The organism is Winogradskyella arenosi (assembly GCF_003337305.1).
Classification (GTDB): domain Bacteria; phylum Bacteroidota; class Bacteroidia; order Flavobacteriales; family Flavobacteriaceae; genus Winogradskyella; species Winogradskyella arenosi.
In genome coordinates, this window is the sequence record NZ_QPJO01000001.1 from 115,343 (window position 1) to 173,013 (window position 57,671).

Genomic DNA, 57,671 nt, shown 5'->3' on the forward strand with positions numbered 1-57,671 from the left:
TGGTGAAGACAGTGAGCTGTTACGTCAAAAAGTACAAGAAGCCTTAGTGGGGATCTTTCCTGGGGTTTTAATTTCTGTTGAAAAAGACACCAACGGTCCACCTGCCGGACCACCAATTAATATTGAAATTGAAGGCAGTGACTATGACCAACTCATAGGACTAGCAGAGCAAATGCGAAGCTTTATTAACTCTAAAAACATTCAGGGTATCGATGAACTTAAAATCGACGTCAATAAAGACAAACCCTCAATGCTTGTTGAAATTGATAGAAAAAAAGCCGGAGAATTAGGGATTTCTGCCAGACAAATAGGCGATCAATTACGAAACTCTATTTTCGGTTCTAAAGCAGGAATTTTCAAAGAAGACGGCGATGATTTTGATATCTATGTCCGCTTTAATGAAGACAACCGTTACGATAAAAGTGCCTTATTTAACCAAAATATCACTTTTAGAGACAACACAGGTCAGATTAAAGAAATTCCATTGTCTACAGTTGCCAAGCAGAAAAACAATTCGGGCTTTAGTGCCATTAAGCACAAAGACACCAAACGTGTGGTTACCGTATACTCTGCCTTATCCCCTGGATTTACTGATGCCGGAGCAATTGTAACGCAGATTCAGAATGAAATGAAAAGTTTTGAAGGTTTACCAGAAGACGTGCACATTGATTATACGGGTCAGATTGAAGAACAGAATAAACAAATGGCCTTTTTAGTGGGCGCTTTTTTCACCGGATTAGGTTTAATTTTCTTCATTTTAATTTTCCAATTCAACTCAGTATCTAAGCCAACCATTATTATGATTGCTATTTTCTTGAGTTTCATTGGGGTCTTTGGCGGCATTGTAATCTCTGGAAGTGCCTTCGTGATTATGATGACTATGGTAGGGATAATTTCCCTTGCAGGAATCGTAGTAAACAATGGGGTGGTACTTCTAGATTACGCGCAACTCTTAATTGATCGAAAGAAAAATGAATTAGATCTTATTGAAACCGATTACCTTACAACTGAAGATTTATTTGAAAGTATCGTTAGAGCCGGAAAAGCCCGTTTAAGACCTGTTTTATTAACGGCTATTACCACGATTTTAGGTTTAATTCCGCTTGCCATAGGACTAAACATTAACTTCTTTACCCTATTTGCAGATTTCGATGCTAATATTTATATGGGTGGAGACAATGTGGTGTTTTGGGGACCATTAGCCTGGACCGTTATTTACGGTTTATTAGTGGCCACCTTCTTAACCTTAATTGTGGTTCCTATTTTATTCTTTTTAAGTATTAAACTTAAAATGTGGATGCGCTTAAAGTTTACTTCAGAACCTTTAAGAGCTGAAAAAAAGTAAGGCTTTTATAACTTTATTTATAAAGTCTTTCCTTTAAAAAACACGTTATATAAAAGTCCTTTTCGGCTTTTGTATAACGTGTTTTAGGTTTTACTCGGTTTTCAAAATGCACTTTTAGTACTGCGTTGTAAACGGATTGTGTTTGGGATCTGTAGAACGGGGCCTTCAAACTGTAAAATATTCCACCTTCTAAGGATGAAAAATCCCAATTCATTATCCGATAATAATTAAACTTACTTAAATTTGCACCCGCATTCATCATAGCATTAGCAGCGATGAACAAAATTTAAATTTCATTATGTACAGAAGTCACAATTGTGGTGAATTAAGAGCATCACACAGCAATACAGAAGTTACACTCTCAGGATGGGTTCAAGGTGTTAGAGATAAAGGGTTTATGATCTATTTAGATCTTCGCGATCGTTATGGCATCACCCAACTTTATTTTGATGAAGAAAGCACTCCAAAAGAGATCATGGAAAAGGCTTCAAAATTGGGACGTGAATTTGTAATTCAAGTAACAGGTAAAGTTGTAGAACGTGCTTCTAAAAATCCAAATATTCCTACAGGAGATATTGAAGTTTTAGTATCAGAACTTAATGTGCTTAACAGTTCATTAGTACCTCCATTTACTATTGAGGACAAAACCGATGGTGGTGATGATGTCCGTATGAAATACAGATATATTGATATCCGCCGTAATCCGGTAAAAAATAAACTGATCTTTAGACATAAAGTTTCTCAAGCAGTGCGTAATTATTTATCGCAACAAGACTTTATAGAAGTTGAAACACCATATTTAATTAAATCTACACCAGAAGGAGCACGTGATTTTGTGGTACCTTCTCGTATGAATGAAGGCCAATTTTACGCTTTACCACAATCGCCACAAACCTTTAAACAATTGTTGATGGTTGGTGGAATGGATAAATATTTCCAGATTGTAAAATGTTTTAGAGATGAAGATTTACGTGCCGACAGACAACCCGAGTTTACACAAATAGATTGTGAAATGGCTTTTGTTGAGCAAGAAGACATCTTAAATATGTTTGAAGGCTTAACGCGTCACTTATTAAAAGAAGTGAATGGTGTAGACATCGAAAAGTTTCCAAGAATGCTTTACGATGATGCCATGCGTTTATACGGAAATGACAAACCAGACATTAGATTTGGAATGGAATTTGGCGAGCTTAACGCCGTAGCACAACATAAAGATTTTGGTGTTTTTAACAATGCCGAATTAGTGGTCGGAATTGCCGTACCAGGCGGAAACGCTTTTACGAGAAAAGAAATCGACAACTTAATTAAGTGGGTAAAACGTCCACAAGTGGGAGCCTTAGGTATGGTATACTCACGTTGTAATGACGATGGTAGCTTTAAATCTTCAGTAGATAAATTCTATGACCAAGAGGATTTAGCAAAGTGGGCCGAGGTTACTGGCGCTAAAGCTGGTGATTTAATCTGTATCTTATCAGGAGACAAAAATAAAGTAAGAGCACAATTAAGTGCGTTACGTATGGAACTTGCTGAGCGTTTAGGTCTAAGAGATCCTAAAGTATTTGCGCCATTATGGGTTATTGACTTCCCATTATTAGAGCTTGATGAAGAAACAGGAAATTACCACGCCATGCACCACCCGTTTACCTCACCAAAACCAGGACAAATAGAATTGTTAGATACCAATCCAGGCGAAGTAAAAGCCAATGCTTACGATTTGGTATTAAATGGTAATGAAATCGGAGGTGGTTCTATTAGAATTTACGATAAGAAAACTCAAGCCATTATGCTAAAACATTTAGGCTTTACTGAGGAAGAAGCAAAAGCGCAATTTGGATTCTTAATGGATGCTTTTGAATATGGTGCACCTCCACACGGTGGACTCGCTTTTGGTTTAGATCGATTGGTTGCCATTTTAGGAGGTCAGGAAAGTATTCGAGATTTTATTGCCTTCCCAAAAAACAATTCAGGTCGTGATGTAATGATTGATGCGCCTGCACCAATTGACGATCAGCAACTTGAAGAACTCAGCTTAAAACTAAATTTAAAATCTTAAAAATATTTAATCCTGCTTTATGCAGGATTTTTTTATTAGATTTAAGACCATGCCAAGAAAACATCCCATACTAAAAAAGATCCTAATATGGAGAACGAAGCACATCTCTGATAAACAGTTTGTGTTTTTTCTTAGTGTACTTGTTGGTATTACCTCTGGAATTGGAGCCGTAATCCTAAAAAACTTAACACACTTTATTCAACATTTATTAGAAGGCAATTTAGTGCGGTATTACCACCATGCTTTTTACTTTTTATTCCCTTTAATAGGTTTCATTCTGGTGTATTTAATTATAAAATACATTATCAGATCTAAGGTAAGTCATGGAATTCCTTCTACCTTATACGCTATAGCTAAACGTAAAGGCGTTATTAAACGCTACCAAATGTTTGGCTCTATATTAACCGCTCCCATCACCGTTGGTTTTGGTGGTTCTGTAGGTCTCGAGGGGCCTTCAGTGGCTACAGGGGCTGCAATAAGCTCTAATATTTCGAGGTTGTTTAGGATGAACCAGAAGACCAAAATGCTACTTATTGGCTGTGCTGCAGCGGGGGCCTTGTCTTCTATTTTTAAAGCGCCGATTGCTGCCATCATTTTTGCAATTGAAGTGTTTAGTTTAGATTTAACCATGGTGTCTATGATGCCGTTGTTATTAGCCTCACTCTCGGCAATTATCACCTCGTACTTTTTCTTTGGAGACGATGTTTTACTTCCCTTTAGAATTGAAGATCACTTTACCATATCTGATGTTCCTTTTTATGCCTTTTTAGGGGTTTGCGCCGCTTTTACCTCTATATACTTTAATCAGGTGTATGAGAAGGTGCAAGATTTTTTTGATCGCCTAGACTCCCCTATTAAGAAATTATTGGTTGGTGGTGTGGCCATTGGAGTATTGGTCTTTTTTATTCCACCACTCTATGGGGAAGGGTTTGAAACCATGAACAACCTTATTGCCGGAAACCCTCAAAAAGCCCTTGAAGCTAATTTTTTCAATTTAGATCTTTCAAATATTTGGGTCGTAATTGCGCTGTTAGCCGGATTGGTGTTTTTTAAAGTCTTTGCTAGTGCCATAACCTTTGGCGCAGGAGGTGTTGGTGGTATTTTTGCTCCAACTTTATTTATGGGAAGTTTAATGGGGAATTGTGTGGCCAAAATCATTAACAACTGTGGTTTGTTCAGCGCTCCCGTTTCCGAAAGTAATTTCACCCTGGTAGGGATGGCTGGTATATTGGCAGGCGTATTACAAGCGCCATTAACCGCGATTTTCTTAATTGCTGAATTAACCGGTGGCTATGATTTATTTATACCGCTAATGATCACAGCAGCCATTTCCTTCGGGATTACCCGTATTTTTTCTCCACATTCTGTTTATACGATGGAATTGGGTAGAAAAGGTGACCTTATTACACACGATAAAGACCATGCGATTCTCACCCTTATGGACATTCATAAGGTCATTGAAACCAATTTTATTAGTGTCACAACTAAAATGAATTTAGGTGAAATTATTAATACGGCCGTGGTCAAATCTAACCGTAATATTTTCCCTGTCCTAGATGAAACGAAGCAACAATTAAAGGGCGTCATCTTATTAGACGACATCCGCTCTATAATGTTTGATCAAAAGCTTTATAAGGAGGTTTTAGCCATGGAAGTTATGCAGAAACCACCAGCGATCATTAACCTTGATAAGGATAAAATGACGGTGATTATGAAAAAATTTCAGGAGAGTAATGCTTGGAATCTCCCTGTAGTGAAAAACGGGAAGTATGTTGGTTTTATTTCTAAATCTAAATTACTAACCGCTTACCGACGAGAATTGATAAACATCACCTCTTAAACGTTAAAACCGAACGGCATTAACAGCCTCCTAAGCGGGTATTAAAATATTAATTATTAACAGCATACCGTTTATAATTCCTTAATTTTGCAGCGAATAACAGGGGCGTTATCACATTTTTTAAGCCTATTTACTCTTATGAAACCTATAAAAATCATCACCTTTATTGCTTTTTTAGCCGCATTATCTAGTATTATTTGCGGTTTAATCCTCGATATTCCCTCCAAACAAAAATTAATTGGCTTTGGTGTTACCGGTTTATTTTTGGTGGTTTTCCCACTATTTTCTTACTACCGATGGAAAGACAAAAACGTGCAGGACTACATGCTCACAAAGGAAAACCTAGATAAAATGAGAGAAAATCAGCGCCGTTCTAAATGATAATTTTGGAAGATATTTTTTAAAGGATTTTCGATTTAATTTAAAATTAAACAATTTAATAACATTGCGTTTTAATTTTATAGTATCTTTGTCCTTTAATTTTTATTTATATTATAATGACTGGAACAGTTAAATTTTTTAATGATTCAAAAGGATTTGGATTCATTACCAACGAAGAAACAGGAAAAGACATCTTTGTACACGTATCAAACCTTAACGGCGTAGAATTACGCGAAGGTGATAACGTAGAGTACGATGAAGAAGAAGGAAGAAAAGGTTTAGTAGCTGCAAACGTGCAGGTATTATAAGTATATATCTTAAAGTTTCAACGCTCAACCTTTGGTTGGGCGTTTTTTTTTGCGCCATACTCAAGCGATTAATCCTTTTCATTATTAAAATTATAGCGTCCACCCTAGTAAAGACAAGACCTTAAATGGTAGTTATAAGGCTTCAGTTGAGAATCCTAAAGCCTTTCTAACCCCTCTTTTATTCAAAAATAACTGGTAAAGTAGTCTTAGGAATTTTCACAATACAATACGGCTGAGTTATAACACTCGTAGCGATACCTTCAGGAGATTTCTGCTTAACCTTAACCACGGTATGCTCAGAGGTATTATGCACTTCTAGATCTATACGATAGCCGCCACTCCCTTTAACATCACTAAACACGGCAATAATATCATAGTCTGAAAAATTAATATCCGTTTCAGTAAATTGTTCAGAAACCGTATTCACACGATTCATCTGCATAATTAAAGCCTGCCAATCTTTTGCATTGGTAATCACTAGGTTTTGTTTGCTTATCCCCTCTTCACCTGAGCCATGTAAATTTCCTTTCGCAATCTGTTGTGTTGTTATCATGCCGGTCTCATTATTTTTAAAACTGGTTTTGCAACTTAGAATCACAAGCGCAAAACAAAGGAGTAATTTCGTTTTCATAATTGTTTTTTTTAATCTTCTTAATTCAAATTTCGTTTTTCAATAAAAAAGCGTTTCATCAATGCGGATGCTTCTTCAGCTAAAACCCCACCGACCACTTCTGTTTTAGGATGCAGTTGCGTACCCATGGTGTTAAAACCTCGCTGCACATCAGAGGCCCCATAAACCACTTTAGATATTTGACTCCAATACAAGGCCCCAGCACACATTTGGCAAGGCTCTAGTGTTACGTATAAGGTGCAATTCAGCAAATACTTTCCGCCTAAAAAATTGGCTGCCGAGGTAATGGCTTGCATTTCGGCATGCGCGGTAACATCATTTAATAATTCCGTAAGGTTATGCGTACGGGCTATAACCCGATCTTTAACTACAATTATGGCGCCAACAGGAATTTCCCCTTTTTCATAAGCCAGCTCCGCTTCTTGAAGTGCTTTTTTCATAAAATAAGTATCGTCAAATGGATTAATCATGCTTGTATGGCTTAGGTTTTTGTTAGATTGAATGGTCTCACATTTCAACCTCAACGCTGTAGGACTTTAAATTTATACGTTTCATAATTCCTGAAACCTTATCGGTATAAAATCGGAATCATGAATATATTGTAAAAATACGATTCTAATTGAATTAAAAAATACAATTGCATATAGTACATTTGTAAACGGATGAAAAAACTTTTAGACCATATTAATCTTCCCGAAGATTTACGCCAACTCCCTGCAGAAGACTTAAGGCAACTTGCCCAAGAGTTACGCCAATTTATAATTCATATTGTAGCCACTAAAGAAGGCCATTTAGGTGCAAGTTTAGGTGTTGTAGAACTTACTATTGCCCTACACTATGTTTTTAATACGCCTGAAGATTTGTTAATTTGGGATGTTGGGCACCAAGCTTATGGTCATAAAATATTAACAGGACGAAGAGATACTTTTGAAACCAATAGGCAATTTAAAGGCTTAAGCGGATTTCCTAAACGCAGTGAAAGTCCATTTGATGCTTTTGGTGTTGGTCACTCTTCAACTTCAATCTCTGCTGCCTTAGGAATGGCGATCGCTTCAAAAATTAAAGGCGAAGACAAACAACACATTGCGGTTATTGGTGATGCCTCTATTGCAAGTGGTATGGCCTTTGAAGGACTGAACCACGCCGGAGTTACAGATGCCAATTTACTGGTTATTTTAAACGATAATGCTATTGGTATAGATCCCAGTGTAGGCGCGCTGAAACAATATCTTACCAATGTTAAAAAAGGTACTGAGAGGCAAGATAATATCTTTGAAGCCTTAAACTTCAATTATTCCGGACCTATTGATGGTCATGATTTACCCTTATTAATTAAGGAGTTAAAACGTTTAAAAACCGTAAAAGGACCAAAATTTTTACACGTTATCACCACTAAAGGGAAAGGCTTAAGACAAGCCGAACTCGATCAGATAAAGTACCATGCTCCCGGAAAGTTTGATGCCTTAACCGGCGATCTTCCCATTAAATCAAAGAAAAAAATTCCACCTAAATTTCAGGATGTCTTTGGTGAAACCATCGTGGAATTGGCAGAAAACAATAAAAAAATTGTGGGGATTACTCCAGCAATGCCAACAGGAAGCTCTTTAAAATACATGATGGAAGCCCTTCCAGAACGTGCTTTTGATGTGGGCATCGCAGAGCAACATGCCGTAACTTTAGCTGCAGGTATGGCTACCCAAGGCTTAATTCCGTTTTGTAATATCTATTCAACGTTTTTACAACGGGCTTATGATCAAATTATTCATGATGTTGCCTTGCAAAACCTACCGGTTGTATTCTGTTTAGATCGTGCTGGATTAGTGGGAGAAGATGGTGCCACACATCATGGTGTGTTTGATTTGGCCTATCTAAATTGTATTCCTAATCTCGTAATTTTCGCACCAAGAGACGCCATTGCACTTAGAAACATAATGTATACGGTACAGTTAGGTATTGATTTCCCAATCGCCATTCGCTACCCGAGAGGTCGTGGACATTTACTAGATTGGAAAAAACCATTTGAACCTATTGAAATAGGTCGTGCTGTTCCGCTTAAAACAGGAGATAAAATTGCCATACTTTCTATAGGAACTATGGCCAAGACCGTTGAAGAGGCTATTATAAACCATCCCGACGAGGCCGCAATTAGTCATTACGACATGCAATTTGTTAAGCCTTTAGATCAGACCTTATTGCATGATGTCTTTACAAACCATAAAGCCGTTATTACAATTGAAGAAGGCACACTTAACGGTGGTTTGGGGAGTTCTATTCTCACTTTTGCCAATACTCATCATTACAAGCTTCCTATTAAAACCTTGGGAATTGAGGATGCCTTTATTGAGCATGGCACCGTGAGCCAATTGTTGGCCTTACAAGAATTAGATGTTACTGCAGTTCAGAAAACAATAAATGACCTAATGTTGAAATTGAACAACGGCTAAGTCTGCATCGTTTTCTACATGTTGTAATTCTGTACCCTCATAATGAGGCACTGTTTCTTTTGGCGTAGAAATGTCGTCTAATAAGAGCAAACAGGTAATGACAACAACAAAGATTACCAGTCCTCCGAGTATATTATTTTCCATCTGTAATAAGTTAAATGATTGATTTTGTAGTAAAAGAAAACAATATCTCGTTAAAAAACAAAATTATTCGATGAAATACACCACACTAAATCCCTTAAGGTCAGATTATAAAATCTGACCTTGTAACTTTTTATGCAATAACATGGCGTTTGTATCCGAAAGTTTTGAGATGTAGAGACATACCGCTAATAGGTTGTCATAAAGAGAATCGGTATTAAGCTGCACAATCTCTGGCAATGTACTGAGCAATAGCTTATCGTAATTAGAGAGCTTTCCGAGGTAATAGTGATAAGCCATTTTACCAAATGCTTCTAATAATTGATTGAGAATCTTATAGCCTGCAATCTCCTTATTAATAACGTCTTTAGAGCGGTAAACATTATTTATACTAATATTAATGATATCCTTAATTTGGGCTTTATACTGACTCACATCAAGCAAAGCGGTTTCAAACTTTCCTTCTAAAATCGCTTCTTCATGGGCCATAAATAAGGTTGCCGCTTCATCAATAAGGCGTCCAATCGCTAAGGCCCGTAAATAACTTATACGGTCTTGCGTAGTTTTAAGGGTGTTATAATTCTCCGTTTTTATACTGCCACGCACCAAATTAATAAGGTACTCTAAGGCGTATTCTTCTTGAATTAATCCAAGGTTAATACCATCTTCAAAATCAATAATCGTATAACAGATATCATCTGCAGCCTCTACCAAGAAGGCTAAAGGGTGTCTTTGAAAACTTAAATAATCGTCATGTCGTTTAATTAAGCCTAGGTCCGTAGCAATATCATTAAACATGTGTTTTTCACTTTGAAAAAAGCCATATTTCTTATCCACAATATGGTTACTCGGTTTTTTAGGCAAAGATTCTTTAGGGTACTTCATAAAAGCGCCCAATGTGGCATAGCTTAATCTAAGACCGCCTTCTCTCCCAACTCTACTCTCGGTTAAGATCTTAAATCCGTTAGCATTACCTTCAAAATCACAGAGGTCTTGATATTCTTTTGCCGTTAGTTGCGCTTTAAACTCAGCGCCATGACCTTCTCTAAAATAGGCGCCAATAGCTTTTTCTCCAGAATGTCCAAAAGGAGGGTTCCCAATATCATGAGCCAAAGCTGCTGCGGCTACAATAGCCCCAAAGTCATTCATTTTATAACCATGAACACTTTCTAGATGCGGATGTTTTTGTAAAAGCAATTGCCCTACGCGTCTTCCTAGAGAGCGCCCTACGACACTCACTTCTAAACTGTGGGTTAAACGGGTGTGGACAAAATCGGTTTTAGACAAGGGTACCACCTGGGTTTTGTCTTGTAAACCTCTAAATTCAGAAGAAAATATAATCCGATCATAATCCACTTCAAACCCCAAGCGGGTCTCATCTTGTTCCTTTCTTAATCTCTTATTCGTATCGCCAAAGCGCTTTAAGGATAGTAATTGTTCCCAGTTCATACCTATATATTAAAGAAGGCAAGATAGCATTTTCAATGTTAAATTAATGTTTCCTAAATGATAAAACAACGGTCTTAAGGTAACCTTTTTATCACCAAGGCTTAACCATGAGGTAACAGACTTTTTCGGCTTTCGCAGTTTCTTTGCGGCATAACAATTAATGAACAAAACAAAATGAAAACAATTAAAAATTTATCTTTCTTATTTGCATTTTCACTATTAGCATTTAACTGTAGTAGTGATGATGACAACGGTACAACTACTGGTGGTGGAGTTGATAACGAATTAGTTCAAAAATCTGGAATTATCACAGCAGATGAAACATGGTCTTCTAGCAACATTTATCAATTAAATGGAAAAGTGGTTGTTAATGACGGTGTAACTTTAACTATTGAAGCAGGAACTATTATTAAAGGTGCAGAAGGACAAGAGTCTTTAGCGTCTGCTTTAGTTGTGGATCAAGGTGGTAAAATAATGGCTGAAGGAACGTCTTCAAACCCTATCATTATGACCTCTGTTTTAGATAATATTACTTACGGTGAAACTGCTGGTACCAACTTAAACCAAAATGATGTTGGATTATGGGGTGGTTTAATCATCTTAGGACGTGCACCTATCTCTGTTAGTGGTGATGTTGAAACAGCACAGATTGAAGGAATTCCTGCAACTGAGCCTTACGGTCAGTACGGAGGAACTGATGCTGATGATAACTCTGGGGTTTACAAATACATTTCTGTAAGACATGGTGGTATTACTATAGGATCTGATAACGAAATTAACGGTGTTACCTTTGGTGGTGTTGGTGCTGGTACTACAGTAGAGAACATCGAGGTTGTTTCTAACCAAGATGATGGATTTGAGTGGTTCGGTGGAACTGTGAATGCTACAAATTTAATTACATGGTCTCATGGTGATGACGGTTTAGATGCTGATCAAGCTTGGTCTGGTTCTGTAACTAACGCTGTAGTGGTTCAAGGTGTTGAGTCTGGAAGTGCTCTAGAATTAGACGGACCTGAAGGATCTGCTGCTACAGAAGCGGGTTACACAATGAGCAACATTACTTTAATTGGTAACGCTTCTAACTCTAGTTACATAGCAGATTGTAGAGATGGTTTAATTGCCAACTTAAATAACATTTTAGCTTACAATTTTAGCGCTGATGCTACTGTAAGAATTAGTGGAGAAGATTCTCAAACTGAATTCACTGCTGGTCGCTTAGCATTCTCTAATTGGGAAGTTGTTTTACCAACAGGTGTTGCATTAGCAGATCTTATTGAAGCAGACGCTAACGCAGAAAACTTTACAAATAACGTATCAGCGATCACAGCTACTGAAGCATCAACTGGTGCAAACACTTCAGTATTTGGATGGACTTACGCAGCGTCTCAAAACGCCTTCTAAATTAACAAACATAATTTTTCAAAATGTCCGAAAATCACTTTCGGACATTTTGTATATTTTAAAATAATACCCTAAAATGCTTAAATCTGTATCTCTTTTTTTTTCAATTCTTTTATCTCTTTCATTCGTATCGGCACAAGAGACCGGAACGTTAACGGGTAAAATTTTTGATGGTGAATTTAACGATGTGCTTCCTTTTGCTAATGTTGTAGTTCAAAACTCCTCAACTGGTACCACGACCGACTTTGATGGTGTCTATAAATTAACCCTAGATGTCGGAACCTACACCTTAGTGTATTCTTTTGTGGGTTATGAAACAAAAGCGATTTCTGAAGTCACTATTGAAGCTAATAATGTTGTTGAAGTTAATGTAACTTTAAACCCCTCTTCTGCAGCTTTAAGTGAAGTGGTAATTACCACCTCTGCTCGAAGAAACACAGAAGAATCGGTGCTTAACCTGCAACGTAATTCGGCTGTACTTTTAGATGGTCTTTCTATTGAAAGCATCAAAAAATCAGGGGCAAGTGATATTGCTTCTGCGATTAAAAGTGTACCTGGTGTATCTGTACAAAACGGAAAGTTTGTATACGTTAGAGGTTTAGGAGACCGTTACACCAAATCTATTTTAAATGGGATGGATATTCCTGGACTTGACCCTGACAAAAACACGGTTCAGATGGATATTTTCCCTACCAATATTTTAGAAAACATAATTGTTATAAAATCAGGATCTGCAGATTTACCAGCAGATTTTACAGGAGGTGTTGTAGATATCATTACTAAGGATTTCCCTTCAAGAAAAACGATGAGCTTCTCAGTCTCTACGACCTACAACCCTGATATGAGCTTTAACTCTAACTACGTAACTTACGATGGTAGCGGTACTGACTTTTTAGGTTTTGACAGTGGTACTCGAGAATTACCAGTAACCCCTACAACAGATATTCCAAACCCAGCTTCTGCTAATAACAGCAGCTTAGAAGGGATTACCCGTTCTTTCAATAGAACTTTAGCGACAGAACGTGGCACCAGTAGTCCAGATTTTAGCTTAGGGTTTAATTACGGTAATCAATTTGATTTGGGTGAAAATCGTTTAGGTTTAATTGCCTCTATTAACTACAAAAACGAAACTAAATTTTATGAAGGTTTTGAAAATGGGGTGTATCAAAAAAATGAAGATCGTTCTATAAACGCCTTAAGATTTGACCGTAGACAAACCGGTGATTTAGGTGAAAATAACGTTTTATTAAGTGGTTTAGTAGGTTTATCTTATAAAACGGATAACTCTAAATATAACTTCAATGTTTTACACATTCAAAATGGAGAAAGTAGAGCGGCCTTATTTACACAAAACACAGAAATCTCTAACGATATTGATGTTAACAAAGACAATTTAGAATACACACAACGTTCATTAACTAATTTCTTAATTGGAGGTCAGCACAACGATATTGAAAATGATTTCATTACAGAATGGAAAATTTCTCCAAGCTTTAGTCGTGTATATGATAAAGATGTACGCTTAACGACTTTTATTATAAACAATGATGGCTCTACAAGTATCAGTTCTGATGCAGGTTTCCCACAACGTTTATGGAGAGACTTAGAAGAGTTTAACGGAACAGGTAAGGTAGATTTCACTAAAAAATACGAATTATTTAGCAAGCCTGCAGCCCTTAAATTTGGTGCTTTAGCAAGTTATAAAAAACGTAATTACGATATCTATAAGTATGAAGTTGCTTTTAGAAGTGTAAACACAACAACTTTTAACGGTGATCCGAATGCGATTTTAGATCCTAACAATATTTGGACACCTGATACCAATTCAGGGTCTTATATTCGTGGTAATTTTGAACCGGCCAACTCTTACGAATCTGTACAAAATACAGCGGCAGCTTATGTTTCTAATGAGTTTAAGATTACTGAAAAACTGAAATCTATTGTTGGACTTAGAGCTGAATATTTTACAACCTTATTTACAGGTCAAAACAATTCAGGTTCTGAAATCTATGATAATGAAAAAACTATTGAAGAATTAGATTTATTCCCTTCTGCAAACTTTATTTATGAAGCCAATGAAAAATCTAACATACGTTTATCTTACTTCCGTACGGTAGCACGACCAAGTTTTAAGGAGTCTTCAGTAGTACAAATCCCAGATTTATTAACAGGAATAACCTTCTTAGGAAATATTGACTTACAACCCTCTTACATTAACAACTTTGATGCGAGATACGAATTCTTTGGTGAGAAAGCACAAATGTTTGCCGTTAGTGGATTTTACAAACAATTCAAAGACCCTATTGAGTTAGTGGCCTTTTCTTTTGTTGCACCAAATCAGTTTACCCCGAGAAACTCACCAGAAGCAAAAGTATATGGTTTAGAGTTTGAAGGTCGAAAAAACTTTGGTTTTATCTCAGAGTCTTTAACCGATTTAAGTTTAAATGTGAACATCTCAATTATTGAATCTGAGATTGAAATGGCTAAGGGCGAAGGTCAAGAATACGAATCTAGACAACAGTTTGCTAGAGATGGGGAAACTATAGACGATACTAGAGAGTTACAAGGTCAGTCTCCGTACTTAGTTAACGTAGGTTTAAACTACAACAATACCGCTTCAGGTTTTGAAACTGGAATCTTTTATAATGTTCAAGGAAAAACCTTACAAGTTGTAGGATTTGGTCAGAATCCGGATGTATACACACAATCATTTAACAGCTTAAACTTTAATCTTTCTAAAACTTTTGGAGAAGACAACAGATCTAAAATCAGCTTAAAGATTAGCAATATTCTTAACGACGAAAGATTAAGTCAGTATGAATCTTTTGGTGATACCACGGCAAACTTTTCAGTAAGAAACCCTGGAACATCGTTTAGCTTAGGCTACAGCATGAAGCTATAAGCTATAGTTACTGAAAACAAAAAAGAGCTGTAATACGTATTACAGCTCTTTTTTTATATATAATGTTTACTTAGTTCCTAGATACCAAAGTACGATCATTAGACCATTCTACAACTTGAACAATTCGGTTGTTTTTATAATCTACTTCTTTTAAAACATCACCTTCCCAAAAGAACCATTTCCCTACTTTTTTTCCTGCTTCATAAGTTGCTGAAGCTAGTTTGTTACCTTCAGAATCAAAACTGGTCCATTCTCCTTGTAATTTACCATTTTTATCAAACGCACCTGTTTGCTGAATTTCTCCATTATCATGGTAATACGTAGCAACAATACCATTATCGTTCTTCTCTAATTTAGGTTGTATTTTTTCTTGTGCAAACGTAAACCCTACACACAGCATTACGATCATTGTTACTATCTTTTTCATACAATTGGGGTTTTAATTAATAATTACTATACGAATATAACATAAAATTTACATTTAAACAACATTTACGTAACATTAAGTTAACATTAAACCCCTAAAACACTTGTGTACAGATTCTTACATATTACAAAACCGCTTAATTTAAACTTAATAATTACATAATGTTAGCATTACACACCTAAAACCTTTAATTGCCATATTTGTAACGTGTTATTATAACACTTTAAGCATTTCATAGGTATTATTAGTTTTTGTCGACTTAATAAATATGAATTTTAATAAGGCTGCTTTTTTCTAAAGCGGCCTTTTTTCTTGCAACAGATATCGTAATAATAAGAAAACATTCTGTTAACATTAGACTTAGTAATTTTGCTCCCGACAAAAACTAATGACTAATAATGAAATTATCATTCTCTACGATTGCTATGGTACTCATAGTAATGTCTACTCTTGGTGCTCAAGAAATTAGCGATACCTCTTTTGGTAAGGGTCTAATTAACTTTACGGCTAAAGACAGCTCTTTTAGTATAAAATTCGCCCCACGTTTTCAAGTCCGTTCTATTTCATCATGGGATTACGACAGCGATCAGTACGGAAGTCCAGAACACAATTTTATTGTTCGCCGAGCACGTTTAAAATTTGATGGGTTTGCGTATTCACCTCAACTCCGTTATAAATTAGAATTAGGCTTATCTAATCGCGATATTTCAGGCGCCAACGACTATAATAGAAATACACCACGTTATATTTTAGACGCTGTAGCCATGTGGAATTTTACAGGGAATTGGGAGCTTTGGGCCGGACAAACAAAACTTCCTGGTAACGTAGAACGTGTCATTTCTTCTGCCAACCTTCAATTTATAAACCGTTCCTTATTAAATAGCAGTTTTAATTTAGATCGCGATATCGGTATTCAGTTAAGACACAAAACAGCCATCGGTAAAACCCTAGTAATGCGCGAAAAATTTGCAATTTCACAAGGTGAAGGCCGTAATGTTACGGAAGGTAATGAAGGCGGTTTACAATATACAGCCCGATTAGAAATCTTACCATTTGGAATGTTTAAATCTAAAGGCGACTACAGCCAATCTGATTTAAAACGTGAAGAAAATCCAAAATTAATGCTTGGCTTTACCTACAACTACAACCAAGATGCCGTTAGAGAACGTGGTTTTGCTGGAGATTATATGTTAAGAGCTGACGGAACCCTTTATGAAACCGACCAAACTACCCTATTTGCAGATGCTATGTTTAAGTACCGCGGATTTTCGTTTATGGGCGAATATGCCAAACGTACTGCTGAAGACGAAATAGCCACAGAAGCAGATTCCATGACACCAACAGGAGCTCTTGTGCTTACCGGAAGTGCTGTAAATTTACAAGCCGGGTATTTACTAAAAAGTAATTATGAGATAGCCCTGCGTTTTACCACCTTAGACTATGAAGAGGTTACAGGAACTTTACCCGAAGAACAGTATACCCTTGGAGCGTCTAAATACATTGTAGGCCACAAACTAAAAATACAGTCAGATCTTAGCTATACCACTGAAGATAAGAACCAAGATAATATTACCTTTAGGCTTGGTTTTGATATTCACTTTTAAACTTAAAAAATATAACAATTACATAACCTTATTCTGAAATTCTAATCAGATATTTGCAAACTTATTTTAATTAAAAATTATGGATAATATTTATTTATTAATGTTAATTGCCATTACCGTTTTAGCGATTGCTGATATTGTAGTTGGTGTTAGTAATGATGCTATTAACTTTTTAAACTCGGCTATTGGATCTAAAGCAATATCATTAAGATCAATTATGATCATTGCCAGTTTAGGAATCTTTATTGGTGCCGTCTTCTCTAGCGGAATGATGGAAGTTGCAAGAAAAGGTATTTTTGTACCCGCACAATTTGAGTTCGGTGAAATTATGCTCATTTTCATGGCCGTAATGATTACAGATATCTTATTGCTAGATTTCTTTAACACCCTTGGTTTACCAACCTCTACAACGGTTTCTATTGTATTCAACTTATTGGGTGCTGCTGTTGTGATGTCACTTATAAAAATTAGCCAATCTGAAACAGAAACCTTTGCAGATCTAGGAAAATACATTGCTACAGATACCGCGTTAACGATTATTAGTGGTATTCTACTGTCGGTGATTATTGCTTTCACGGTCGGTGCCTTAGTACAATGGGTTTCTCGATTGATTTTCACCTTTAACTTTGAAAAAAAATTAAAGCACTTCGGAATTGTTTTTGCCGGTGTAGCTTTAACCGCTATTACATACTTTATTTTCTTAAAAGGTTTAAAAGGAACACCTTATTATAAAGAATTGAAGAGTGTTTTAGAAGGAAACGAAGCCTATATTATTCTAGGTAGCTTTGTCTTTTGGACTTTATTTTCTTTTGGTTTTGAAAAGCTCACTAAAAAGACCTCTTTACTAGCCGTTATTGCGGTAGGAACATTTGGTTTAGCATTAGCCTTCTCTGGTAACGATTTAGTAAACTTTATCGGGGTACCAATGGCAGCTTACCACTCTTATGAAGCATGGATTGCTGGCGGAATGGATGTTGGTATGTCTATGTCTGTATTAGAGAAAAAAGTACCGGCTGAACCTTATTTATTATTCATTGCAGGAGCCATCATGGTCTTAACCTTATGGTTTTCTAAAAAAGCAAAATCTGTTGCAGAAACAGAATTAAGCTTATCGCGTCAAGGCGATACGCACGATAAATTTGAGCCTAACCGTCTCTCTAGAGCTATTGTAAAAGGATCTTCACAATTATCTAGTTATTTTGGTGTCTTAGTTCCTAAATCATTCCAGGTAAAAATTAATAATAGTTTTGATAAGCCTGCCTCTAATATGACCAAAGATCAAAGTATGGATGCCCCTGCTTTTGATATGATTAGAGCTTCTGTTAACTTAATGGTTGCCGGTGTTCTTATTGCTATTGCAACCTCATTTAAATTGCCATTATCTACAACTTATGTGACCTTTATGGTGGCCATGGGTACCTCTTTAGCCGATAGAGCTTGGGGTAGAGAAAGTGCTGTATACAGAGTTGCCGGAGTATTAAATGTTATTGGTGGATGGTTTGGTACCGCATTAGGAGCCTTTTTAGCTGCTGGTATCGTGGTGTTCTTAATCAACTGGAATCCATCAGTAATGATTCCTATTTTATTATTAATTACAGCATTATTACTTTACAGAAACTATGTTTCGCATAAAAAATCATCAAACAAGACCGCCGAAGAAGACAGTCTTAAAGAGACTGGAAGTAGCTCTGTACAAGGTGTTATTTTAGAAAGTGCAGATAACATTTCTAACGTGGTAAAACGTGGAAACAAAATCTACACAAATGCGGTGAACGGATTAGCAAAACAAGACTTATCCTTATTAAAAAAGAATAAAAAACAAGTCGATAAGTTAGCTAAGGAAGTTGATAGTCTTAGAGATAACATCTTCTATTTTATTAAAAATTTAGATGAAACAAGTCTTCGTGCAAGTAGTTTCTATATTAACATCTTAGGATACTTAGAAGATATGACGCAGTCTTTAGAATACATTTCTAAGGTGAGCCATAAGCATATTAACAACAACCATAAGAAACTTAAATTTAGCCAGATTAAAGAATTAAAAGAAATTGATACGGCCTTAGAAATTCTATTTAACGATACTAAATCGGCCTTTAATTCACATTCTTTTGAGCAAATTGGTGTTATCATTAATCGTAAGAAGGAAGTATTAGACCTTGTTACCGACAAGATTGTAAAACAAGTAGCTAGAACACGAACTGAAGAGTCGAGTCCTAAAAATACCACCTTGTATTTTGGATTACTCTTAGAAACTAAAGATTTATTAGTTGCTACTATGAATCTTTTAGAAGAGTATTACAATGCTCATGACAGCTCTGTAGAGCCTGCAACTTTAGCTGCTGACAAGCAAGAAGTGGAGTAAAACTTACATTTCAATTTAGAGTGCTCTAAATAAGCATCTTAATATAAAAAGCCCTATTTTTATCAAAAAAAATAGGGCTTTTCAACATCCAAAAATGGACTTTCGTCGTATATCTACTTTAGAAATTAATTAAATTAAAAACTTAAGATGAAAAAAATTTCAATACTATTAGTCACAACCCTACTATTAAGTGCATGTGTTTCAAAAAAGAAATACGTGGCCTTAGAACAAGAAAAAGGTGAGCTTACAAGCGAACTTACTAAGACAAGAGTAGAAAAGGAAGAATTAGAGAATAAGTTTGCCATTATAGAAGCTCGCGTTAATGATTACAACAGTAAAATAAAATCTTTAAACGAAGATGTTGAAGGTTTAACTATTGAAAATAAAGCCCAGTTTCAAGTTTCTGAAGATGGTACTGTAGCCTCTGGAGCAAGCAAAGAAAAAATGCGTGAAACCTTAAAAAACGTAGATCCAGAAAAATTAGCTGGAGCTAAGACCTTAAAGGATTCTATGAATATTGCTATTCAGTACAATTTAAGTAAAGCGATGAACACTAGCGATCTTGATGAAGATGAAGACATCGTTGTAGATATTAACGAAACTGTTGTTATGATTTCTATTGCAGATGACATGTTGTTTAACACTGCAAGTTACCGAGTAGGAAATAAGGCTGACAAGATTTTAAAGAAATTAGCTGAAGTTATCAATTCTGAACCAAGTTTAGATGTTATGGTTGAAGGTCATACCGATTCTAGAAGCATTAACACTGAAAAAATTGCAGATAACTGGGATTTAAGTGTATTACGTGCCACTTCAGTGGTAAGAAAATTACAAAATCAGTTTAACGTTGCCCCTGAGCAATTAATTGCTTCTGGTCGTAGTAGCTACCAACCATTGGTTGAAAATGACTCTAACGCTAACCGTGCTAAAAACCGTAGAACACGTATTATCTTAATGCCAAACATTGATAAGTTCTTCGCTTTAATGGAAGAGAAATAAAAACTAAATCGTTTTAGATTTTAAGTTAAAAAAGCATCCTCCCGTAAAATTCGGCATTGGATGCTTTTTTTTATGCCCTAATGTGTAATTTGTAGCAAAATTGAAACTATGAAATCATTCTTTACCTACAGTGTCTTCTTTATTTTCTTTTTAAGCCTTAGCCAGAATATGAGCCCTGAAACCTTATTAGATAAGGCTATTGCATATCACGATCCAAACGGCAATTGGAAAACATTTAATGAGACCTTTACTGTAGAAATGACAACACCAAAATCTACAAAACGCACGAGTAGCATTTCAATTAATTTACCTGCTGAATATTTTAGCGTTAGCGCCACAAAAGATACAGTTAGCACCACGTACACTTTAAACAAGGGTAAATGTACCATGCGTTATAATGGAAAGGCTATAAAGCCCTCAGCTGCTAAACAAAAGAACATGACTTGTGATAGAGCCACATTATATAAAGACTACTATTCTTATTTATATGGTTTACCTATGAAGTTGAAAGACACGGGTACAAACCTTAGCAACAACGTTGAAAAGAAAAGCTTTAAAGACAAGGACTATTTGGTTTTAAAAGTAACTTATGACGAAGCCGTAGGAAGCGATGTTTGGTATTTCTATTTTAATCCGAAGACTTATGCCATGGAAATCTACCAGTTCTTTAAAACAGACGATAATGGTAAAGAGAAACAAGATAGTGGTGAATATATATTGCTTTCTGAAGAAACGCTTCTAAACGGCATAAAAATACCCAAAATTAGAGCCTGGTATTATAATAAAGATGATAAGTATTTAGGGACAGATACTTTAGTTGAAAAGTAATTTTGAATTCTGAAATCTATTCTGAATCTGATGTGTAACAATGTTCATTAAAGAATTCTATTACCTGAAGTAAATTCTCCTTTGAAAAGGTTTTATTTTCTACGTTTTCAACCAAGGTTGGACAATCTTTAAAATACGCTTTCATTGCCTTTTTAAAACTTTTAGAAAACGGCAACCCCTTGGTATAAAGATGAGCCACCTGATTGTCTTCTCCATTCCCAACATAATAACTATATCTCGGGATACTCATCTCCGTGTAAACAGCTCGACTTGAACGTAGATCAATTTCCTGACCGTTCTCTAATATAACCCTTTGATTAGGTATTACATTCATTGAGGGTTGATTTATAAATGATTTAGACAATGCACCTCCTTCATAAACCCTCACATAAAGACTTAAGCTATCAATAGCAACAATTTCCATGATTTCAGGGTATTTATCGCCATCTATATATTTATAACGGAATTGCCGATAATAATCGTTTTCAAGAATATCTACACCAATAAGATCTTTTGATCTGTAGGTTTTATACTTTAAGGTATCATTCTTAAATTTAACGGAAACGATAGATGCGATTCCGCTTATTTCTCCAACACCTTTAATTCTAGTACTATCTTTTAAGATCAGTACCGCAGGGCCAGACTGCGCATTTATGGCGCTGTAGATCCAAAGAAAAGACAGAACAAGAATTTTATGTATCATGGTTGAGAGATTAAAAGCTGCCCTAAATAGACCTATAAAACTCTAAAATAAAAAAGCATCTCATTTCTTACGTATTCTAGTTAAACAGAAGCGTATCAAAAAAATAATTTTATTATTGTTAAAATGTACAAAAAAATTTTGTTATTTTCAGATAATCGAAGGAAAGATATATTACCTTTGTAATACTTTAAAAGCGAAAAGCCTATTGTTGGCGCAATAGACTTTTCTGAAAGTTAAACAATTACATCCTGCCACCTTGGTAAGGAGTTGTGGAACTTAAAGCAACCACACTGTGATTAAACTAACTGCAATTTGTACTACGAGTTTAATCTCACATTCATAAACCATCCACCATTTTGGATGGTTTTTTTTTGCTTTACACATATTCACGTGTTTAAGTTATACCCTTAGAGGCACATGGGTTTAAGCCTATATTTCTACTCCTATTATTTAATTAAACTTACATTTTACCACTCATTTAGTTATCAATTACCGAATAGTAATATTAAAATATTTTTGTATACAAAAAACACTCAAAACGCTAATAAACAGCTGTTTATAAAGTTTTCGAAATTTTAAAATTTTGCCTAAAAAAACCACCCTACACTATATAGAGTGGTCTTTTAATAATTAACACTTATGTATTTTTCCTAGCTGTTATCCTTCACAACTCGTGCATTCTTTCTTTTGCTTAAACTTCTGTGCAGCATTCATACTGTGTTGGTAGTACAATGATTTTACTCCAAGTTTCCAAGCCGTTACATAAAGCTTATTAATATCCTTTACAGGCATATCTGGGTGTACCATGATATTTAAAGACTGACCTTGATCAATGTGATTTTGACGGTTTGCTGCTTGATAAATTAGCGTCATTTGGTCAATTTCAGAATAGGTTTTAAACACATCCTTTTCGTGATCCGTTAAGCCTTCTAAATGTTGTACAGAACCATCATAGTCTCTAATGCTTCTCCACACCTCACTGGTATTCATACCTTTTTCTTCTAAAAGGGCTACCAAATATGGGTTTTTAATCGTGGTTTTAATCTTCGCAATATCTTTTACATAACTGTTAGACCAAATTGGCTCAATCCCTTGAGAAACTTGTCCTAAGATAAATGCAGAAGAGGTTGTTGGTGCTACCGCATTTAAGGTTGTGTTACGTCTTCCATAGCCTTTTAAAACTTCTGGCTCACCAAATAATTCGGCTAACTCTTTAGAGGCTTTGTTAGATTTTTCGTTAATCGTTTTAAAGATTTCACTGTTTAAGTTAAAGGCTTCCTGACTGTCAAAACCTAACATTTTAGACTGTAATAAAGAATGCCATCCTAAAGCTCCTAAACCTAAAGCTCTATTTTCTTTTGCAAAATTATAGGCTTTTTCCATGAACATAAACGTCTGTCTATCATCACGATCTGCAGAATCTCTGTACACCTCTAATTTGGTGATAAATTCTTCTAAAACCGCATCCAAGAAATAGACCATCGTTTCTACAGCATCGGTATCTTTCCATTTATCATAATGCAATAAGTTTATAGATGATAATACACATACAAACGACCATTTTTCATTTGTTGGTAACATGATTTCTGTACACAAGTTACTTGCGTAGATTTCATGGTTTTTATCTTTATAAACATCTGCAGCCTTGTTGTTCGCATTGTCTTTAAAGAAGATATAAGGATATCCTATCTCTCCTCTACGTTGCAATACTTTGGCCCAGATAGCTCTCTTATCCTTATCACCATCAATCATTTCTTGCATCCACTCATCTCCAACAGTTACCCCATGGGTTAACTCTTGTATTGGATTTCCTTCGGTACCAATTTCTAAAAACTCATGAATGTCTGGATGCTCTATAGGTAAGTAAGGTGAAAAACGACCTCTTCTTACTGACCCTTGACTTACAACATCAACCATTTTTTCAAACAATTGCATAATATGCACGGCTCCAGAAGACTCGCCGTTATTTTTAACAGGAGCACCACGATGTCTTAATTTACCAAAGTAACCCGAAGTACCACCTCCAAGTTTAGACATCATACCAACTTCAGACTGGGTATAAAGAATATCTCCCATATCATCAGAAATATGCGACCCAAAACAACTAATAGGAAGTCCACGGCGCTTACCAAAGTTAGACCAAACCGGTGAAGCTAATGAATAATAGCCTTCTGCCATATAGCCATAAAACTTATCCGCAAAGCCATCGATGCCTAATATTTTTTCAGCATTATTAGCAATTTCTCTTATACGCTCTTCTGGCGTTGTATCACCTGTTAAATAGCCTGACGCTAAAAACTGACGACTGTTCTCGGTTAACCATTTTATTTCGGGTTCTGATTTAGCATCAGCATCCTTAATAGCTTCTTTTCTAGCTTTTATTAACTCCTCACGGTTAGAGGTTGTCGTTGTGTCTTGCTTCAATTTGTTGTCGAGGTCGGTGTTTGTGTAGTTGCTCATAATTTAAAATAGGTCGTCGCTGGTTATACTTTTGGTTCTTTTACTGTAGTTGATAGAACGTTTCACGAAGAAATCTCCATGTTTAGTTCCAATAATTTCATCATCAAACCATTCGGTTTGTGCTAATAGGGTCTCATCGACATCAAAGACTTTTTCAATGCCAATACTTTCTAATGAATTATTAAATCTATTTTTTATAAACTCATTAATCACATCTTTAGGTAAGAACTCTAGTTCACCCGCTTCAAAAATCCAATCTACTAATTTGCTTTCTGAAGTGAAGGCCTCTTTACATAAGTCTCTTACTAAAGCGCTGTGTTCTTCATCAAACCAAGTTGGGTTTTCATTTTTGATAATTTTTATAATATCAATACCAAAATCACCATGAATTTGCTCTTCCTTAGAGGTTGCTTCAACAACATTAGACACCCCTTTCAGCATGTTTTTATGTTTATTGAAAGCCATGATAATTAAGAATTGTGAAAATAAAGACACATGCTCTATAAATAGCGAGAATAATAAAATAGACTCTGCATACTCTTTGTTATCTTCACTCTTGGCATTTTTTAAAGCCGTTTCTAAATAATGAACACGTCTCATTATTACAGGCTTTTTCTTAAGATTTTTAAACTCGTTGTTAAGTCCAAGAATTTCTAGTAAGTGCGAATAAGCATCTTGATGACGCACTTCACTTTCTGCAAAGGTCGCCCCCACAGATCCGATTTCTGGTTTTGGCATTTTGTTATAAATCTCACCCCAGAACGACTTCACGGCCACCTCAATCTGAGAAATGGCCAACATTGTATTTTTTATAGCATTCTGCTCTACAACGGTAAGTCTTGTTTTGAAATCTTGAATATCACTAGTAAAGTTAAATTCTGAATGAATCCAGTAAGAGTGTCTAATAGCATCTACATATTCGTTAAGCTCAGGATATTCGTAAGGCTTAAGGTTAATACGTTTTTCAAAAATATTAGTCTTTCTATTTCTAGCCTGTTCATCACGGTATAAAATGTAAGCCTTAGCCACATCATGAAACGCGCTTTGCATCAGTTTCTCTTCAACCAAATCTTGAACCTCTTCTACGGTTGGCAAATAATTATGATCTGTTTTTTTACGATCCAATAAAGTCTGTAACACATCTACAGAAATTCCATTAGCATCTTCTTTAGTACCATTTCCTACAGAAAGCATAGCTTTTTCAATCGCATTAGAAATTTTATTTAAAACAAAGGGACTTGTTTCATAATCTCTTTTTATAATCTGAGTAATCTCCATAGTTCTTCTTTTAATTTTAAAGACTAGATGTCCATTAGAATGAGTATGAATCATTCCAAATTCCATTAGTTATTCCGTAAAATGAGTTTAATTTTTTCCTTTAAGGGGACAATAAGAGGCTTGCTTATAAAATGTATAATTTGACTTATTCTCTTTCAAAAATCCTTCAAAAATTCATTTCATTTGGCCTGCAGCAAAGATTGACATTTGTAATGAAAAATGAAAGATGATTTGCTAAACGTTGTCAACAAGTTTTTAACAAAACCGCCTGAAGCCGTTAAAACAACATCATTCTTCAAAACACAAGCAAAACCCTGTATAACAGTAGCATAAGCAGTTTTCATAATTTCAAATTTTGTAAGATTTTACTTATTAAAATAAACATTAACAAGCCTATTTACTGACCTTTTAAGCCGAAGCCTTTTCCAAATATTTTTGCAAAAATAAAGATTAAAATAGAATCCTTTTCCTACTATTTGTAGCAATTACGAATCGGACGTATAAATGAAATATTTTAACATTAAAATTTTAGAAATTCGGATAATTAGGCCATATTTTTTAGCAATACAAAAATGACAAGGGTCTAATTTTTTAGGTCCAGTATTTTTAGCGTTTGAGGCTAAAAATTATGATCACAATTTCTAATATTTTAAAATAGGAAAGCGTAACGCCTAACTTTTAGCCTCTATTTTCAGCGACTTTTTCTAATTCAGCATACCAATCAGCACCAAATTTTCGGATGAGCGCTTCCTTTACAAACTTATAAACCGGAACTTGTAACTCTTTCCCTAATGAACAGGCATCATCACAAATCTCCCATTTTTCATAGTTCACACCAGAAAACTCCGAATAATCTTTAACTCGAATAGGATACAAATGACAAGACACGGGTTTTTTCCATGTAATCTCACCTTGATTATAAGCCTCTTCAATACCGCAAAGGGCCGTTTTCTTTTCATCAAAGATCACATACGCACAATCTGCACCATTAATTAAAGGGGTTTCAAAATCACCAAACTCGGTCGTAATAGACGTGCCTTGTGCTTCAATAGCATCAATACCTTCTTGTCTTAAAAAAGGTTTTACTTTAGGATAGATAGATTCTAAGATTTCAACTTCTTCTGGGTCTACAGGTGCTCCCGCATCACCGTCAATACAACAGGCTCCTTTACAGGCGGAGAGGTTACACACAAAATCCTTATCTATTATGTCTTCTGAGACTATGGTTTTTCCAAGTTGGAACATACACTAATTAATTAGCCTTAAAAAAGGCTGTTATGGTTTCTTTTTCGGCTTCAAATATACTGTAAAATATCCCTTTTAAAGCGCTGTTTTTAAGCATAAAAAAGCAAGTGCAAAAATACTTAAACTTAACAATAATTTATTATTGTTAATCCTTAATAATATCGCACCTTTGCAAAAAATTTAAAACCTTGTACCTTTATAAGGTCTTTAAAGAACTATAAAACAAACCCTTATAACGCTTACACCAAAGCATCAGAATTTTTAAATTGAGTAAAAAATGCAATTAGATCTTAAACAAATTGTAACGGCTTTCATGATCCTTTTTGCGGTCATCGATATCATTGGAAACATCCCAATCATCATTGACTTAAGAAAAAAAGTGGGTCATATTCAAAGTGGTAAAGCCTCTATTATTGCCGGTATTATTATGATTATTTTCCTTTTTGTAGGAAAAAGTCTTTTAAGTCTTATTGGTATTGACGTAAACTCGTTTGCTGTTGCCGGTGCCCTTGTTATCTTTTTTATTGCTTTAGAAATGGTTTTAGGGATTACCTTATACAAGGAAGATGAGCACAGTTCGGTTACCGCTTCTGTTTTCCCCTTAGCCTTCCCTTTAATGGCAGGACCAGGAACCTTGACCACGCTATTATCGCTCCGTGCTGAATTTGCTATAGAAAACATTATCGTGGCTGTTATTAGCAACGTGCTTGTTATTTTTCTTGTTTTAAAAACCTCAGCCAAAATAGAACGTCTTATCGGAACTAACGGAATTAACATTATAAGAAAGATTTTTGGTGTAATTTTGTTAGCGATCGCTGTAAAACTATTTGCTCATAACATTAAAGCGTTATTAGCATAAAACACAAATTATGAAGATTTTCACTTTTGTTTTAAGCCTTATTGCTATAGGCCTCGTCATTTTCAATGCTACAAAATTAGATTTCAACGCCTTATTTGAAGGCGAAAGTCAGACTGCATTAATCACCATGTTAGCCGCTTTATGCGCTGTTGTCTTATTGCAGATTCTTAGAATTTCTAAAAAGATTGAAAAATTAGCCAACAAGAAATAATGGTTTTTGATGCCTTAATTATTGGTGGTGGAGCAGCAGGACTATCTTGCGCCTTGGTTTTAGGATCTGCAAAACAGAAAGCCTTTGCTAAGGATAAGCAGATCGGTATTATTGCCCATCAAAAAACATCCCATCTGCAAAGTGCCCTATTTAATAATGTACTGGGGTTAACTCCAAGAACCTTAGGTGCCGATTTGCTAAGGGATGGTAAAGCCCAATTAAAAGCACAATACCCTCATGTAACCCAAATTGAGGACGAAAAAGTAAAAGCCATTACACGCCAGGCCTCTGGCTTTACCGTAACCACCCAAGAGCAAAGCTACCAATCTAAAATTGTGGTGATTGCTGTAGGCTACACCAGTTTTATTACCATAAAAGGACTTGAGGATTATATAGAACCTCATCCGCGATCGGCTGTTGAAAAAGATAGGATTTGGTTAAGAAACACAGATCATTTGGTTGAAACAAACCTTTATGTCGCTGGAAGTTTAGCGGGTTGGCGCAGTCAGTTTGCTATCGCCTGTGGTAGCGGGTCTCACGTGGCTACGGATATCCTAACCCTTTGGAATGATGGTAAGCAAACCAAAATTCACGATAAAGTTACCTAGTTAATGTTGCTTAAGTGTAGGATATTCTGTGCTTAAAAGAATAACTTCCTGCACCATTGTATCATCATTATTTATAACCTCTTCAAAGGCAATATCATCAAATAATTGTCCCGCCAAATTCGCTTTAATAAGACGTTTTATTTCTGAACTATACACCATAAAATTGATATTGGTGCCTTCTCTTAAGTTTACAAAATTCTGAAAACGAACTACCACCGAGTCTTCCACTTCATAATTCGCCATAAAATCAGATCGTGTTAGATCTTGATACAGCATACGATCCTTATCTAACGCTTCAAAAGCAAAATATCTAAAATGCCCTCTTCGTCTTAGATAATTTAAAGTTTCATTATCAAAACTTTGATCTACAGGCACAAAGATATCCGGAATAATACCGCCACCGCCATAAACCACCTTTCCTTTTGGGGTGGTAAATTTTAAAGAATCATCAACTGTGATGCTTTCTTCATGCGCCAATTCCCCTGTACGTAAACGTTTATAATAATCATTGAAATAACTTTCACTATCCCCATTAGTATACGGTTTCTGAATGGAGCGTCCTGTTGGGGTATAATATCGCGATACCGTTAAGCGTACCGCACTACCGTCACCCAAAGCCATTTCGCGTTGTACAAGACCTTTACCATAAGAACGACGCCCTACAATAATACCTTTATCATTATCTTGAAGCGCTCCCGCAACCACTTCGCTAGCAGAGGCAGAATTCTCGTTGATTAAGATAAAAATCTCACCATCTTCAAAAGCACCATTACCTGTAGCATAGACATATTCCTCTTTTCCGCGCTTATCTTTAGTGAATAAAATGAGTTTATCATCTTCTAAAAACTCGTCTACAATCTGTTCTGCAATCCCCAAAAAACCGCCAGGATTCTCTCTTAAATCTAAGGCCAATTTCTTAGCACCTTGCCCTTGAAGGGTATCTAAAGCAGCTTTAAATTCCTTATAGGTAGACTCTGCAAAACGGTTAATTTTTATATACCCCAACTCTTCTGTAAGCATGTAAGCGGCATCTACACTTTTAATAGGAATGGCTTTTCGCTTAACATCAAACTCTAACAACTCTGGCGCTCCTTTTCTATAAACGGTGAGCTTAATAGAGGTATTCTTATCCCCTTTAAGCTTTTGGCTAATCATGCTATTAGTGATCTGAGCACCATAAAGCGTATCGTTATCAGCCATAAGAATACGATCGCCACTTAAAATCCCAGCTTGTTCACTAGGACCATTTTTAGTGGGCTTAATTACAGCAATGGTATCACGGTAGGCATAAAAATTAATCCCAATACCTACAAAATCACCTTTCATATTTTCAGTGACGCGTTTTAAATCTTCTTTGGGAATATAAGTAGAATGTGGATCTAAATTTTGCAGAATACCGTTTACAGTCACATCAACTATACTGTCCGTATTCACTTCCTCCACATATTCGTAATCAATATAATCGATTAACCGATTGAGTTTATTCTTTTTACTATTGCTTGTAAAGAGGTTATCTGACGTGTCTGAAAAATTCAATTTTCCACCAATAACCACCCCGGCCGCAATTGCAGCACCGATAATTAATGGTATGTATTTATTTTTTGTTGCCATAGTATTTCCCTCTTAAGGAATCTTAATCGATATCTTCGATAAGCTCTATCTGAATCCCTGCTTTTTTCAGAAATTTTAATCCCGAATCATCCTTATAACCTTGATGGTACACGACTCTAACAATACCCGCTTGATGGATTAGCTTACTACACTCTTTACAAGGCGAAAGTGTAATGTATAAGGTTGCTCCTTGACAAGATTGCGTAGAGGAAGCCACTTTTAAAATGGCATTAGCCTCGGCATGTAACACATACCATTTGGTATAGCCTTCATCATCCTCACAGTAATTTTCAAACCCTGTAGGCGTTCCGTTATAACCATCAGAAATAATCATACGGTCTTTTACAATAAGTGCGCCCACCTGTTTTCTATTGCAATGGGAGAGTTTACCCCATTCTTTAGCGATTCGTAAATACGCTTTATCGTAACGACGCTGTTTTATTTTTGACATTCCTTAAAAGTATTATGCAATCGTACCTTGTTCAGAACGAAGATAAAAGGTTAAAAATACATTCCTCTTTGACTTCGCGTTAAAATTTTACCAAACTTTAATCTAGTTGATAAGATCACTTTCTATAATCATAGGAATTACTAAGCCAATAACGATAGAAGATAAGACCATCATCCAATCGCGACGAGAAAATCTAAATACCGTTTGACAAATAAATCCTATAAACAAGACCACAAAAACAATAATTAGTTGTGCAATTTCTATACCTAAAGCAAATTCTATAAGCAGTTCTAATTTATTTTCGGCCTGACCAGAAAACATTTTAAACTCTCTTGCAAAGCCAAGACCATGAATAATTCCAAAGAACAAGGTGGTAGCAAACAGCAAGCCTATTTTATTATTTTTAGAAGTTTTACCAGCGGTAAAGACATTGTACAAGGCCATAATTAATATGGTCACCGGAATTAAAAATTCCACCAATTGGCCATTAATCTGCACCACACCATAAGCCGCTAAAACCAAGGAGAGCGTGTGCCCTACGGTAAAGGTAGTCACTAAAACAAGGACGCGTTTCCAGTCGTTAAACAAATAAGGTACTGCGAGTACCATTAAAAAAAGGATATGGTCATAACCATTAATATCCAAGACGTGATTCATGCCATATTGCACATTGAACCAAAAATTTTCGAACATAGTTGATATTTTAGGGAAATTCAAAGTTACAATTAAAATGCATATGCTCTTAATAAAAAAAAGTGAATAAAATTTGTATAATCCTATTTTCTTTCGGAATATTGTAGTTCACAAAGTTCAAACAACTTATTGAAATGTTATCAAGAAAGGTGGAGGGATTAGACCCTTTGATGCCTTAGCAACCCTTAGACTTACTAAGAAGGTGCTAAATTCTACGTAATTAGCGATTCATTTATCGCTTAATTGGATAGATAACCCATACAATTGCTCATCTGCAATTTTTATTCTTTATAACTTTTTCTATACCTACGTCTTTTGACGTTTTTAGTTTTTTGATTTTTTTTAAATAGAAAAAAATGAAATCTAATCGTATTGAAACACAAGCTATACGCACACAATTAGAACGTTCGCAATTTTTAGAACATTCAAGTCCTTTATACCTAACCTCTAGCTACGTATTTGAGGATGCTGAAGATATGCGTGCTTCCTTTGCCGATGAAAAGGAACGCAATATTTATAGCCGTTACTCCAACCCGAACACTTCAGAATTTATAGAGAAAATCTGTCTGATGGAAGGTGCTGAACGTGGCTATGCCTTTGCGTCGGGGATGTCGGCCGTATTTTCAACCTTTGCCGCTTTACTTAATGCTGAAGATCATATCTTATCTTGCAGAAGTATCTTTGGGTCTACACAAACCTTATTCAATACCATTTTACCAAAGTGGAACATTGCAACGAGTTATTTTAAAATTGATGAGCTCGATACGATTGAAAGCCTTATTCAGCCCAACACAAAAGTAATCTATGCCGAGAGCCCAACCAATCCTGCTGTAGATATTTTAGACTTAGAACGAATTGGGGCCCTTGCAAAAAAACACAACCTTATTTTTATTATAGACAATTGTTTTGCCACACCTTACTTGCAACAGCCTATTAAATTTGGGGCCGATTTAGTCATCCATTCGGCCACTAAGTTAATAGATGGTCAAGGTCGTGTTTTAGGAGGTGTAGTTGTTGGCGACTCAGAACTGATTCAGAAGATTTATTTATTTTCAAGAAACACCGGTCCTTCCCTATCGCCATTTAATGCATGGGTATTATCTAAAAGCCTAGAAACCTTACCGGTGCGCGTAGATAGACATTGTGATAATGCGTTAAAAGTGGCCCATTTTTTAGAATCGCATCATTTGGTGAATGTTGTAAAATACCCATTTTTAAAATCGCATCCGCAATACGAATTGGCTAAAAAACAAATGAAAGCTGGTGGAAACATCGTGGCTTTTGAAATTAAAGGCGGCATTGAAGCAGGGAAGCAATTTTTGAATGCCATCAAACTATTATCGCTCTCGGCAAATCTTGGAGATACAAGAACCATAGTGACGCATCCGGCCTCTACAACACATGCTAAAATCCCTGAATCTGTTCGTTTAGAAACCGGAATTACATCAGGATTAATCAGAGTTTCTGTAGGCCTAGAGCATCCTGAAGATATTATTAACGATTTAAAACAGGCTTTAGAAAACTAAAGTCAGTTCGAGTGATTTTATGACATTGGCATAAATTATATCGAGAACACAACCATATTATGAGCAAAATAACAGACCAATTACGAAAACGAATCTTAGTTCTCGATGGCGCCATGGGAACCATGCTTCAGCAATATAGCTTCTCTGAAGAAGATTTTAGAGGCGAACGTTTTAAGGATTACCCATCGCCATTACAAGGGAATAACGATTTATTATCCCTAACCCAACCTGAAGCCATAGCCGCTATTCACGCTAAGTATTTTGAAGCTGGTGCCGATATCGTAGAAACCAATACCTTTTCTGGGACTACCATTGCTATGGCCGATTACGACATGGAAGATTTGGTTTATGAGCTCAACTATGAATCGGCTAAAATTGCCAGAGACGTTGCGGATAAATTCACGAAAGAAAATCCTGAAAAACCGCGCTTTGTTGCCGGAAGTATTGGCCCTACCAATAAAACCGCTAGCTTATCGCCAGATGTGAATAGACCAGAATACAGAGCCATCACCTTTAACGAGCTACGTGTCGCTTACAAACAACAAGTAGAAGCTCTAATTGATGGCGGTGTGGACATGCTTTTGGTTGAAACTATTTTTGATACGCTTAATGCGAAAGCTGCTTTATTTGCGATTGAAGAAGTGAAAGAGGAACGTCATATTGATATCCCAATTATGGTTTCCGGAACGATAACGGACGCTTCTGGAAGAACCTTATCCGGGCAAACCGTTGAAGCCTTTTTAACGTCTATTTCTCATATTCCGCTTTTAAGTGTGGGCTTTAATTGTGCCCTTGGCGCGCAACAACTAAAACCGTATTTACAACGCTTATCTAACGAAACTGAGTTTTTTACCTCAGCACATCCTAACGCAGGTTTACCAAATGCTTTTGGAGAATATGATGAAACACCAGAGCAAATGCAAAGCTACATTGAAGACTACCTAAAAGACAACCTCATCAATATTATTGGAGGTTGTTGTGGCACAAGTCCTGAGCACATCAAAGCCATCGCTGAAGTCGCTCAGAAGTATGAACCTAGAAAGTTGGTGGTTGGTGTATAGTTGCTAGTGGTCAGTTAAAGTGAACAAAATGGATTATAAAGATTTGGAGGTTTGGAAATTTTCAAGGGAGCATGTAAAAAAGGTTTACGAATTAAGCAATTCGTTTCCCAAAAAAGAATTGTACGCCTTAACGAATCAAATAAGACGATGTTCAATATCTATACCTTCTAACATTGCAGAAGGTTTAGGACGACAATCAAACAATGAAACCATTCATTTTTTATTTATTTCAAAAGGTTCATTATAAGAACTCAAAACACAACTTTATTTAGCTTTCGATTTAAATTATATCGCAGAAGATCAATTAAAAAAAATTTTAGAACACGTTACCTCTTGCAAAAAGCTACTTAACGGATTCATTAATTATTTCAAATCAAAAAAGTAACATGAGTGCATCTAGCAACTATCAACAACCCCCTAAAAACCAAAAGTACTTAACGCTTTCTGGACTAGAACCGCTCGTTGTAACACCAGATAGCAACTTCATCAACGTCGGTGAACGCACCAATGTCACAGGCTCACGTAAATTTCTTCGACTTATTAAAGAAGAAAAATACGATGAAGCTTTAGAAGTGGCAAGAGACCAAGTAGATGGTGGTGCGCAAATTTTAGATGTGAACATGGACGAAGGGATGTTAGATGGTGTTTATGCCATGACCACCTTTCTAAATCTGATCGCTTCAGAACCCGATATTTCTAGAATTCCTATTATGATTGATAGCTCTAAATGGGAAATTATAGAAGCGGGCTTGCAGGTGGCGCAAGGGAAATGTGTCGTTAACTCCATCAGTTTAAAAGAAGGCGAAGCACAATTTAAACATCATGCTAAACTGATTAAACGCTATGGCGCTGCTGTTGTGGTTATGGCTTTTGATGAAGATGGCCAAGCCGATAATTACCAGAGACGTATTGAAATTTGCAAACGTTCGTATCACATTTTGGTCAACGAACTAAAATTTCCTGCTCAAGATATCATTTTTGACCCTAATATTTTTCCGGTGGCTACAGGAATGGACGAGCATCGCAGAAATGCACTCGACTTTTTTGAAGCCACCAAATGGATTCGTGAAAATTTACCTTATGCTAACGTTTCTGGAGGTGTGAGTAATGTCTCGTTTTCGTTTAGAGGAAATAATGTGGTGCGTGAAGCGATGCATTCCGCATTTTTATATCACGCCATTAAAAACGGCATGAACTTAGGAATTGTAAACCCTACTATGCTTGAGGTTTATGATGAAATTGATAAGGATTTATTAGAACGTGTAGAAGATGTTCTCTTTGATAGACGCGATGATGCTACAGAGCGTTTATTAGATTTTGCCGATTCTGTAAAAGGACAGAAAAAAGAGCAAGACAACAAAGTACAGGAATGGCGAAATGATCCACTTCAAGATCGTATTACACACGCCTTAGTCAAAGGAATTGATGCTTTTATTATTGAAGATGTAGAGGAAGCCCGCTTAGCTTCCACCAAACCTATTGAAGTCATCGAAGGCCATTTAATGATTGGAATGAATGTGGTTGGCGATTTATTTGGAAGTGGTAAAATGTTCTTACCGCAAGTGGTAAAATCGGCACGCGTTATGAAAAAAGCCGTGGCTTATTTGCAACCTTTTATTGAAGCTGAAAAGGACGGTAAACAAGAGTTCGCAGGTAAAATATTAATGGCCACTGTTAAAGGTGATGTGCATGATATTGGAAAGAATATTGTGAGTGTCGTTTTAGGTTGTAATAATTACGAAATCATTGACCTTGGAGTTATGGTGCCACCAGAAAAAATCATTGAAACCGCCATTAAAGAAAAGGTCGATATCATTGGGTTGAGTGGTTTAATTACACCATCACTTGATGAGATGGTTTATGTATCTAAATCGCTTGAAAAAGAAAAGATAGACATTCCCTTAATTATCGGTGGGGCCACAACCTCTAGAGCGCATTCGGCTGTAAAAATTGCCCCGCATTATAACAATACGGTGGTTCATATTAATGATGCCTCAAGAGCGGTGACCGTTGTTGGGAATCTGCTTCAGAACGACAGTAAAATTTATAAAAATCAGATACGAGAAGAGTATGATGCCTTCCGTGAGCAATTTTTAAAACGAACCAAGAAAAAGGACTATTTAACCCTTGCTGAGGCGCGAAAAAATAAATTCAAAATCAATTGGAATACTTCTGAAATTGTAAAACCAGCACAATTAGGGATTCAAATTATTGAAGATTTCGACATCACAAAACTTGAAGAATTTATTGATTGGTCGCCATTTTTTAGAAGTTGGGATTTACATGGCAAATATCCAGCCATTTTAACGGATAATGTGGTTGGCGAACAAGCCACCGACTTATTTGCCGATGCACAGGTGTTATTGAAACGTATTTTTGATGAAAAACTGCTTAAAGCCAAAGCTATTTTTGGATTGTTTGAAGCCAATACGGTAAATGATGATGATATTGAGATTACTATTGAAGAATGTCACCTCGAGCGCAGTCGAGAGGTTTCAAATTCAACATCTGCTAAAGAAGGTCTCGACTGCGCTCGACCAGACAAATACAATTTCTTAACCCTTCGCCAGCAATCCAAAAAATCTGAAGGTAAACCCAATATTGCTTTAGCCGATTTTATAGCTCCAAAAGCTAGCAATATTCAAGATTATATGGGCTGTTTTTGTGTCTCTACAGGATTTGGAACGGCAGAATTAGCTGCTCAATTTGAAGCCGAACACGACGATTATAATTCCATTATGATTAAAGCTTTAGCCGATCGTTTGGCCGAGGCCTTTGCAGAATATTTACATAAAGAAGTAAGAACAAAACATTGGGGTTATGCTAAAAATGAAGACTTATCTAACGACGAGTTAATCAAAGAAAACTATAAAGGGATTCGTCCTGCACCGGGTTACCCTGCCTGCCCAGATCACCTAGAAAAGACAAGTATTTGGAACATTTTAAAGGTTGAAGAAAACATTGGGGTTAAACTTACCGAGAGTTTAGCCATGTGGCCAGCAGCCAGTGTAAGCGGTTATTATTTTGGAAATCCTGAAGCCAAATATTTTGGCTTAGGAAAAATTAAAGAAGATCAAATAGAAGACTATAGCCAACGTAGAAAAATTTCTAATGAAGAAGCAACAAAATGGCTCAGTCCAAATATTGCAGATTAATTAAACCTTAATCTTAGACCTAGCAGGTTTTAAAAACCTAGCAGGTCCTTTACAACATTGTGTTCCTGCAAGATTTTAAGAAACTTGTAAGTATCAGCAAAAGTAACGCCAATAAAAAATAAGAGTAAACATTAAAGAGATACCCACTTTCGTGGGCAATACTATGAAAGTAACAGACCACATCAACAAGGCTAATGGAAAAACATTATTTTCCTTCGAAATTATTCCTCCTAAAAAAGGAAATAGTATTCAGCAACTTTATAATAATATCGATCCTTTAATGGAGTTTAATCCTCCTTTTATTGATGTGACCACATCTAGAGAGGAATACTTGTATATTGAAAAAGACGGGCTTTTAGATCGAAAGATTACACGGATGCGCCCAGGAACGGTGGGAATCTGTGCCGCAATAAAACACAAATACGACGTCGACACCGTGCCGCATGTATTATGTGGAGGATTTACAAAGGAAGAAACAGAGTATCTACTTGTAGATTGTCATTATTTAGGCATTAATAATGTGATGGCTTTACGCGGGGACGCTATGAAACATCAGCAGTATTTTGAAGCTTGTGATGGCGGACATCAATTTGCAAAAGGCTTGGTAGAACAAATTCAAAATTTAAATAAAGGGCAGTATTTACACGATGTTGCTGAAGGGCATGATAAAGCCGATTTCTGTATCGGTGTGGCAGGCTATCCAGAAAAGCATTTGGAAGCACCCTCTTTAAAAACAGACCTTAAGCGTCTTAAACAAAAGGTAGATGCCGGTGCTGATTATGTAGTGACACAAATGTTTTTTGATAATCAAAAATATTTTCAATTTGTGGAGGCTGCCAAGGCAGAAGGTATTAATGTGCCTATTATTCCGGGAATTAAACCCCTTGCTGTAAAACGCCATTTACAGTTATTGCCACAGGTTTTTAAAATTGATTTACCTGAAACCCTAATTGAAGCGGTTGAAAGCTGTAAGGATAATAAAGCCGTTAGACAAGTTGGTGTGGAATGGGCTGTACAACAATCTAAAGAATTACAACAAGCAGGAGTTCCTGTATTGCATTATTATTCTATGGGAAAAAGTGACAATGTAAAGGCCATTGCTTCCCAATTATTTTAAAGTCTCAAGGTTATTTTCTTTTGGTAACCACATTTAAGGTGAGACCTAATACGATTAATAAAATCCCAATTAAACTCCAAATGGTATAGGTCTCACCAAACCAAATTAACCCGATAATCATGGTGAAGATAACTTCAAGATATTTTAGTGGTGCGACTTGGTTGGTTTCGCCAACCTGCATAGCTTTGGTCATGTAGAGCTGTGCAAAATAGCCAAAAACGCCAAGACTCATTAAAATTAACCATTCGAGACCTATGGGGTTTTTCCAACTATTTATAGCCAAAAGTCCGCCTATTACAGCCGATATAATCATAAAATAATTAACCACAACCACCGGATGGTCTTGATTTCCTATTTTTCTGATGATAATAAAAATTAAACCCGAAAACAATGCTGACACCAAAGCATAGATAATCCCTTCTACCTGCATATTATTATCAAACCCCTTCAGAATTACTACCCCTAAAAAGGCAATGGCGAAAAATACCCATTGTATAAATCGAACTTTTTCCTTTAGAAAAAATAGCGCAAAGAAAGCGGCAAAAATAGGAGCGATATAACGAATTGAGACTGCCGTCCCCATCGCAATATACCGAATAGACAAGAAAAATAAGGTCATTGAGGTTACGCCAAATACACTTCGTAAAATCAGTAACCCTTTTTTATTCCCAAGGAATGAAATCTTATTTTTTATGAGAAATGGAAACGTAAAAAACAAGGAGCCTATAGATCTAAAAAACACAATTTGATAAACACTAAAATTTGATAAGGTCTTTACAAACACATTTAAAAATGTGAATGCTAAAGCACTGATCACCATATATTGAATTGCCTTTTTCAGAATGTATTGGGAATTAAAATAATAAAATTGAAGTTGCTTTATTCGTTGGCAGCAATTTACATAATAAATCACTAAAACATAAGATAAAAAGCCCCTAATTAAGGTTCATTTTTAGGCTTAAAATTTAATAATAGACCCGTTTTTTGCTTATTTTTATAAAACACAAATAACGAACTATTTTAATACATGAAAACAACACAACTACTTTGCTTTATTAGTGCTTTTTTGTTGCTTCACTCTCTACCAGCGCAAGACATTAAGGTTTCTAATATAGACGAATTTAACCAAGCCCTAACTCAAGTTAAAAACGGTGGAACTATAATTCTAAAAAATGGCGAATGGAAAGATACCGACCTTCTAGCGCATGGTGAGGGAACCAAAGAAAATCCTATTATTATTAAAGCAGAAACACCTGGAGAGGTTATACTTACCGGTGATTCTAGTTTAAGCATCTATGGAAGCTATGTTATTGTTAGCGGCCTTTGGTTTAAAGATGGACATTCTACTAAAAAACATGTGGTGCAATTCCGAAAAAACTCCAAAGAATTTGCTAACCATTGCCGATTAACCAATTCTACAATTTCCTATTTTGATGTTGCTGATGATAATATAAAAAATCATTGGGTCGATTTATGGGGAAAAAACAACCGAGTAGATCATAATAATTTTACGGGCAAAAGTTCTGCTGGAACAACCTTAGTGGTATGGCTTAAAAGTGAAGAACATATTGAAAACAACCACCAAATCGATCATAATTATTTTGGCTTCCGTCCGGATTTAGGTGAAAATGGCGGAGAAACCATAAGAATTGGAACGAGCCAAAATTCTATGAAATCTTCAAAAACTATTGTAGAAAGCAACACCTTTAAATCTTGTAATGGGGAAATTGAAATTATCTCTAATAAATCTGGAGATAACATCTATAGAAACAACCTTTTTATTGAGAGTAAAGGGACGCTTACTTTAAGACACGGAAATAATGCCTTAGTTGAAAACAATGTTTTTCTTGGTAATAATGTTCCACAAACGGGTGGAATTAGAGTCATTAATGAAGGGCATATTATAAGAAATAACTTGCTGATTGGGTTGGCCGGAAATGATTATAGAGGTCCTATTGTTCTTATGAATGGGGTTCCTAATTCGCCATTAAACAGGTACCACCAAGTGAAACATGTAGACATTCAGAATAACACGATTATTAATTGTGGACCTATGACTTTTGGCGCTGGTAAGAGTGATGAGTTAAGCCTACCCCCTATGCAAACCGTATTTGCCAACAACGTAATTACCAATACCACGGGAGGTAAAATTTTAGAGATCTCAGATCGTGTTGATGGCATCACTTTTTCTGGAAACATTGTAGATAGTGAAGCCGTGGTAAATGCTAATTATTTTACGAAAACGACTATTGACTGGACGCTGTTAAAATCTTTACCAATGCCTACAGAGAACAATCCTGTTCTTAAAAGCGTAACCTCGACATCTAAAAGTCCAACTCAAGATATTACAAACACCGAGAGAACTCCTTATGTCGCTGGTGCTTTTAACCTTAATAACACTAAAGTTCCTAGAGCTTTGATTGCCCGCACCGGTCCAGGATGGAAACCTAATATTGTTGCTCCAATAACAAAGGCTGAAGATCTTATTATTGAGCCCGGTATTGGGACACTTTCTAAAGTTTTTAGCAAAGCTAAAGATGGTGATGTTATTACTTTAAAAGAAGGGGTTTATGAATTTACAAAAAGCCTTAAAGTTAGCAAATCCATTACCGTTGTTGGTTCTACTACGGGTCAAACCCTATTTAAAATGCAAGATGGTATAGAGAAACCCTTCTCTTATTTTATTCGAATTAATGAAGGTGGTGCGTTAACGTTAAAGCACATCATTTTTGATGCCGCGCATAACAGTCCGCCTAAATACGCCATTGTATCGCCAAATAAGATGGAATCTATCACCTATGCCTTAAATGTTGAAAACTGTACATTTCAAAACTTTACCACACAAAATGGAGGCAGCATTTTTAAAGCTTATGAAGGGACTTTAGCAAGTTCATTATCTTTTAAGAACAGCACGTTTAAAGACAGTTATAGAGGCTTAAATCTCTCTTATGATAAAGATAATTTTGGAAAATATAACGCTTTAGAACTAGAGATTGATAATTGTATCTTCAAAAATATTGAGGAGTTTGCTATAAATTATATTCGAAGCATCCCCGACCCAAGTATTGAGGGCGGAAAACTACAGATTATTAATAGTATTTTTGATCAAGTGGCCAATGAAGAAAAAGGACGATCTGTGATTAGCAATGGTATTCACGAGGTGCTTATAAAGAACTCAGTATTTATAAATAGTTATAAATCTCAAAACCCTGTCAATCTAAAAGGGACAAACAATGTTATTACCAATTGTTTATTTGATGATAATGGCTATCCTAAAACGAGTAAAGGGGCCAAAGAAGTTAATTTGATCTTTAAAAACCCAAAATGGGAAGACAGTAATAACTATATTCCAAGTAAAAAATCACCATTATTAAAAGCCAATAATGATACGGCTTTAATTGGCCTAAACCCTAATTGAGCGGTGCAGACCAAAGTTAAAAAAGCTAAACACAAGTCCTTGTGTTTAGCTTTTTTTATGCCTTTACTTTCTGGATTGATATGGTTAATGGTTAATGGTTAATGGTTAATGGTTAATGGTTAATGGTTAATGGTTAATGGTTAATGGTTAATGGTTAATGGTTAAAAGATCATTTTCCCCGAACAACAAACAAGAATTTAAGCTCTTAAATTTTAGAAAAATAGATTTTTATATGACTTTGAACTATAATAATGGCCCCCATTTCAAGATCATTCTCACCGCCCTAATGCTTGAAGACGGACACCAGCAACAATAATTCTTAGTCCCTCCTTTGACTTTATAGCATAGAAAAAGGCAACTTAAATTAAGTTGCCCTCTTCACTTTCTAATAATTAAAAATCACTACTCTATAATTATTCTTTTCGTTACTGAATTTACTCCAGAATTTATTTTTAGTAAGTAAACCCCTGAGGTCAATTCTGACACATCAACGGCGTCATTCATTAAACTTGTTGTTTTTAAAACACGTTTTCCTAGGATGCTAAAGATCTCTACAGAATCAATAGTCTGATCTGTACCTTTAATTGTAATATGATCATCTGCAGGATTAGGGTATACGCTTAATGTATTAAGGTTGAACTGTTCTGTTGATAAGGTTTCAGCGGTTGGGTTTAAAGCCCCGTAAACCGTATTAATACCAGCCCATCCTAAAAAGGCTGCAGGAAGTGCATCTTCATCATCAAGTTCCCAATCTGGAGCACTACCACTTGTATCTCCAATAGCCCAATCGCTAGTGGTATATCCTGTATTTGTCCCTTGTCTCATAATAATATGTGGGTCAGACCCTGGGAAATCTATAACTGTTGCTCCTGCAGTTGCCGTTTGATCAGCACCATTAACGGCCATATCTTGTGCAAAAACCACTTGTGCATAGCCTCGCTCTGGGAGTCCATTTTCAACATCATCATCTAAATAGGCTACAGAATCGTATAAAATCCAAGAGGTATGATCTCCTGTTGCATCAATATTTCCATCAAAAGCTAAACCTTCCCCACTTTCTGGGCCATCTACAGCAACACCATCAGGATCCGTTCCTCTAATTAACATATAAGAACCCGAAGCATCAGCAAAATTACCATTATACCCAATATCTGGGGTTTGTGAAGACACATTACTAGAACTACCACCCGTAACATTATTCCCTGTTAACTCTATGGTAAGCACAGTAGCATCAGGATCCATTAAAGCTGAATAAGGATTCATCGTTACTTCATTGGTGTTTTCATCCGTATAATTACAAACGATAGCAAAAATACCATTGGCACCAAAAGTTCTTGTGCCATCACCTAATTGGATTTCTTGAGTCACCTTTCCGTAGTTACTCGCATTACCATCACCGTCAATAACAAGTAACCAAAGATCATCAGGGATCACTTGATTGGCTGGTCCTCTAACTTCAATCAGCTCTTTTGTTAAGTCAGATCCATTAGGACTCACAATTAATTTGTTAATGTAATATCCTGTTCCCGTAGGAATATTACTAAATGTTTGGGCGAAGCCCATTGCTGTTACTAAAAGTAAAGCGAAGAGTAAAGGTTGTTTCATGATTGTTGTTTTTAAAAGTTACTATATTGGTTTTTTTAACAGTCTTAAGGTATTGATATAGAGAAAAAAGCCTGAATTAAAAATTGGTTTACCAATCTGGTTTACCAAATATAGTCAAAATTATTAGGAAAAACCATATTAATTAAAAAATAATTAAAATATTACACAATTGTTAATATTTGATATAAATAAATGACAATTATCATCTTTTCACCTTCAGCCCCTACCTTTAAAAGCCAGAATACACTAACCACAACACTAAAAAATTTTAAGCCTTAAAAACTCCAATAACCATAAGCCTTCAGCAGCAATTTTAGCATTATAATCAACATAGAGATATAGCTTTAATTATGCTCTTTTGAAGCCAAGAACCTATAAATCTGATTCCTTTTATATAAATCTCATAAGCCTCGTGATTTCATTAAATCGGATCCCTGTGGTTATAAAATGAGAAAATTTAGTAGTATCTTTAATCCACCAAAATTGGTTAACCAATTAATTTAAGCGTTATGAAAACACCTTTACTAACTCTGAGCATGGTTTGTTTTGCGATCTCTTGGAGTCCATCACAAACCGTTTTAAATGCCAACGGATCGGGCAATACTTATGAAGACATTAATGCCGTACTAGCCCCAGGTTATAATGCTGTAGAAGTCCCTGACTGCAGTCATCCTGAATTTGGTCGTCATATTGATGAAGTCTTTGATGCCGACCTCGATACACATGTTTTTCGTTTTATAGCCCATAAAACACCCGATAATGATCGTTGTATAAATTCTGATAGACAGCGTATAGAAATAAAAACCTATGCGTCTTCTCCAGACCATTTAAAAGCAACAGAGGGCGAAACCGTACAATACAAGTGGAAATTTAAATTGCCTTCTGATTTTCAGGTGTCATCAAGTTTTACGCACATCCATCAAATTAAATCCGTTGATGGCCCTTACGCCTCTATTCCTATGATTACCTTAACACTTCGGAAAGGAAATCCAGACCGCATAGAATTGCGCTATACGCCAACCAATTCACAAAACACCATACAAACAGCGGATCTCAACTTGCTACGTGGCCAATGGGTTGAAGTTACAGAAACCATCACTTTTGCCGATGAAGGCAGTTATGCGATTAGCCTTCAAAACCTCGCCGATAACAGTACTATTATGTCTTACACAAATACGGCTATGGATACTTGGCAAAATGGTGCTTCTTTTGCACGTCCGAAATGGGGTATTTACAGAAGTCTTAATAACAGCCAAGACCTAAAGGATGAAATGCTCCGCTTTGCCCAATTCAGCATAGAAGAATTAGGGCCTTTATCGGTTTCAGATTTTGAAGCTTTGGCTGCGGAAATCACCTTAGTCCCTAACCCTTCAAAAAACACGGTTACCTTTAAAAACGCTAGAGTAGATGATTATGATACTGTGTTGCTTTACAATACTAAGGGCGAGACAATCCCGATTAAGAACCGTCTTAAAAAATACAAATTAAACGTTGCAGGACTAAGTCCGGGGCTCTATTATATTACCTTTTTAAAAGCACAACGTCCTGTAAAAGTTTTAAAATGCGTGGTCGAATAAGCTTAGACAAAAACCAGTTTAAAGCAGGCCTTTCTTAGCGATATAAACCTATCATATAAAACCAACAGATCCTAACTTACAACCATACTATGGCTAAAGTTAGGATCTGTTTTTATGTCCTATTTAAGAGGTTTCCTTCTACTTTTGAAAACCGCCTTGCTAAGATCTTAATCTAAGGGTTTACATTACATGACCGATGCAAACCCAAAGATTTAAGACGAAAAGAGATTTCTTTTCACCCTCTAGTAAACTCTTAGTATCCCGGATTCTGTGGTAACAAATTAGGGTTACGCTCTAATTCATCCTCAGGAATTGGTAATATATAATCGGTATCAGAAAAGTTAGGTTTTGAACCTTCTAACCCTGTACTTCCAAAGACTGTATTACCAATTTTTCTTCTTGCAATATCGTACCATCTTTTCCCTTCAAAAGCCAACTCTAAACGACGCTCTTCTAAAACATCCTCTACAGTAACCGTACCGGTAAGATCTGCAGGGGCAGCACTTGGTGGCACAGTGATTTCAACACCAGCCCCTGTCATGGTTTGACCACCCATTCTTGCTCTTGCACGAACTTGATTAATATAATTTAAGGCCGCTGCATTGTTACCTAATTCTACAGCCGCTTCAGCAGCAATTAATAAAACCTCAGCATAACGAATCATTGAATAATTATGACTTGTTGCTCTCGCATTTGCACGAGCAAAAGGTTCTGGGAAACGGGTATACTTTGCAATGTATGGCACATTCTTAGCAAACTCATGACCACTAATATCAAACTGTGTATATGGATAGGCTACAGCCGGGGTGTTTTCATCATTATCATCATCAAATTTAGCAACATCATCTAAGCTTACCGCTCTTCTGTAATCATCTGCATCCCAAGTAGTGTATACGTCCAAGGTAGGTACTGCAACAGACCAGCCGCCTCCAGAGTTTCTGACATCACCTCTAATTCCTGTCATCGGAGCAATTTGATCATAAGCATTATCATCAGCTTCAAAATTGTTGTAATCTAAAGCAAAGATTGGCTCTAAAGACCCATCAATCACTTCCGCATTAAATAAGTTTTGAAAGTTTGAATCTAAAGCTAAATTGTAAGTCCCTGCGTTATTAATCACCTCAGTCGCTTCATCATAAGCATTTTGCCATTGTTCCATAGTTAAATACACTAAAGCTAAATAAGAACTTGCTGCCGCTTTAGAAGGAATTGCTCTTGAAGCTACCGTATTTGGTAACCACTCTTTAGCGAACTCTAAATCGGCAATAATTTTGGTATAAACCTCTGAAGCTGGCATTCTGCTCAATGACGTTGCTGCATCTACATCGGTAATTGGAGCGTCTATATAAGGCACATCACCAAATAATCTTACCAAGTGAAAATAGTAAAAGGCTCTAGTAAAATACGCCTGTGCCGTTACTGGGTTTTTAATTTCTGGATCTACATTAACATCTGCTGCTCCGGCAATAGCTTGGTTAGCCGCCGCAATACCTTGATATGTTTTTGGCCAAAACTCACTAATCATCCCGTTACTTGCTAAGGTGGTAAACTCTTCCATTTCTACTCTACGCGTTTCGTTAGAGGCTAAACTCACCATATCTGAACGCAACATTAAAGCGATAGAGAGTTTTCTTCCCCAAAACTTTTCGTTAATTGCGTGCGTTAAAGCGCCATCTACTGCGGTTTGAATATCTGCCGTAGTCTGAAAAAATCCATCAGGCGCTAATAAACCAACCGGTTCTTCTTCTAAATCTGAACATCCCATTATTGATACTCCTATCAATAACAATATTATTTTATATGTTTTCATTTCTTTTCTTTTTTATTAAAAATATATCTTCTCTACGTGGTCTTAAAATTTCACATTAAGACTAAAGCTCACCGACTTCACTGTTGGGTAGTTTCCGAAATCGAAACCTTGAGCCGTGTTTGCTGAAGTGTTGTTGTTTCCATTTGAACCGTAATAGTTAACTTCAGGATCTAAACCAGAATAATCTGTAAAGGTCAATAAGTTCTGTGCACTTAAGCTCAATCTTAATCGGTCTATCCCTAAATCTTCAATAAGATCTTGTGGGAAGTTGTAACCAATAGCAATGTTTTTTAAACGGATATAACTTCCATCCTCTACAAAACGTGAAGACACTTCTCTGTTACTGTTGTTTCCTACACGTGGTGTATTTGTATCGGTATTTGTCGGCGTCCATGCATTGTAGTAATTATCTCTTGTGGTGTTCGCATCACCGTTATATAACTGTGAATTGGTTAAGTTAAAAATATCACCACCTTGAGAACCTTGGAAAAAGATATTTAAATCGAAATTCTTATAGCTGAAGTTATTGGTAAATCCGAAGGTATAATCAGGGTTAGGGTTTCCAATAATTCCTCTATCGGCTTCAGTAATATCACCACTACCATCTAAATCTGCAAATAATGGATCTCCGGCAACACCACCTGGTAAGGTTGCTGATCCTGAAGGTAATGCTCCACCTTGGTAAACACCAGTGTAATCATAACCCCAGAAAAGACCTACTTCTTCACCAACTCTTAAAACATAACTTCTATCATGACTGAAGTAACTTGGTGTTGCATCAAAATATAAATCGGCATTATTAGCCAAGTTTACCACTTCATTTTTATTAAACGAGATATTAAAATCTGTTGTCCAGCTAAAATCTTCGTTTGTAATGTTTCTAGTGTTTAAATTAATTTCGAAACCGCTATTGTTAATTTCTCCAATATTAGCTAAGATATCATCTCCTGTATACCCTAAGTATTCTGTGATGGTATTGTTGGTTAAAATAAGGTCTTTAGTATCTATATCGTAGTAATCTAAAGATAATGTCACCTTGTTATTAAACAATCCTAAATCTACACCAAAATTCGTTTGGTAAGACGACTCCCATTTTAAGTTTGGGTTAGCTGCTTGTTCTGGTGTAATAGCACTTACTGTAGAACCGTTACTAGAAGCGTATAAGGTTTCAAACCTTGCTAAAGACTCGTAAGCCCCGATAGATGGATTCCCTGTTACACCGTAACTTAATCTTAATTTTAAGTTTGAAATAGACTCACTTTCTTTTAAGAAATCTTCACTAGAAACTTTCCAACCTAAAGCGGCAGAAGGGAAAATAGCGTATTTTTCATTTGCTGCGAAATTAGAAGCACCATCTCTTCTCACGGTAGCTGTTAATAAGTACTTATCATCATAATCGTAGTTAATTCTACCAAATTGCGACTGAATTTCAACTTCAGAAATTGAAGAATCTGGTTGTAAGATATTGGTTGCAGAACCTAAACCGTAGAAAGAGAAACTATCTGAGATAAATCCGGTAGCTTCTGAATAAAAGTTCTCTGAAACTGTTTTTTGGTACGAGTACCCTGCTAATAACGTTAAGTTTCCTTTTCCTATTTCTCTGTTATAGGTTAAGTAATTTTCACTTAACATCGTCGTTTCTTTATCGTGCTCTACAGAAGCTCTTCCGCTTTCAGCACCAGCCGTTTGTCTTAAAACTGAAGGTAAATAAATTCCTCGTGTCGCATTTTCTGTACTAAATCCGTACGTTGTTTTAAAAGACAGTCCTTCTAATATATCGTAATTTGCGTAGAAATTCACTCTAAAATTATCTGTCTTAGTTTCATCAATACGTTCTTTAGCCACCGCGTAAGGATTATCTACAGGATCTCCAACGGTATTACCGTAGTTATAAGTTCCATCATCGTTATAAACCGGTTGATCTGGTGCATAACGCATTGCTAAGGTAATAACATCATCACCACCCGCAGATACTGAACCATTAGATTGTGTTGCCGCTCCATTTTTAGTTCCGCGACTTCCAAAAAGGTTTAATCCTAACTTTAATTTATCTGTAGCTTGCGCATCAATATTAGACAGAAAGGTTAAACGCTCAAAATCAGAATTAATTAAGACCCCATCTTGCTTAAAGTAGTTTCCTGAAGCATAAAAATTAATTTTATCAGATCCTCCAGAGAAAGAAACTTGATGGTTAGCGGTACTTCCTGATTTGTAAATTAAGTCTTGCCAATCTGTATTCGCAGACCCTTGTACGTATGGCGTCGTTACCCCATTATTTGCTCTAATTTGGTTTTGATAATCGGCAAACTCATCAGCATTTAATAAATCTATTTCATTAGACGTACTTTGAACGGCATATGTAGAGTTAAGTTCAATAGTCAGTTTTCCGCTACGTCCTTTTTTAGTAGTCACTAAAACCACCCCATTAGAACCTCTAGATCCATAAATCGCTGTTGCCGAAGCATCCTTTAAAATCTCTAAAGATTCAATATCACTAGACTGAGGCATTGTTGCCCCCACAAACCCATCGACTACGATAAGCGGAGAACTACTCGCGTTAATAGAAGTGTTTCCTCTAATTTTAATATTGATTGGAGCTCCAGGCTCGCCACCATTATTAGATTGTACTACAACACCGGCAGCACGTCCTTGTAAGGCTTGTGTTGCTTCTAATACTGGAAAGGCGTTAAGTTCTTCAGATTTAACAGAAGACACCGCTCCTGTAATATCACTCTTTTTACGAGTACCATAACCAACCACAACAATTTCACTTAATTGACTCGAATCTTCTATTAAAGTGACGTTAATTACCGTTTGATTACCTACCGTTACATTTTGAGGTGTAAAACCAACATAGCTAAATACTAAAACTGCAGAACCATTTTCTACCTCAATACTATAATTACCATCCATATCTGTAGTGGCTCCCGTAGTGGTCCCTTTCACTAAAATATTGGCTCCTGGCAAAGGAAGCCCATCAGGCTGACTTAGAACAGTACCTGTTACTGTTTGCTGGGCATTTACTACCAAGCCAAACAAAATGGACACCACCAATGGAACCCATTTCATTTTCATAAATTTGAGTTGTTTTTGCATAAAATTAGTTTTTAATAGTTGTTTTAATATGAAACTTCAGATAAGTTATTGAGTGTGTTAAACACCTTATAGAGACAATAAAATATCTTATTAAAAATCTGGTTAACCAGATTGGTTGACCAAATATAGTTAATTAATTGTTAACTAAAACGTTTTCGTTAATTATCATTGAAGATTCTTTAAAAATTAACAAACACCTCTAATTCTCTAATAACAAAATGGTTAGCTCACAAAACAGAGGCTAAAACGCTTGAACAGCCCGAATCTAGAGCGATCACGTAAGATTTTTGTAAGTAATTTCTATGTGATTTTATCACATATTTAATAAAAATGCTTAAAAAAAACAGATTGCAAATTTGAAGGATATCCAATGAGACTTTAATAAAAAAGAAGAAGAAAAATAAGGATTTATCAATTTGCAATTAACTTTAAAAGACTGTTTTTAGAGCGTCTTTTAATTTCGTCTAAAGGCAAATTATCTTTTAAGTTTAAGACTTGGATAGGAAGAGAATTATAGCTGTAATCCGAACTTTGTTTATCGTCTTTAGACATGACGATAACACCATCTGTAGATCCATCATTTAAATTTTTGATGTAATCCATTTCTTTGTCTTTCGAATAAAACGATTGGTATAATAAAATCCTATAACCAAAATCCTCTGCCGATTTTTGCACGTAGCAAAGGGCTTGGTTATAGGATGTATTGGTAACCTCTGGTAATACAACAGCGATAATAGATTGTGATTTTTTCACCCGTAATGCTACCGCATAATTATTGGGCACGTAGTTACACTCTTGGGCTATGGCTTGTATGGCATGCCGCGTTGTTTTACTAACGTCTAGTCTATTATTTAAGGCTTTAGACACCGTTGATACGGAATAGCCTGATAGTATTGAAAGTTCCTTAATGGTTACCATTAAATGTATTTAGCTGCGTAAAGATTTAATAATCTCTAAGGCATTTTTAGTATCCGATTCAATTTTTGCTAAATCGTAAGTACCATCAGCACCTTTAGCGATTAATTTAGAGCCCATTCCAACACAAGTTACACCGGCTTTAAACCAACCTTCTAAGTTTTCTTTTGTTGGGGATACCCCACCTGTTGGCATAATGCTTGTCCAAGGTTGAGGTCCACGAATGGCCTTTACAAAATCAGGACCATAAATACCACCTGGGAATAATTTTACAACCTCACAACCTAACTCTTCTGCTCTACAGATTTCGGTTAAAGAACCACATCCTGGAGACCAAGCTACTTTACGTCGGTTACAAACAATAGCAATATCCTCTCTTAAGACAGGCGTTACAATAAAGTTTGCGCCTAAAGCCATAAAGCGTGATGCTGAAGCTGCGTCCGTTACAGACCCAACCCCCATGATCATCCCTGGTAATTCTTTAAGAACCCATTTGTTTAATTCGCCAAAAACCTCGTGAGCGAAATCACCACGTGCTGTAAATTCAAGTAAACGCGCCCCACCATCGTAAGTTGCTTTAATTACTTTTTTACTAATTTCAATATCATCGTTATAAAATAGAGGTACCATTCCGGTCTCTTTCATAACATTTGCAACTTCAATTCTTGTATAATTTGCCATAATTTATCGTGCTACACGGCCAGAAGCATCTCCGCCCATTAATTTCTCTACTTCAGAAACAGTTACTAAGTTAGCATCTCCTTTTATAGTATGCTTTAAACAAGATGCTGCAACAGCAAAATCTAACGCGTTTTGGTCATCTTCAGGGTATTTCAATAATCCATAAATTAATCCACCCATAAATGAATCTCCACCACCTACACGGTCTACGATATCCGTAATTTGATACTGACGCGTTTCATACATTTTAGAACCATCATATAAAACACCTGCCCATGTATTATGAGATGCAGAGATCGATCCTCTTAGGGTTGTAATAACTTTTTTAGCTCTTGGGAATTTTTCCATCATTTGCTTACAAACTGATAAGAACGCTTCCGCTTTTACATCATGACCATGTTTATGAACATCTAATCCTTCTGGGTGAATGCCAAAATGCTTTTCTGCATCTTCTTCATTACCTAAAACCACATCACAATACGATGTTAATTCTGTCATCACTTTTTCACGGTGAGCATCATCACAATACGTCCAAAGTTTTGCTCTATAATTTAAATCTGTTGAAATCGTTACACCCATTTCACTTGCTACTTTTACGGCTTCTAAACAAGCATCTGCAGCACCTTGAGAAATGGCTGGTGTAATCCCCGTCCAATGAAACCAAGCTACATCTTTAAACGCAGCTTTCCAATCTACCATTCCTGGTTCAATTTCAGAAATTGCAGAGTGTGCTCTATCATAAACTACTTTAGATCCTCTACTTACGGCACCTGTTTCTAAGAAATAGATCCCTAAACGGTCACCTCCGTAAACGATTTTGTCTACACCAACACCTCTTTTACGCATTTCCATCATAGCACATTCCCCAATATCATTTTTAGGTAAACGTGTAATAAAATCTACAGGAACTCCATAATTTGCTAAAGACACTGCAACATTAGATTCTCCTCCTCCATAAACAACATCAAAACTTGATGCTTGTGAAAATCTTAAAAATTGTTGAGGTGCTAATCTTAGCATGATCTCTCCAAAAGTGACTACTTTTTTCATTCTAAATATTTGTTTTATTAGTTATAAATTGTTGTTTTGCTTAAACGTTTAACCATCACTTTTAAAAATAAATCAAAACGTTAGGGTTTTGATTTATCTTGGTAAAAGCATTACTTTTGCTTAATCGTTTAAGCAAATATATAAAAACTCGGTGAATAAAAAAAGAACAACTATAAAAGACATTGCCAATGCGCTAAACATTTCTCCTGCAGCAGTTTCAAAAGCGCTACACGATGATTCTAGGATTAGTGTAAAAACCAAAGCCGCTGTTAAGCGTGTGGCTAAAGAACTCAACTATCAACCCAATCATTTGGCTAGTGCCTTAAGACGTGGAAAAAGTAATTTGGTAGGTGTTGTTGTGCCCCGTACCAATAGCAACTTCTTTTCTTCCGTGGTTGAACAAATGGAAGCCGTATTGGATAAAGCCGGTTATAATATTATTATTACCCAATCTAACGAGTCGTTTAAAAAAGAATGTAAAAACATAGACACGCTACTCTATACGCAAGTTGATGGGATTATTGCTTCTATGGCGAATGAAACGGTTGATCTTTCGTATTATGAAAAAATAAAATCGAACGGTATACCTTTGATTTTATTTGACCGTGGTGAAAATGATTTGAATGTGGATTATGTGGGAATTAATGATTACGACAGCAGTCATGTTATTGTAGAACACCTCATTTCTAAAGGCTGTAAACGCATTGCTCATATTGGTGGGTACCGACGAACCCGTATTTTCAACAACAGAATTAAGGGTTATATTGATGCCATCACTAAGAATAACCTTCCTATCGATGATAGTCTTATTATTGAAAGTTCACTGACAATGGAAGACGGACGACGCGAAATGACACATTTGTTACAGCTTGAAAATAGACCCGATGCGGTTTATGTAGCCAGTGACTATGCCGCCTTAGGAGCGCTTCAAGTTTTAAACGAACAAGGGATTAAGGTTCCTGAAGACATCCGCTTAATAGGATTTGGTAACGAACCTTTTACGTCTTTAGTTACCCCATCAATTTCTAGTATAGAACAACACAGTAAAGACATTGGTCGTATTGCCGCGGAAACCTTTTTAAAACGGGTTGCGGAACCCAAATTAAAGCAGACTTTAAATAAGATTATTTTAGATGCTGAACTGATTATTAGAGATTCTTCTCTATAAAAAAAGCGTTACTGTAGATTCACAGCAACGCTTTTTTTTAAATATATATTTCAGCTCGTCTTAGATACCTAATGCTTGACCACCACCAATTTGTATAGTTTCAGCAGTTACAAAAGATGCATCTTCACTTGCTAAGAATGATACAACACCAGCAACATCTTCTGGTTGTCCTAATCGTCCTAACATAATGTTATTTGCCCATGAAGCGAATACTTCTGGCTTCGTTGCTTTAATTTGCGCATGGAAAGGAGTATCAATAGTACCTGGAGATACTGCATTAACTCTAATTCCGTATTCCGCTAAATCTTTAGCTAAAGCTCTAGTAATTGCGTGTACTCCTGCTTTAGAAGTTCCGTAGATTCCAGCACCTGGTCCACCAGCGGTCCAACCTGCGTTAGACGTATAATTAATTATTGATGGGTGTGCCCCTTTTTTAAGGAATGGTATTGCTGCTCTAGAAGCAAAAAATACAGAATCTAAGTTTAAAGCCATTACAAATCTGTAGAAGTCTGTAGTCATTTCTTCAAATCTAGAACGACCACCTAAACCACCGGCGTTGTTAACAAGGACATCTATTCTTCCGTACTTCTCACCAATTTTAGTAATGTTAGAGGTTACTTCTTCTTCTTTAGTAACGTCAAATCCTACGTATTCAGCAGTAATCCCTTCACCTGTAAGTTCTTTTACTTTTTCTGCACCTGCTTCATCTTCAATACCGTTTAAAACTACAGTATAACCATCTTTTCCTAATCGTTTTGCTACTTCAAAACCGATACCACCTGTTGCACCCGTTACGATTGCTACTTTTCCTTTGTTTTTGCTCATTTTGTTATTATTCTTAAATTATACTTATTCTATTATTATGATTATTCTTATTAATTTTTAGGTTTTACTGGGGCTATATTTGGACATAAAATCCATACACTCGCAAGTGTTATTACGGCTAATGCGGCACCTATAATAAAGGCTGGAGAATAATTTCCTCCACTAGTTAACCAAGGCACTAAATAGGTTAAACCTGCCGCCGTTAATTTGGCTGCCATTCCTGAAAATCCAGCTAAGGTTCCTACCGTTTTACCACTAAATAAATCACTTGGTAAGGTTTGTACATTTCCAATAGCCGTTTGGAAACCAAATAAAATCACCGCCATAATTAGAACCGCTTGTGTTGGTCCTCCTGGGTTAGACATTGCAATTAATGCCGGAAGCATTAAAACACAACCTAAAGTGATGACCATTTTACGAGTTTTATCTACATTCCATCCTGCTTTTAATCGGTTTTGTGCTAATAAACCACCAAACCAAGCGCCAAACATCGCTCCTACATAAGGAACCCATCCGTAAAGTCCAATACTCTTAACATCCATTCCATACACTTCATGTAAGTAGATAGGAATCCAGAATACAAACAACCACCAAATTGGATCAATGGCAGCAGAGGCCAAAATAACACCCCAACTTTGTTTATGCTTTAAGAGTTTTCCGGTATCCGGGTTGTACTCTTGATCAGGTTCACCGTCGCCATCAAAATCTTCATTTCTTTGTCCCGTTAAGATATACTCTCTTTCTTCATCTGTAATCCAAGGGTGATCCTTTGGTGGTGCTTTTACTAAAATTAACCAAGGCACTAACCAAAGTAAACCAGTAAGACCAATGATGATGAAAATCGCTTTCCAATCGAAATAAATGGTTAAAAAGGCAATTAATGGAATGGATATAATCCCGCCTATGGCGGCTCCAGAATTAAAAATTCCTTGCGCTAAAGCCCTTTGTTTTGTTGGAAACCACTCGGCATTACCTTTGGTGGCTCCAGGCCAGTTTCCGGCTTCAGCGATCCCTAAAATAGCGCGGAAGATCCCGAAACTTAAGATCCCTTGTGCTAAAGCATGTAAAGCGGTTGCTACCGACCATACCCCGATAGAAAGGGTAAATCCAATACGGGTTCCGACCCAGTCAAATATTTTTCCGAAGATCGCCTGACCAAAAGCGTATGAAAACACAAAAATTATGGAAATAAGGGCATAGATGGATTTATGCTCATCTGGTGTATGACCGGGATAAATTTCATCGGCAATTTGTGGCCAAAGTACACTTAAAGACTGTCTGTCTATGTAGTTAATGATTGTGGCTAGAGCAATCAACGTGACCACCCACCAGCGTAAGCCTTTAATCTTTTTACTTATTTGCATAATTTCTTTTTATATTAAATATTATAACAGTATTGATACAATTCACTAAAGTGATCTTTCATTTTTTGTTTTGCTAATTGCGGGTTTTGTTGCTTAATGGCATCATAAATAGCTTGGTGCTCTTCAATACCAATTAAGGCTCTACTCTTACCACAAACATGATAGGTTTCAAAATTTGTAATAATCTCAGGCGTAATCATTAACATAAAGTTATTGATCGTCGCATTACCGCTCGCTTTTGCAATGGCTAAATGAAATAAAAGGTCTTCTTCTACGGCACTCTCTCCGTTAGTCACTTTTTCTGAATAGGCCGTTAAAGCCGACATCATATTCTCTAAATCCTCTTTAGTTCTTCTTATCGCTGCTAATCTTACAGTTTTTAATTCTAATAAAATTCGAGTTTCGACTAAGGCTTTAAAATCTTGGTCTTCCAATCTTAAAATATCCTCAATCATACCATTCATGGCTGTGACCCCGATATTGGCTACAAAGGTTCCACTCTGCGGCCTAGAAATTAATAGTCCGTACAACTCCAGTTTCTGAATAGCATCTCTGACAACGCCTCTAGACACTTTAAACTTCTCGGATAGCATGCGCTCTGATGGCAGTTTATCTCCTGGTTCTAGGTTTTTTACAGTGATTAGTTCTCCTATACTAGAGATAATCTCATTTATTCCTTTTGTATTTTCCGATTTCGCTGTCGTATCCACTTTCATATGATATGTTGTAATAACGGTTAAGTTTTCTGCCCAAAAATAAGACAGTTATTTTTATTACTATTAATTCATAATTGTTTTGAATGGTTAATTTTTAAGCTTGCTATTAAAAGTCAATTTTTACTCTAAGGCTATGATTTCAAAAGAATCTATATAAGCCTCATCATCTGCATTAAAGAAGAAGATGGCTAAAGAGGTATTAGCTCCAGAATTAAAGACTAAAGCCCCACTCGCTAGGGCTCCTGCTCCTGCTACGTCTTCTGTAAATGTGATCATTCCCATCGCATTATCATCAAACTGACTTAAATCTGTCATAGGTTGTACCATAGCCACATTTAAACTTCCGTTAGCATCTTCTATTTGATCTCTAAAAGCATATTTAAAGTTTAATTGATAGGTTTTATTAGGTGTAAACTCCCCAATTAACTGATAGCCTATACGATCTCCAGAAGTTGGTAATTTTGCCCCATAAGAACCTTCATGATATCCGTTTGAAGAAGTGATTTGAATAACTCCTCCTAAGTCTGAATTTCGCCATGGATCTCTACTATCATTACCATTATCGAAACCAGCTTCTAAGATTACTGGAATTGATGTTGGTGGAATTTCTGGTTCTACCACAACAACCTCTTCAGAATATGTGCTAGACACGCCTAAATCATCTGTAGCGGTTAAGGTTACAGTATAAGTCCCTTCATCAGGGTAAGTATTCATACCATCTAAGCTTGTAGCGGTGTTTCCATCGCCGTAGTCCCACAAATAGCTCGTAGCACTTACAGACTCATTAGCAAAGGTGAAACTTAGAAAATCATCACCTTCAGACACGGTAAATAACGCGGTAGGTGGTGTTTTATCGTCTTGAGAATTGGCATCTGGCAAATCGAAAGCCAGAGCATCAATTGAAGGATCACAAGCTGTAGCCATTGCACAAGTTACAACAAGTAACGCTGCCATGAGCTTTTGTGATACATAGGTTTTTATGTTATATCTATTTTTCATTGTTTAATGTTTTTAGTTCCTACTAATTAGTATCCTGGATTTTGCGTCATTAAGCCATCACTTAAATTCACTTCATTTTGCGGCATTGGTAATACCAAATCTGAAGAGGTAAAACCAAATCCGTTAAGATCTGAATATGCTGATAATACCGATTGTGCTTTTCCTAAACGGATTAAATCGAATAATCTATGGTTTTCAAAAGCCAACTCTACACGACGTTCTAATAATAAATCGTCTACCGTAATTTCCGTTACAGGATCTGTTAAACCTGCTCTATCTCTTACTTGTTGAAAAGAAGCTAAGGCTGCCGTTGCGCTGGTTTGGTCTGATCCGGCCATGATAGCTTCAACATGT

45 protein-coding genes, 1 pseudogene and 1 riboswitch (2 of these 47 running past the window's edge) are annotated in these 57,671 nt (G+C 36.2%); of the genes and pseudogenes, 23 read left to right on the forward strand and 23 right to left on the reverse strand.

Features of this window, described 5'->3' with window-relative positions; all coding sequences use genetic code 11:
• From DFQ08_RS00475 to DFQ08_RS00500, 5 genes are all read left to right on the forward strand, one after another.
• A protein-coding gene (locus DFQ08_RS00475) for an efflux RND transporter permease subunit (RefSeq protein ID WP_114307842.1) crosses the window boundary here: on the forward strand, window positions 1-1,345 show its final stretch. It extends 2,147 nt beyond the left edge of the window; only the last 1,345 of its 3,492 coding nucleotides appear in the window; its start codon lies beyond the left edge, outside the window; it ends in the stop codon at window positions 1,343-1,345.
• A gap of 298 nt (window positions 1,346-1,643) precedes the next feature.
• A complete protein-coding gene (gene aspS, locus DFQ08_RS00485) occupies window positions 1,644-3,398 on the forward strand; it encodes an aspartate--tRNA ligase (RefSeq protein ID WP_114307844.1) in 1,755 nt (584 codons plus the stop codon).
• A gap of 19 nt (window positions 3,399-3,417) precedes the next feature.
• Window positions 3,418-5,238, forward strand: coding sequence for a chloride channel protein (locus tag DFQ08_RS00490; RefSeq protein WP_245935339.1), 1,821 nt, complete (start codon window positions 3,418-3,420; stop codon window positions 5,236-5,238).
• Between the two features lie 138 nt (window positions 5,239-5,376).
• A complete protein-coding gene (locus tag DFQ08_RS00495; protein ID WP_114307845.1) occupies window positions 5,377-5,619 on the forward strand; it encodes a hypothetical protein in 243 nt (80 codons plus the stop codon).
• 116 nt (window positions 5,620-5,735) lie between these two features.
• The gene (locus DFQ08_RS00500) at window positions 5,736-5,927 is read left to right on the forward strand and encodes a cold-shock protein (protein WP_092446448.1); all 192 of its coding nucleotides are present in this window, start codon (window positions 5,736-5,738) and stop codon (window positions 5,925-5,927) included.
• A gap of 178 nt (window positions 5,928-6,105) precedes the next feature.
• Here DFQ08_RS00500 and DFQ08_RS00505 read toward each other — a convergent pair whose 3' ends face one another.
• Both DFQ08_RS00505 and DFQ08_RS00510 read right to left on the reverse strand, forming a co-directional pair.
• Entirely contained in the window at window positions 6,106-6,558 is a 453-nt protein-coding gene (locus tag DFQ08_RS00505; protein ID WP_114307846.1) for a protease complex subunit PrcB family protein, read from the reverse strand.
• 20 nt (window positions 6,559-6,578) lie between these two features.
• The gene (locus tag DFQ08_RS00510; protein WP_114307847.1) at window positions 6,579-7,028 is read right to left on the reverse strand and encodes a nucleoside deaminase; all 450 of its coding nucleotides are present in this window, start codon (window positions 7,026-7,028) and stop codon (window positions 6,579-6,581) included.
• A 192-nt stretch (window positions 7,029-7,220) separates the two neighbouring features.
• Between DFQ08_RS00510 and DFQ08_RS00515 the strand changes: the two genes are divergently transcribed.
• Window positions 7,221-9,002 (forward strand): 1-deoxy-D-xylulose-5-phosphate synthase, encoded by a 1,782-nt coding sequence (locus DFQ08_RS00515; RefSeq protein ID WP_114307848.1) that lies wholly within the window; start codon window positions 7,221-7,223, stop codon window positions 9,000-9,002.
• A gap of 249 nt (window positions 9,003-9,251) precedes the next feature.
• On the opposite strand, the gene DFQ08_RS00520 is transcribed toward DFQ08_RS00515, so the two are convergent.
• Complete coding sequence (locus DFQ08_RS00520; RefSeq protein WP_114307849.1) at window positions 9,252-10,592, reverse strand: deoxyguanosinetriphosphate triphosphohydrolase; 1,341 nt, start codon at window positions 10,590-10,592, stop codon at window positions 9,252-9,254.
• A gap of 174 nt (window positions 10,593-10,766) precedes the next feature.
• Between DFQ08_RS00520 and DFQ08_RS00525 the strand changes: the two genes are divergently transcribed.
• Together DFQ08_RS00525 and DFQ08_RS00530 are read left to right on the forward strand one after the other, a co-directional pair.
• Entirely contained in the window at window positions 10,767-11,993 is a 1,227-nt protein-coding gene (locus DFQ08_RS00525) for a hypothetical protein (protein WP_114307850.1), read from the forward strand.
• Between the two features lie 76 nt (window positions 11,994-12,069).
• The gene (locus DFQ08_RS00530) at window positions 12,070-14,895 is read left to right on the forward strand and encodes a TonB-dependent receptor (RefSeq protein ID WP_114307851.1); all 2,826 of its coding nucleotides are present in this window, start codon (window positions 12,070-12,072) and stop codon (window positions 14,893-14,895) included.
• 70 nt (window positions 14,896-14,965) lie between these two features.
• Here the strand turns inward: DFQ08_RS00530 and DFQ08_RS00535 are convergent, their stop codons facing one another.
• The gene (locus tag DFQ08_RS00535; protein WP_114307852.1) at window positions 14,966-15,322 is read right to left on the reverse strand and encodes a toxin-antitoxin system YwqK family antitoxin; all 357 of its coding nucleotides are present in this window, start codon (window positions 15,320-15,322) and stop codon (window positions 14,966-14,968) included.
• A 398-nt stretch (window positions 15,323-15,720) separates the two neighbouring features.
• Here DFQ08_RS00535 and DFQ08_RS00540 point away from each other — a divergent pair, with 398 nt between their 5' ends.
• The 4 genes from DFQ08_RS00540 (at window position 15,721) to DFQ08_RS00555 (ending at window position 21,115) form a co-directional block, all read left to right on the forward strand.
• Window positions 15,721-16,926 (forward strand): porin, encoded by a 1,206-nt coding sequence (locus DFQ08_RS00540; protein ID WP_114307853.1) that lies wholly within the window; start codon window positions 15,721-15,723, stop codon window positions 16,924-16,926.
• Window positions 16,927-17,005: 79 nt separating this feature from the next.
• Entirely contained in the window at window positions 17,006-19,288 is a 2,283-nt protein-coding gene (locus DFQ08_RS00545; RefSeq protein ID WP_114307854.1) for an inorganic phosphate transporter, read from the forward strand.
• Window positions 19,289-19,435: 147 nt separating this feature from the next.
• On the forward strand, window positions 19,436-20,287 hold the full coding sequence (locus tag DFQ08_RS00550) for an OmpA/MotB family protein (RefSeq protein WP_114307855.1): 852 nt from the start codon (window positions 19,436-19,438) through the stop codon (window positions 20,285-20,287).
• A 108-nt stretch (window positions 20,288-20,395) separates the two neighbouring features.
• A complete protein-coding gene (locus tag DFQ08_RS00555; RefSeq protein ID WP_114307856.1) occupies window positions 20,396-21,115 on the forward strand; it encodes a DUF6503 family protein in 720 nt (239 codons plus the stop codon).
• Window positions 21,116-21,131: 16 nt separating this feature from the next.
• Here the strand turns inward: DFQ08_RS00555 and DFQ08_RS00560 are convergent, their stop codons facing one another.
• The 4 genes from DFQ08_RS00560 to DFQ08_RS00575 all read right to left on the reverse strand — a co-directional run bounded on the left by DFQ08_RS00560 (window position 21,132) and on the right by DFQ08_RS00575 (window position 26,801).
• A complete protein-coding gene (locus DFQ08_RS00560) occupies window positions 21,132-21,818 on the reverse strand; it encodes a hypothetical protein (protein WP_114307857.1) in 687 nt (228 codons plus the stop codon).
• Window positions 21,819-22,475: 657 nt separating this feature from the next.
• On the reverse strand, window positions 22,476-24,278 hold the full coding sequence (locus DFQ08_RS00565; RefSeq protein ID WP_114307858.1) for a ribonucleoside-diphosphate reductase subunit alpha: 1,803 nt from the start codon (window positions 24,276-24,278) through the stop codon (window positions 22,476-22,478).
• A gap of 3 nt (window positions 24,279-24,281) precedes the next feature.
• On the reverse strand, window positions 24,282-25,556 hold the full coding sequence (locus DFQ08_RS00570; RefSeq protein WP_114308632.1) for a ribonucleotide-diphosphate reductase subunit beta: 1,275 nt from the start codon (window positions 25,554-25,556) through the stop codon (window positions 24,282-24,284).
• Between the two features lie 678 nt (window positions 25,557-26,234).
• A complete protein-coding gene (locus tag DFQ08_RS00575) occupies window positions 26,235-26,801 on the reverse strand; it encodes a DUF3109 family protein (RefSeq protein ID WP_114307859.1) in 567 nt (188 codons plus the stop codon).
• Window positions 26,802-27,078: 277 nt separating this feature from the next.
• On the opposite strand from DFQ08_RS00575, the gene DFQ08_RS00580 reads away from it, so the two are divergent.
• The 3 genes from DFQ08_RS00580 to DFQ08_RS00590 are packed head-to-tail and all read left to right on the forward strand — an operon-like array spanning window position 27,079 to window position 28,479.
• Window positions 27,079-27,660, forward strand: a complete 582-nt coding sequence (locus DFQ08_RS00580) for a MarC family protein (protein WP_114307860.1) — start codon at window positions 27,079-27,081, stop codon at window positions 27,658-27,660.
• A 10-nt stretch (window positions 27,661-27,670) separates the two neighbouring features.
• Window positions 27,671-27,871 carry a hypothetical protein gene (locus DFQ08_RS00585; RefSeq protein WP_114307861.1) on the forward strand — a complete coding sequence of 67 codons (201 nt, stop codon included), beginning with the start codon at window positions 27,671-27,673 and terminating at the stop codon, window positions 27,869-27,871.
• Window positions 27,871-28,479: an FAD-dependent oxidoreductase gene (locus DFQ08_RS00590; RefSeq protein ID WP_114307862.1), complete on the forward strand. Its 609-nt coding sequence runs from the start codon at window positions 27,871-27,873 to the stop codon at window positions 28,477-28,479. Before DFQ08_RS00585 ends, DFQ08_RS00590 begins: the two co-directional genes overlap by 1 nt.
• Here DFQ08_RS00590 and DFQ08_RS00595 read toward each other — a convergent pair whose 3' ends face one another.
• The 3 genes from DFQ08_RS00595 to DFQ08_RS00605 all read right to left on the reverse strand — a co-directional run bounded on the left by DFQ08_RS00595 (window position 28,480) and on the right by DFQ08_RS00605 (window position 31,234).
• Window positions 28,480-30,090, reverse strand: coding sequence for a S41 family peptidase (locus DFQ08_RS00595; protein ID WP_114307863.1), 1,611 nt, complete (start codon window positions 30,088-30,090; stop codon window positions 28,480-28,482). It lies immediately after the preceding gene.
• A 22-nt stretch (window positions 30,091-30,112) separates the two neighbouring features.
• Window positions 30,113-30,541 carry a deoxycytidylate deaminase gene (locus DFQ08_RS00600; protein WP_114307864.1) on the reverse strand — a complete coding sequence of 143 codons (429 nt, stop codon included), beginning with the start codon at window positions 30,539-30,541 and terminating at the stop codon, window positions 30,113-30,115.
• Between the two features lie 102 nt (window positions 30,542-30,643).
• Window positions 30,644-31,234: a HupE/UreJ family protein gene (locus DFQ08_RS00605; protein WP_114307865.1), complete on the reverse strand. Its 591-nt coding sequence runs from the start codon at window positions 31,232-31,234 to the stop codon at window positions 30,644-30,646.
• A gap of 134 nt (window positions 31,235-31,368) precedes the next feature.
• A riboswitch (SAM riboswitch) is annotated at window positions 31,369-31,492 on the forward strand.
• Window positions 31,493-31,590: 98 nt separating this feature from the next.
• Between DFQ08_RS00605 and DFQ08_RS00610 the strand changes: the two genes are divergently transcribed.
• The 5 genes and pseudogenes from DFQ08_RS00610 to metF all read left to right on the forward strand — a co-directional run bounded on the left by DFQ08_RS00610 (window position 31,591) and on the right by metF (window position 38,093).
• On the forward strand, window positions 31,591-32,760 hold the full coding sequence (locus DFQ08_RS00610; RefSeq protein ID WP_114307866.1) for a trans-sulfuration enzyme family protein: 1,170 nt from the start codon (window positions 31,591-31,593) through the stop codon (window positions 32,758-32,760).
• 59 nt (window positions 32,761-32,819) lie between these two features.
• Entirely contained in the window at window positions 32,820-33,821 is a 1,002-nt protein-coding gene (locus DFQ08_RS00615) for a homocysteine S-methyltransferase family protein (RefSeq protein ID WP_114307867.1), read from the forward strand.
• Window positions 33,822-33,849: 28 nt separating this feature from the next.
• A pseudogene (locus tag DFQ08_RS00620) lies at window positions 33,850-34,206 on the forward strand (four helix bundle protein).
• Window position 34,207: 1 nt separating this feature from the next.
• Complete coding sequence (metH, locus tag DFQ08_RS00625; RefSeq protein WP_114307868.1) at window positions 34,208-36,976, forward strand: methionine synthase; 2,769 nt, start codon at window positions 34,208-34,210, stop codon at window positions 36,974-36,976.
• A gap of 163 nt (window positions 36,977-37,139) precedes the next feature.
• Window positions 37,140-38,093 (forward strand): methylenetetrahydrofolate reductase [NAD(P)H], encoded by a 954-nt coding sequence (gene metF / locus DFQ08_RS00630; RefSeq protein WP_114307869.1) that lies wholly within the window; start codon window positions 37,140-37,142, stop codon window positions 38,091-38,093.
• Between the two features lie 10 nt (window positions 38,094-38,103).
• On the opposite strand, the gene DFQ08_RS00635 is transcribed toward metF, so the two are convergent.
• On the reverse strand, window positions 38,104-38,937 hold the full coding sequence (locus DFQ08_RS00635) for a DMT family transporter (protein ID WP_394347170.1): 834 nt from the start codon (window positions 38,935-38,937) through the stop codon (window positions 38,104-38,106).
• A gap of 183 nt (window positions 38,938-39,120) precedes the next feature.
• On the opposite strand from DFQ08_RS00635, the gene DFQ08_RS00640 reads away from it, so the two are divergent.
• Window positions 39,121-41,511 carry a polysaccharide lyase 6 family protein gene (locus DFQ08_RS00640; protein ID WP_114307871.1) on the forward strand — a complete coding sequence of 797 codons (2,391 nt, stop codon included), beginning with the start codon at window positions 39,121-39,123 and terminating at the stop codon, window positions 41,509-41,511.
• Between the two features lie 402 nt (window positions 41,512-41,913).
• On the opposite strand, the gene DFQ08_RS00645 is transcribed toward DFQ08_RS00640, so the two are convergent.
• Complete coding sequence (locus DFQ08_RS00645; protein WP_114307872.1) at window positions 41,914-43,116, reverse strand: T9SS type A sorting domain-containing protein; 1,203 nt, start codon at window positions 43,114-43,116, stop codon at window positions 41,914-41,916.
• Window positions 43,117-43,625: 509 nt separating this feature from the next.
• On the opposite strand from DFQ08_RS00645, the gene DFQ08_RS00650 reads away from it, so the two are divergent.
• Complete coding sequence (locus DFQ08_RS00650) at window positions 43,626-44,693, forward strand: heparin lyase I family protein (RefSeq protein ID WP_114307873.1); 1,068 nt, start codon at window positions 43,626-43,628, stop codon at window positions 44,691-44,693.
• A 253-nt stretch (window positions 44,694-44,946) separates the two neighbouring features.
• Here the strand turns inward: DFQ08_RS00650 and DFQ08_RS00655 are convergent, their stop codons facing one another.
• The 5 genes from DFQ08_RS00655 to DFQ08_RS00675 form a co-directional block, all read right to left on the reverse strand.
• On the reverse strand, window positions 44,947-46,503 hold the full coding sequence (locus DFQ08_RS00655) for a RagB/SusD family nutrient uptake outer membrane protein (protein WP_114307874.1): 1,557 nt from the start codon (window positions 46,501-46,503) through the stop codon (window positions 44,947-44,949).
• A 42-nt stretch (window positions 46,504-46,545) separates the two neighbouring features.
• Window positions 46,546-49,599, reverse strand: coding sequence for a SusC/RagA family TonB-linked outer membrane protein (locus tag DFQ08_RS00660; RefSeq protein WP_245935340.1), 3,054 nt, complete (start codon window positions 49,597-49,599; stop codon window positions 46,546-46,548).
• Between the two features lie 411 nt (window positions 49,600-50,010).
• Window positions 50,011-50,517 (reverse strand): LacI family DNA-binding transcriptional regulator, encoded by a 507-nt coding sequence (locus DFQ08_RS00665; RefSeq protein WP_114307876.1) that lies wholly within the window; start codon window positions 50,515-50,517, stop codon window positions 50,011-50,013.
• A 9-nt stretch (window positions 50,518-50,526) separates the two neighbouring features.
• Window positions 50,527-51,195, reverse strand: coding sequence for a bifunctional 4-hydroxy-2-oxoglutarate aldolase/2-dehydro-3-deoxy-phosphogluconate aldolase (locus tag DFQ08_RS00670; RefSeq protein WP_114307877.1), 669 nt, complete (start codon window positions 51,193-51,195; stop codon window positions 50,527-50,529).
• A gap of 3 nt (window positions 51,196-51,198) precedes the next feature.
• A complete protein-coding gene (locus DFQ08_RS00675) occupies window positions 51,199-52,245 on the reverse strand; it encodes a sugar kinase (protein WP_114307878.1) in 1,047 nt (348 codons plus the stop codon).
• Window positions 52,246-52,396: 151 nt separating this feature from the next.
• Between DFQ08_RS00675 and DFQ08_RS00680 the strand changes: the two genes are divergently transcribed.
• Window positions 52,397-53,413: a LacI family DNA-binding transcriptional regulator gene (locus tag DFQ08_RS00680; RefSeq protein WP_114307879.1), complete on the forward strand. Its 1,017-nt coding sequence runs from the start codon at window positions 52,397-52,399 to the stop codon at window positions 53,411-53,413.
• A gap of 60 nt (window positions 53,414-53,473) precedes the next feature.
• Here DFQ08_RS00680 and DFQ08_RS00685 read toward each other — a convergent pair whose 3' ends face one another.
• From DFQ08_RS00685 to DFQ08_RS00705, 5 genes are all read right to left on the reverse strand, one after another.
• Complete coding sequence (locus DFQ08_RS00685) at window positions 53,474-54,238, reverse strand: SDR family NAD(P)-dependent oxidoreductase (RefSeq protein ID WP_114307880.1); 765 nt, start codon at window positions 54,236-54,238, stop codon at window positions 53,474-53,476.
• A gap of 50 nt (window positions 54,239-54,288) precedes the next feature.
• Complete coding sequence (locus DFQ08_RS00690) at window positions 54,289-55,602, reverse strand: MFS transporter (protein ID WP_114307881.1); 1,314 nt, start codon at window positions 55,600-55,602, stop codon at window positions 54,289-54,291.
• 14 nt (window positions 55,603-55,616) lie between these two features.
• Complete coding sequence (locus tag DFQ08_RS00695; RefSeq protein WP_114307882.1) at window positions 55,617-56,318, reverse strand: FadR/GntR family transcriptional regulator; 702 nt, start codon at window positions 56,316-56,318, stop codon at window positions 55,617-55,619.
• Between the two features lie 120 nt (window positions 56,319-56,438).
• Window positions 56,439-57,317 carry a PKD domain-containing protein gene (locus DFQ08_RS00700; protein ID WP_114307883.1) on the reverse strand — a complete coding sequence of 293 codons (879 nt, stop codon included), beginning with the start codon at window positions 57,315-57,317 and terminating at the stop codon, window positions 56,439-56,441.
• 26 nt (window positions 57,318-57,343) lie between these two features.
• On the reverse strand, window positions 57,344-57,671 hold the final stretch of the coding sequence (locus DFQ08_RS00705) for a RagB/SusD family nutrient uptake outer membrane protein (protein ID WP_114307884.1). The gene runs 1,109 nt beyond the window's last position; the window shows 328 of its 1,437 coding nt (coding positions 1,110-1,437); its start codon lies off the right edge, out of view — the gene reads right to left on this strand; its stop codon occupies window positions 57,344-57,346.

What these genes read in the sequence shown, in the direction of transcription:
- DFQ08_RS00555 (WP_114307856.1), top strand. Translation starts at nt 20,396, where the DNA reads ATGAAATCATTCTTTACCTACAGTGTCTTCTTTATTTTCTTTTTAAGC.
- DFQ08_RS00500 (WP_092446448.1), top strand. Translation starts at nt 5,736, where the DNA reads ATGACTGGAACAGTTAAATTTTTTAATGATTCAAAAGGATTTGGATTC.
- DFQ08_RS00665 (WP_114307876.1), bottom strand. Translation starts at nt 50,517, where the DNA reads ATGGTAACCATTAAGGAACTTTCAATACTATCAGGCTATTCCGTATCA.
- metH (WP_114307868.1), top strand. Translation starts at nt 34,208, where the DNA reads ATGAGTGCATCTAGCAACTATCAACAACCCCCTAAAAACCAAAAGTAC.
- DFQ08_RS00540 (WP_114307853.1), top strand. Translation starts at nt 15,721, where the DNA reads ATGAAATTATCATTCTCTACGATTGCTATGGTACTCATAGTAATGTCT.
- DFQ08_RS00550 (WP_114307855.1), top strand. Translation starts at nt 19,436, where the DNA reads ATGAAAAAAATTTCAATACTATTAGTCACAACCCTACTATTAAGTGCA.
- DFQ08_RS00545 (WP_114307854.1), top strand. Translation starts at nt 17,006, where the DNA reads ATGGATAATATTTATTTATTAATGTTAATTGCCATTACCGTTTTAGCG.
- DFQ08_RS00590 (WP_114307862.1), top strand. Translation starts at nt 27,871, where the DNA reads ATGGTTTTTGATGCCTTAATTATTGGTGGTGGAGCAGCAGGACTATCT.
- DFQ08_RS00525 (WP_114307850.1), top strand. Translation starts at nt 10,767, where the DNA reads ATGAAAACAATTAAAAATTTATCTTTCTTATTTGCATTTTCACTATTA.
- DFQ08_RS00565 (WP_114307858.1), bottom strand. Translation starts at nt 24,278, where the DNA reads ATGAGCAACTACACAAACACCGACCTCGACAACAAATTGAAGCAAGAC.
- DFQ08_RS00535 (WP_114307852.1), bottom strand. Translation starts at nt 15,322, where the DNA reads ATGAAAAAGATAGTAACAATGATCGTAATGCTGTGTGTAGGGTTTACG.
- DFQ08_RS00690 (WP_114307881.1), bottom strand. Translation starts at nt 55,602, where the DNA reads ATGCAAATAAGTAAAAAGATTAAAGGCTTACGCTGGTGGGTGGTCACG.
- DFQ08_RS00640 (WP_114307871.1), top strand. Translation starts at nt 39,121, where the DNA reads ATGAAAACAACACAACTACTTTGCTTTATTAGTGCTTTTTTGTTGCTT.
- DFQ08_RS00510 (WP_114307847.1), bottom strand. Translation starts at nt 7,028, where the DNA reads ATGATTAATCCATTTGACGATACTTATTTTATGAAAAAAGCACTTCAA.
- DFQ08_RS00520 (WP_114307849.1), bottom strand. Translation starts at nt 10,592, where the DNA reads ATGAACTGGGAACAATTACTATCCTTAAAGCGCTTTGGCGATACGAAT.
- DFQ08_RS00675 (WP_114307878.1), bottom strand. Translation starts at nt 52,245, where the DNA reads ATGAAAAAAGTAGTCACTTTTGGAGAGATCATGCTAAGATTAGCACCT.
- DFQ08_RS00655 (WP_114307874.1), bottom strand. Translation starts at nt 46,503, where the DNA reads ATGAAAACATATAAAATAATATTGTTATTGATAGGAGTATCAATAATG.
- DFQ08_RS00685 (WP_114307880.1), bottom strand. Translation starts at nt 54,238, where the DNA reads ATGAGCAAAAACAAAGGAAAAGTAGCAATCGTAACGGGTGCAACAGGT.
- DFQ08_RS00505 (WP_114307846.1), bottom strand. Translation starts at nt 6,558, where the DNA reads ATGAAAACGAAATTACTCCTTTGTTTTGCGCTTGTGATTCTAAGTTGC.
- DFQ08_RS00515 (WP_114307848.1), top strand. Translation starts at nt 7,221, where the DNA reads ATGAAAAAACTTTTAGACCATATTAATCTTCCCGAAGATTTACGCCAA.
- DFQ08_RS00650 (WP_114307873.1), top strand. Translation starts at nt 43,626, where the DNA reads ATGAAAACACCTTTACTAACTCTGAGCATGGTTTGTTTTGCGATCTCT.
- DFQ08_RS00595 (WP_114307863.1), bottom strand. Translation starts at nt 30,090, where the DNA reads ATGGCAACAAAAAATAAATACATACCATTAATTATCGGTGCTGCAATT.
- DFQ08_RS00700 (WP_114307883.1), bottom strand. Translation starts at nt 57,317, where the DNA reads ATGAAAAATAGATATAACATAAAAACCTATGTATCACAAAAGCTCATG.
- metF (WP_114307869.1), top strand. Translation starts at nt 37,140, where the DNA reads ATGAAAGTAACAGACCACATCAACAAGGCTAATGGAAAAACATTATTT.
- DFQ08_RS00605 (WP_114307865.1), bottom strand. Translation starts at nt 31,234, where the DNA reads ATGTTCGAAAATTTTTGGTTCAATGTGCAATATGGCATGAATCACGTC.
- DFQ08_RS00530 (WP_114307851.1), top strand. Translation starts at nt 12,070, where the DNA reads ATGCTTAAATCTGTATCTCTTTTTTTTTCAATTCTTTTATCTCTTTCA.
- DFQ08_RS00585 (WP_114307861.1), top strand. Translation starts at nt 27,671, where the DNA reads ATGAAGATTTTCACTTTTGTTTTAAGCCTTATTGCTATAGGCCTCGTC.
- DFQ08_RS00490 (WP_245935339.1), top strand. Translation starts at nt 3,418, where the DNA reads ATGCAGGATTTTTTTATTAGATTTAAGACCATGCCAAGAAAACATCCC.
- DFQ08_RS00600 (WP_114307864.1), bottom strand. Translation starts at nt 30,541, where the DNA reads ATGTCAAAAATAAAACAGCGTCGTTACGATAAAGCGTATTTACGAATC.
- DFQ08_RS00645 (WP_114307872.1), bottom strand. Translation starts at nt 43,116, where the DNA reads ATGAAACAACCTTTACTCTTCGCTTTACTTTTAGTAACAGCAATGGGC.
- DFQ08_RS00495 (WP_114307845.1), top strand. Translation starts at nt 5,377, where the DNA reads ATGAAACCTATAAAAATCATCACCTTTATTGCTTTTTTAGCCGCATTA.
- DFQ08_RS00560 (WP_114307857.1), bottom strand. Translation starts at nt 21,818, where the DNA reads ATGATACATAAAATTCTTGTTCTGTCTTTTCTTTGGATCTACAGCGCC.
- DFQ08_RS00570 (WP_114308632.1), bottom strand. Translation starts at nt 25,556, where the DNA reads ATGGAGATTACTCAGATTATAAAAAGAGATTATGAAACAAGTCCCTTT.
- DFQ08_RS00610 (WP_114307866.1), top strand. Translation starts at nt 31,591, where the DNA reads ATGAAATCTAATCGTATTGAAACACAAGCTATACGCACACAATTAGAA.
- DFQ08_RS00660 (WP_245935340.1), bottom strand. Translation starts at nt 49,599, where the DNA reads ATGCAAAAACAACTCAAATTTATGAAAATGAAATGGGTTCCATTGGTG.
- DFQ08_RS00575 (WP_114307859.1), bottom strand. Translation starts at nt 26,801, where the DNA reads ATGTTCCAACTTGGAAAAACCATAGTCTCAGAAGACATAATAGATAAG.
- DFQ08_RS00580 (WP_114307860.1), top strand. Translation starts at nt 27,079, where the DNA reads ATGCAATTAGATCTTAAACAAATTGTAACGGCTTTCATGATCCTTTTT.
- DFQ08_RS00670 (WP_114307877.1), bottom strand. Translation starts at nt 51,195, where the DNA reads ATGGCAAATTATACAAGAATTGAAGTTGCAAATGTTATGAAAGAGACC.
- DFQ08_RS00695 (WP_114307882.1), bottom strand. Translation starts at nt 56,318, where the DNA reads ATGAAAGTGGATACGACAGCGAAATCGGAAAATACAAAAGGAATAAAT.
- aspS (WP_114307844.1), top strand. Translation starts at nt 1,644, where the DNA reads ATGTACAGAAGTCACAATTGTGGTGAATTAAGAGCATCACACAGCAAT.
- DFQ08_RS00615 (WP_114307867.1), top strand. Translation starts at nt 32,820, where the DNA reads ATGAGCAAAATAACAGACCAATTACGAAAACGAATCTTAGTTCTCGAT.